The sequence below is a fragment of the Oceanobacillus kimchii X50 genome (assembly GCF_000340475.1).
GTDB lineage: Bacteria > Bacillota > Bacilli > Bacillales > Amphibacillaceae > Oceanobacillus > Oceanobacillus kimchii.
The window spans coordinates 3,337,253-3,394,923 of the sequence record NZ_CM001792.1; the positions used below are offsets into that span (position 1 = coordinate 3,337,253).

Consider the following 57,671-nt stretch of genomic DNA (forward strand, 5'->3'; position numbering starts at 1 on the left):
ATGTTCAACCCAGTTCACCAAGAACATACCTCCATTACTGCTAACCTTCATCCCAACTCGTAATAACTTCGTATAGCATACATTATACGAAGTTATACGAGTATGAGTACGGTTTTTCTTATTATTACTCAGGTTGTAATTTTGATTGTAATTCCATTTTTCCATCTGTGATTTGGTACACCTTGTCACAGTCATCTATCAATCTTGTATCATGTGTTACAACGATTGTGGTTGTGTTTTTTTCTTTCGTAATTTCTTTCAACATACGCATAACCTCAAATGCACGATCTGAATCTAACGAGGCAGTTGGTTCATCAGCAAGTATAATGCTAGGATTTGTATAGAGTGCTTTAGCAATAGCAACACGCTGTCTTTCTCCGCCAGAGAGGTCGCTCGGAAAGTTCTTTAGTAAATGATCAATTCCTAAAGATGTGTATAATTGCTCTAACTCTTCTCCTTTTAAATTATTCTTTTTTACTTTATCTAATAATTGCATTTGTTGTTTTATATTTAAAAATGGTACAAGATTTGAAGCCTGTAATACAAAGCCTACTTCTTTTAAACGAACTTTGGAACGTTTTTTCTCATTTAGTTCAGTTATCGGGGTTCCATTTATATATACATCACCATTAGATGGGGTTTGCAATCCACCTGCTATGGTTAAAAAAGTACTCTTTCCAGATCCAGATGGGCCAATCACTGCAATGAGTTCACCTGCTTTTGCTTCGAAATCCGTTTGCTTCATAGCCTCCACTTTTGTATGACCAGAACCAAAGACTTTTTGAACATTTTTTAGTTGTAAAATTGTCATCGTTATTTAGCCCCCAATCGCTTTCAATGGATCTATTTTTACTATTGTTTGCACCGATATAAATGCTCCAATAACCGAAACAAGAATGAGAACTACAGCATAGACAAACATGTCAAGATAATTAAACGAAACTGGTACTTCTGGTGGCAAGAAATAACCTGTAAGAATGGTAAATACTAGACCAATGATTACCCCCGCTAACGACAGGAGAAATGTTTGTGCAATCACAGATTTTGCTAAATAACGAGAAGAAATACCCTGTGCTTTCATCACGCCAAAGATGCTTACTTTTTGAATGGTCAATACATATAAGAATATAGCTAGAATAACAGCAGATATAACAAATAAGAAATAAATCATGAAAGATAGTGTTAAGTTTTGCTCCGTATAACCAGGAAGATTTTCGATAAATGTTTGGGTATCAACTACCTGTAGTTCTTCATCTACAGCTACTTCATTCAAGTTATTTGAACGGACCACAAATGCATTTACTTGTTCGCTTCCCTGCTCGACTGCTTCTCCATATTGCAACGTTTGTAATGTCTCAAAATCTGTATACAAAACAGGAGCTGCATTAAATCGAGCACTGTCAGTAAAGCCCACAATGGTTAACGTTTCATCAATTGAAGAAAGCGATAATTCATCTCCTACCGCAAACCCTTCTTGTTTAAGGGATTCATCTGCAATCACTTCACCTTCATCAGCAAACTCTTCTCCTTCTGTCACATTTGGCATAATAAACTCGTCTTTATGTATTCCAAATATGAATGTATTGGCTTTATTATCTCCATTGCTTGCAATCGCACTTTGTTGTCCTAATTCAGCATATTCCTCTGAACCATCTCCTTGGTAATCATCCGCTTGTATGACGGATTGTTGTAATCGCAAATCAGATTCTTCCGTAAGAATAATACCGTCTGCTTCCCATTTATCGACTGCTTCTTTATTTAAATCCTCTAATCCATTGGCCAGACCAGATAAAAAGAACACAAGATAAGAAACAAGCATTAATACTCCGATAACAAGAGTAAATCGAAGTTTATTATTTTTAATTTCGTTCCATGCTAAAAACATCTACGTACCTCATTCCTATTCTTTTTAGTAACATAATATAGTTTAATCCTTTCCTTTTATTTATGCTAATTAAACATTTCTTAGTATACTTATTCGTCATGTTAACGATAGTACCTATCCCTCAATTGTTCTGCAAACCCCAAAAAAACCGAACTACAATTTTCAAATGATATGATTGTAGTCCGGCTCATCCCTTTTTGTTATTTATATTTTATCTGTACCTTTAAATTTAATTTACACCTTTCATAAACACATGGATTTTCTTAGACATTAGATATAATAATACTCCTAGAAGTATAGCAATACCTCCAATTACACCAAAATACACAACTTCTGTTTCTGGAGTATACAGTTTTACAATTTGCGCATTAATTGCTTGTGCAGATGCATTGGATAAGAACCATAAACTCATTGTCTGAGCTGAGAAAGCATTCGGCGCAAGTTTTGTTGTCGCTGATAATCCAACTGGTGATAAGCATAGCTCACCAATAACTACTAAGAAGAAACTTAAAACTAACCACATCGGATTAACTAAACTATCAGTTCCATTCATTGTCGCTGGGAAAAGCAACACTAAGAAAGATAAACCTGCAAATAGTAGTCCAACTGAGAATTTCTTCGGTGTTGAAGGTTGTCTTTCACCTAGCTTCACCCAAAGTCCCGCAAACATTGGTGCCAGAACAACAATAAATAATGGATTTAGCGATTGGAACCAAGAAGATTGTAATTGAATTCCTAAAAAGTTCAAGTCAGTTCTCTTATCAGCGTATTCTGCTAAAATAATCGAACCTTGTTCTTGTATTGCCCAAAACATTATTGCCGCAATAAACAACGGGATATATGCAATTAAACGTGATTTTTCATCTGCATCCGTTTTCGGACTACGATACATAACAATAAAGTAAATTGTAGGAATTAATACACCTAGAATACTAACTACATACGTGAATCCATTAATCGTTAAAATTCCTGTTGGTATAGTTATTAATCCTAAAATAGCAATTACCAACGCACCTAACCCAATTCGTGAGAATACTTTTTTCTTCTCATCTCTTTTAAGTGGATTCGGTACATACGTTCCAGCAAGTCCTAAATATTTTCTTTTCGTAACTATAAACACAATTAAGCCAATTAACATACCAATTGCAGCTATACTAAAACCTAAATGATAATTATATTCTTGACCTAAAGTACCAACGACTAACGGCGCAATTAATGCTCCCATATTGATACCCATATAGAAAATACTGAAACCAGAATCGCGTCTCACGTCTGTGGGGCTATATAGTTCTCCAACAACACTTGATACAACTGGTTTTAATAATCCAGTACCCACAATTATTAAGAACATAGAAATAAATAATCCTGTAACTCCAGCTGGTAGTGCTAAAACAATATGACCAGCCATAATAAGTACACCGCCATAAAATACGGTTTGTTGATTACCTAGTAATCGGTCAGCGATCCAACCACCAATAATTCCTGACATATATACTAATGAACCATAAATAGCCATTATCGATTTCGCTGTGGCATCATCCATTCCTAAGCCGCCACTAGAAACCTCGGTATACATATAATAAAGTAATAGTGCACGCATTCCATAATAAGAAAAACGTTCCCAAAATTCAGTGAAAAATAGTGTAAAGAGTCCTTTTGGATGTCCAAAGAATCCTTTCTGGGGAACACTTTTTACTATTTCTTCTTTGCTGTACTGTGACATTTTCCTAATCTCCTTTTACATACTTCTGAATTGACTGACAATTAACTTTTTTACAATAGAAAAATAGTACACCTATCAAATTAAGTCGTCAACCGCTTTAGAAGTATGCAAAATTTACTAAAATAACAAAAATATTTTACTCTTTATCCATTTTCTATTTAGTTAAAATAGAATAAAATCCCATCTAATAAGGTTGTGTTCGTTTTCATTCAAAAAAAAGACAGGTGACTTAAAAATCACACTGACTCTTTTAACTGTAAAAATTTACATGTTATTGTTTTCTACTTTTATACTCATTTGGAGTGCCCCTTTGATCTTCACTATGATTTTTAAAAGGGCTTTTTCTTCCGTTACGCTTTTCTCCAGAACTAGAATTCTCCTTGAATTGATTATTATTGTTATGTTTTTCAGACATTTTAATCTTCCTCCTTTATATCCTCAAATCTATTTTCTTCTAGCGAACAGTATTTATGCATTTATTGACTTGCCAATAAATGCAATATATAATTTACATAAGGAATATATGTATTGCATTATAAGGAGAATGATATGGTCAATCGTGTGAAATTAACTCGAATAGAAAAAGGTATAACGCAACAACAATTAGCAGCCCGAACAGGTATAACAAGGCAAACAATTGGATTAATAGAAAAAGGGCACTACAACCCGACTCTACAACTATGTATTAAAATAGCAAAAAATCTAGATGTAACGTTAAATGATCTATTTTGGGAGGAGAATAACTCATGAATTCGTGGTTAAATGTATTTCTGCCTACAGATGAATACAAAAAACAAAGAGTACTATATTTCTTAGCTGAAGGTGGTAGTGTATTAGCTTTGTATTTAATACTTATGCTGATTTTTATGGAGTTCGTTACAATAATAGAGTGGAATTCTTTATTAATTTTATGGATTGGTTTAATCATCTTCTTTTTTTATGTATTTGCAAGATATACTTTATCGGGTATTGAATACACGGATATTATGACAGCTTCTCAGCTTAACAAATCCAAAAGAGGACTTCGTAAAAAAAGCATATTTTTTGGAACTTTTATGATTATAGGCCTCTACATAACTCATCTTATTGGATTACAAAATGGAGATTGGTATGACCCCCTCGGAGTCGGAATATTAGCAGGATTTTTTATGTACATATTTGAATTAACTTCACTTAAACGATCTTATCGAAAGAATAAAGACCTTATCGACTAATCTATATACATAAGAAGCAGATTCTTTATGCAATTAATAATTGCAAGGGAATGATTTTGTCTCATGGTCTTCAGTAATTTCTTTCTTATTCTATAAAGGTACAAATGTAAATTGATAATATTTTATATCTTTCCTTCTTTTTTAGTATGTCCGTCGATTATAGGAATGATAAATGTGGATACACTGGAGTGGATTTATACGACACTCATGTTGTTTGTCCACGCTCTTCTATTTATCATCCATATACTATAATCGAGAGGAGGAAAAGAACTAATGAAACTATACCTTGATCCCGGACATGGTGGTAGTGATCCTGGAGCTACAGGTAATGGACTACAAGAAAAAACGATCAATCTAGATATCGCTATACGAATACGAAATTTATTACTCTCTAATTACAACAATGTATCTGTAAAAATGAGCAGGACAACAGATAGTACAAAAAGCTTAGCTCAACGAACAACCGAGGCGAACAATTGGAATGCAGACTATTTTCTTTCTATTCATTGTAACTCCTTTAATGGTTCAGCTGATGGCTACGAGGACTTTATCCACAATAGTCTATCGGATCAATCGATCACTGCTAGATATCAAACCATTATTCATGAAGAGGTAAGTAAAGTTAATCAACTGCGAAACCGCGGTAAAAAGAAAGCAAATTTCCATGTACTACGCGAATCCTATATGCCTGCGCTTCTCACAGAGAACGGTTTTATTGACCATAGCGGCGATGCAGCAAAATTACGTGATTCTTCATGGCGACAACGTGTCGCACAAGGTCATGTCAATGGATTGGCTCTAGCTTTCCAACTTCAACCTAAGAATAATACGCCTGATCCTTCTCCATCTAACTTTTATAAAGTAATTGCCGGATCATTCAGACAACGAGATAACGCAGAAGAACGTGTAGATCTTCTATCGGCCGAAGATATGGAAGCAATTATTGTACCAGTAACTATATCTGGACAACAGTGGTATCGTGTTCAATCCGGTGCATTTCGTGATCGCGACAATGCTAATACTAGAATAAATCAATTACAAGAACTAGGAATTGAGGCATTCATCATCAACGAGTAAAAAACAACTGGAGCACTATTGAATAAACACTTCACTATCTTACCTCCAAATGTAGATAGTATTAGTAGATATTCTATTAGTCGCTTTCCAGTTGTTTTTTTATTTTATAGATGGAGTTCTTTTGGTGACTCTCCTTTTTTATTCATAACTCGAATCGCAGTTGGTTCCACTTTTAATAAAATATAAGAAGGATCATCTGGACCGGAGAAATAAGTCTTCATATCTTCATTCCATAATTGCTTTTTTAATTCTGGGCTGGTTTCAAAAGAAACTTTTCCCTGATATTCCACATACTCATCCCCAAATCCTTCCCCTTCATAACCAATCAATATATGTGTCCAAGGGTTTGATTCAATTTCATCTACCTTATCTGTTTCTTTATCTGTCGCTGTATATAGAGTTAATTCACGATGGAAGTATAGCATATAACGAGAATGTGGTTTATCATTCTTCACCGTAGCCATTGTACCGATCGGACTTTCACTTAAGATTTGATCTACTTTTTTCCTTATTGATTCTTGACTCAACATAAACACTCCTTATACCAATTATATGTAATAGTATGCCTACAAAAACAAATTTTCATGAATTATTTTCGTTTCTAACTGGAAAATATTTGTTTATAAAAAAGGATATTCTCTTCTTCTCTAGAAAAGATAAAGGTAAGTAGTTTTTGCATAGAGGAGTGTTCATTATGGTATTGTATCGTCTTCCCATATTAATTCTCACAACAAGTATTGTTTATATATTTATTTCTCCATCAGAACCATTTGTCTTCAGCTTATTTTTTAAAGTAATACCAATGATTCTAATCATTATTTATGCTACAGAGCAAATGCCCCCCGAAAAAAACGCGACGCATTGGTTTATTCTTATTGGCTTATGCTTTTGTATTATTGGTGATGCTACTCTACATTGGTTTATCATTGGTTTAACAGCATTTTTACTTGGTCATGTAAGTTATACGTTAGGTTTTATTAAACAAAGGAATTATTCTTTGAAAAAAGGTATAGCTATTATCCCGATTACCGCATTTGCAATTTGGATGGGTATACAACTCCTAACTTCGCTTCAAGAAAGCGGGCAACAGCATCTTATTATCCCAGTTATTGCCTATATCACTATAATAAGTACCATGGCATTTACAGCGATTTTGACAGGAAATCGTTGGGCAATTATAGGCAGTATACTATTTCTGATATCAGACTCTATTCTTTCTTGGAATATGTTTATCTCTTCTTTTTCAATTGCAGGGGATTTAGTAATGCTTACATACTATAGTGCGCAATTTTTAATTGCCCACAGTTTATTCACAATCGTACCGGGAACGGGCAATACTAAACCAATCATTTGGTAAGTATTACTGAAGACAAAGGTTCTAACGCCTGTATAAAAACGTAGCAAGCGGGAAAGTCTTATTTATCTAAGGACGATTTCGTAAAGTTGCCTAGGAGGCGCTTGCGAGGAAAGTGGCTGATTCAGGTATTTAAGTATCTGTAGCACACAAATTTATATTTCCAATCCACTAGAAAACCCCGAGCATTCATGCCCGGGGTCTATAATTCCATTCCCTAACAAAACTGATCATTCTTATTCGGATTCATCATACCAAATAATGGCCGCAGGAATAATGCCACACCGGTTCCTAACAATGCCATGATTGCCCATACCCAGCCATGAAGACTGAATGAGGAGATTCCACCGAAATAAGCTCCAATGTTACAACCAAATGCTAGACGAGCTCCATAGCCCATTAGTAATCCGCCAAAGATAGCAGCTCCTGCTACCCCTGGTTTAATTTTACGAGGCTTAAAATTACCTTGCGCAGTTACTGCAATAAATGCTCCTAAAATAATTCCAAAGTTCATTACACTTGTAGAATCCATCAATACGGATTGAGAAAGTGCGTTTGCTGCATCCCCTGAAAAATAACCCCAAGATGACACATCAATACCAACCGCTTGTAAGGTTTTACCTCCCCATAAAGCAAATGCAGAAGTAATTCCCCAAGGTGTTCCGCGTACAAGTAGGACAAGTGCGTTTAATGCCGCTAAAATTACACCAGCGATAAATAGTGGCCATGCTCCACGGAAGACAAGCTTCCAACCTTTACCTTTTGCTAAAGGCTTCATTGCTGGTGGATTTTTACGTTTCGCTACGATTAGCGTAATCCAATAAATCAAACCAAACAATAGAAGTTGGACTACCCAACCTCCAAAAAATCCTAATCCTGTCGATTCAGCAAGTGAAATCGGTGGTAAGGATGGAGTTTCTGTCCAAAAAGGTAAATGGTATGCACCGAGGGTAGAACCGATAATGAAAGCAGTTAGTGTAAGAATCATTGAAGATGCTCCACCACCTAGGTTATACAATGTGCCTGATGCACAACCGTTACCTAATTGCATACCAATTCCAAATAAAAATGCTCCGACAAGTACACTCACCCCTACTGGTGAAACATACCCTTGTGGCTCTACACCTGTAAAACTAAAACCATTACTTAAAATAATTGCAAATAATGTTGTTGAAACTACAAACATCAGAAGATGCGCTTGAATACCTTGAACATTACCAACAGATGCCAGTCTTCTAAATGCTGAAGTAAAGCCAAAACGAGCATAAAGTAATGTTGCACCTAACGCTAATCCTAAAATAAATAATACGCCTTGTACCCAGTCAGCAGTTATTACTATTGCTGATAATAGAATAATAGATACGATAATCCCTAATATAAGAAGGGGCTTTTGCATAGGATTTAGGTCCGCTAAAACTGTTGTCTGTTTTTGCGTAAAACTTTTTTGTGTTACGGATTGCTCCATCGAAAACCCTCTTTTCCAATTAATTTACTAAGGATTAAGGATACACGATTTATTTTGAAATGTAAATAGCTTTGCTTGGCCTAATTTCATCACGTTTAGATAAAAAAAGTTTTAATCAATCAATTTCATAATTAATATATCTGGTGTTTGAATGAAACTTAGCAATTATGAAATTGACTCACATACAAAAAGCAAATGAAATATACACCTCTAGAGGGCTATTATTTCACTTGCTCAGTAACATCTTTTATATATTTTAAAATTCATGACCTGCTATCGTATTTACAATACTATCTTCAATACTCCTTATTGTAGCGCTTGAACCAAGAAAGTTATTAATAAGTATAGAGAAAATAACTTCCTCCCCATCAGCCGTTGTTACATATCCCGATAATGTAGATACTCCTGTAATCGATCCCGTTTTTGCAATTGCATTTTCTGTTGCATGGCTATCTGTCATTCGATTTCGGAGTGTGCCACCAATCATTCTTTCTGGATGTCCAGCTACCGGTAATGCTGTTTGAAAAGAAGTAAACCAATCTTTATCTTGAATAACATACAGAAGTTCCGATAGTTCTACTGCAGGAATCAAATTCTTATGCGACATTCCTGAACCATCTCGTAAAAGAATAGTATCCATGTTCAACCCCAGTTCACCAAGAACATCCTCCATTACTGCTAACCCTTCATCCCAACTGCCTTCGTCCCCAATCATTTTTCCCATTTCTTTTACAAGTGTTTCCCCATGTCCATTATTACTTAACTTCATAAAGGGAACTAGCAGTTCTTTTAACGGCATGGATTCTTTAGCGACAAGAACTTTAGCAGAAGCAGGAGTTTCTTCAAGACGATCTTTAGATTTACCAATAAACGTTATTCCTTCATCTTCTAAGGTTTGCCTAAACACACTAATAACATAACTTGTTGGTTCCCAAACAGATGCCCAAGATCGGGATAGCGATCCGTCTTTTGGCATCTCTCCTTCAATAACAATTGTATTGTTTCCGTGTTGTCGTTCAATTGAAATATCTTTCTCTTCTCCATTAGCGACCATCTTGGTTTTATTCTCAATGGTAATATAATTATTTTCTGGAGTTACTGTTACTTCTGCTTTCTTTCCTTTTTTACTAGGACTGACCTCAACAATAACCGTTCCTGCATCATAATCATCATCAGGTGACATCGTTAATGCAGATACCTGCGCTCCCGTGTAAAACGGTTCATCTGACCAATTTAAATCTTGAGAAAGACGAACATCATCATACCATGTGTCATCTCCAACTAAATCACCTTTAATTTTTTGAATGCCTTGTTTCTTTAACTCTTTGGCGAATGCTTCAAGATCAGATTGTAGTAAGGTAGGATCTCCTTTTCCCTTCACATAAACATCCCCATGAAGGACCTTCCCACGGATCTTCCCCTCCGTAAGCACTTCCGTTGTAAAGCGATAATCAGGACCTAACGTTTCCAATGCCGATGCAGCAGTTAAGATTTTCATATTGGATGCCGGATGTAAACGAATATCACCATTTCTAGAAAATAACTGATCACCATTCGCTGCATCCAACACACTAATCCCTGTAACGCCACCTTCTAGATTAGGATTATCTAAAATGACGGCTAATTTCTCTTCTAACGATGCATCTTCTAGTTGTGTAATGTCCGTTTCGTTTGTTGCATCAATCTTTGTTTCAAGTTGTGGATAAAATAGCAATAACCCACTAATTATTGTAATTAATCCAGCGAGAACGACTAATTTACTAACAAAGGCTTTACGATTCATGGACACACACCCTTCTTTTTTAATATTCTAATAATTATATAACATTTTCCAATTCACAAATAGTTATTCTAAGTAAATATGTCCTTTTGAACTAGAAAAAGAATTTGAACAGGACTATTTCTTATTAACAAACACTCTATCGTCGTAAGCCAATTTATCTATAAACCAAAAAAACAGCTACCTTACACATGTAAGTATAGCTGCTTCGGTCAATTATAATACTTCTGGCCCCACAAGTTTTTCTGGTTTTACTCCAAGGATTAATTTGCATATAGCTCTGAATCCAATTCCTTCATTTGCAGAAAAGAATTCTAAAACACTAGCAGATTCTTGGTTCTCTTTAAACGCATCAATTTCCCGTTTATATAATTCGATAATATGGTAAGGAACTTCCGCATTCTCAAGAGAAGATTTTCCGATTAATTGTTTGCCAAAATATTGATAATCAACGCTCAACTGCCGCGTTAGTTGTACTAGTTCAACTAAACGCTGATATAGTTTTGGCTGTTCATTCTGTATTTGCATTAATTCACCTTGCACTTGTATAACATCTGAAATAGATATGGAAATGACCATTATTTAATCCCCTCTTTATCTAAACTCCACGGTTTTTCCATAGAAAGATGGTTGACCAGTTGTTTATTTTGATCACGCTTTAACTTACGTATCTTTGCCCTTTCTTCTCCTGTTTCATATAGATATTTTTCTTCCGCTGTTTCCGGAATAACATCTGGTACAGGTATTGGATGTTTATGCTCATCCAATGCTACGAACGTCAAGAATGCTGTTGTTGCGATACGTCGTTTTCCAGTCAACATATCTTCTGCAATCACTTTACAAAAAATTTCCATTGAACTGTGTCCTGTATATGCCACAAATGATTCGATACATATTTTATCGCTTTGCATGATTGGCTGAATAAAGTTTACTGCATCTGTTGAAGCCGTAACACATTCTTTTACGCGTGAATGACTACAAGCGGACAATGTAGCACAGGCATCTAGTTTTTTCATCAGTACGCCGCCAAATAATGTGTAATAGTTATTTAAATCATTAATCAACACTTGATCGTTTTGAATAATTCGTGTTTCACTCATCTTTCTAGACGTCATGGTAGATACACCTTTCTATAGGTTTTCTATTAAGCTTACTACTCCATTGTAGGTGCCTGTATCACTATATGTACAATGCTGATTGCGAATTATAACATTACAAAATTGCATGTAAGCGTTATTTTTTATATTCGTTGAAAAATACACTTGGTCAATAATGGCGGGATACTTCAGATACACCATATATGAAAACACTATGAAGGTATCAAGATAGTACAGCGAAGACCTTGATTACAATATTTAGTAATCAAAGGCTCGCCAAATGTCCAAAGTGCAGTAAATATTTGTGGAGTGGTCTCATTTATATACCTTTTCTAAAGATTAGCTTTTACAAAACGAATAAATTCTCGATGCATATATAATGTATCCATGCCTTTTCGCCAAATAAGCGCAAGCGACCATTCTATTTTCAATTGATCAAGCTCGATACTGACAACATGTCCTTTTAACTTAGTCAAAGTACTTTCTGGTAATAGGGTAATTCCTAATTGCGAAGCTACCATTTCTTCAACAAAATCTAACTGTGTTGTCTCTGAAGAAACATTAGGTTCAAATCCCACTTCCCTACATGCTTCATATACTGTATCTCTTAAGGCAAAATCATTACTAAACATAATAAAATTTTCGTCTTTAAGGGAGGATAGTTTGACTTTATCTTGATTGGCTAATAAGTGATTTCTCGAAACAACTAAGCGAAGCTGTTCCTGACCTAAAGAAAGATAATCAAATGATTGATGTTTTGTAGGAAGATAGACAACTCCAAAATCAAGTTTCCCTTCCATTACTTTTTCTTCAATTCTTTTTGAACCATCTTCCATTAATTCGAAGGTTACATCGGGGTAACTTTGGTGAAATTCTGCCATAATAGTTGAGAAGAATGCAATATTACTAACCGTTGGTAAACCTATACGTAGATGAGCTTTCTTCCTGCCCGTTAGCTCATCTAAATCGGTTTGCATCGATTCATACTCATCAATTATATTCTTTATATACGGATAGATTACTTTTCCAGAAGATGTGATTTGCAGTTGCTTTCGTGAGCGAATAAACAATCCCGTTCCTAGCTCTTCTTCTAATGATTTGATTATTCTACTCATTGCTGGTTGTGTAATATACAGCTTATCAGCTGCTTTTGTAATACTTTTCTGTTCAACTACTGTAATAAAGCAATGCAATTGCTTCATGTCCATCTTTACCGCTCCCTTAATTTTACATATGCCTTTCTTTTTACCATACGAAAGCTCTCCGGTAATGTAAACCTTTTTTCTAGACGTAAACTACGTCTAATCAATCAAAACAAAAAAATAGCAGGGATACCTGCTATTTTTTTGTTCAAATTATATGTTATCCACGTAATGGTTTTAAAGCCCCTGACCAAGCAATTACTTGATCCAACATTTCGTTTGCATTTACATGATGAAAATCAGCTGGTTTAAACACACTCATATTTTCAAAGTCTGTCATAAGTGAGAAAGTAACTGCTGTACGTACGTCTGCCACTTGTAATTCACCAAGAATTAAACGTAAGTTCTCATGTGCACGCGTACCTCCCAAGCTACCGTAACCTACAAAGCCAGCAGCCTTATTGTGTACTTCCGCTTTTAGATAGTCTGTTGCATTTTTTAGTGCTCCACCAATTGCATGATTATATTCTGGTGTTACAAAAATATATCCATCAAATGATGCCATTTTTTCTGACCAACTTTGAATTGCTTGAGCTGCCTCCTCTTGATCCGATTCTTTTATTGCTGCTCCTAACATCGGAAGTGGATAATCAGCTAGATCGACTATTTCATAAGTTACTTCATCATTACGATTAGTTGCAAAATCATACATCCATTTGGCCACTGCTTCCCCATTACGACCTTGTCGTACACTTCCTAAAATAATTCCTATTCTCATCTATACTTCCCCCAACCAATTTATATTTAATTAAACATTTATTAATTAATTATAATATAGCAAGATTTTATATTTATTTCAACCTTTTTCTAATAAAAAATAATAAACTTATTTTTTGTAAGTTTTAAGTGTGTTAAAAACCGCAAGCTAACTTACTCTTACGGTTTAAACGAGAATGATGAAGGTTGTATTTTATTTTTTTTCATTTGTTTTGTAGATTGTATCAATTGATCAGCAAGAATAGTTAATCGATCTAGCACATTTTGGTTAGTTAGTACATAATTTGTAAAATCTTTTTCTTCGATAAAAACATACTTTGGCAATACCCAACCAAGCATGTACGTTAAGATAGGTTTTAAATGCTGTTCTGGAACGAGGTAATGTTTAGCTGAACCTGCAGTAGCTAAAATTCCAATCGCTTTATCATGAAACGCATCCATTGGCAATAGGTCAAACAAATTCTTTAACGTGCCTGGTATGGAGGCTTGAAATGTGGGTGTTCCAATTAATATCCCATCTGAGTCTAGAATTTTTTCTAAAACGATTTTTGTGTCCCCTGTGTAAGAATCGACCGGACGACCGTCACTAAAAACCAACTCATAATCCTTTATATCAATTAACTCTACTTCAACTGAATCATAATGATTACTTATATATTTCAAAACATGTTCTACTGCAATTCTCGTTTTCGAACCTACAATAGAGCCTGAAATTCCAACTATTTTCACGGAGCAACCTCCTTGTATGCAATACATCTAGTGTAAAATACGCTATAAATACAATATTTATTATACCGAGATATATTGCTAAAATACAATTTGTTGCTTATAAACACTTCTTACCAAACGATACTTATTTATCCTTTAGCTGGTATTACTTCAATTGTTTCTACGATCTCAATACTTCCTTTTACGGATTGCACCATCGAGCAATTTTTAGATGAAATAGCTAGGGCCTTCTCTGCTTTTTTTTGTGAGAGATTTTCTGCATATACTGTAAAATGCATGGTGATTTTTTCAATTCGGTTCGCCTCAGCTTCATTACGTTCTACTTCTGCTTCAATTTGGATGTCTTTAAAATCGATTCTTTGTTTATCCATTACTTTACGAAGGACTCCACCACTACATCCTGCGACTGAAGAAACTAATAAAGCAAATGGACGAAAACCATGTTCCTCTTCTCCAGAAATTGTTAAATTTCCATAGGATAATTCTGTTTCGAATGCTTGATTATTTAAACTAAATTTCATTTATATCCTCCTCTGTTTCTTTTTCAGGAAACCATTGATAATATTCTAAAGATATTTTCCCCTGATTGTCTACTTTCACACCTTCTGATTCTAGTCTTGTTCTTTGTTCCCAAAATCCTTCTTCCGACTGAATTCCAATCTTCCCTTTTGCATTAATGACACGATGCCATGGCAAATGATACTTTTCACTCATCGAATGTAAAATTCTTACCACCTGTCTTGCTGCCCGCTTACTTCCTGCATTTGCTGCTATTTGTCCATAAGTCATCACTTTTCCATAAGGAATATCTTTGATAATTTGAATAACACGTTCTGTAAAAGGGGTCATTACACACCTCCAGTACCAGTTTTTACAACGAATATATTCGATATATGTAACAAGAATATACTATATAATTCTTCATAAGTCGGACCTTAATTCACTAATCCCAATAGCTTTTAAATCATTTTTATGTAAAGGAGGAGCTTGTCTTGGATTATAATCGAGCACAGCAAATAATTGATTCCTCAGAGTTGATTCAAGTTACGTATCACGGAATACCTGTATATATCCAGTCACTTGACTCAAATAACATTGCGAAAGTATTTCCTCTAGATAACATGGAAGATTTACAATTTGTTGATATTGATGGTTTACTCGAGTAAAACTGCAGCCCTTACACATAATGTCTTGGTACCCGTTTACCAATAAGACACACTGTTTCATAATGAATTGTTTGCATTTGGTCAGCAACAACATCTAACGGAATAAACCCTGCACTCTCATCACCAAAAATGGTTACAATATCATCTTTTGTTACGTCGGTCTGAACAGCAGTTACATCTATCATAGACTGATCCATACAAATTCGCCCTACAATAGGACACTCTATTTCGTGTACAGTCACATGGCCTTTGTTCGATAACAAACGGGAAAAACCATCTGCATAACCAATAGGAAGTGTAGCTATTTTTGTTGTTTCCTTTGTCTCATACGTTAAGCCATAGCTAATAGGCTGATGAGGGGGAACTTCTTTTACGAGCACAGGCTTTGCTTTAAAACTCATCACTTGCTGTAAGGACATTATTTCTTTTAAATGTTGTCCTGGATATAACCCATATAAACTTATTCCGACTCGAACCATGTCCATATGCATCTCAGGAAAGGCTATCGTGGCAGCACTATTACAGCAATGTTTGATTGGTATCGTATATCCTTCATTTTCTAAAGCCTCAATAATACCTTGAAAGGCTTCAAATTGTTTATATGTATACGCATCACTTTCACCATTATCCGCATCCGCAAAATGGGTGAAAATCCCTTCTACTTCTATATGTTCGGATTGGGATTGTAGCGATGTCATTAGAGAAAGGACCTCATCGGAAGATCTTAAACCTATCCGACTCATACCACTATCAATTTTTATATGAACTTTTGCCTTTTTTTGCAAAGAATGAGCTGCATCCTTTATCGCCTCCAATGTTTCCGCAGAGTATACGGTGAGAGTGAGATCATGTTTAACCGCTTCTCTTACAGCGTGACTCGGTGTATAACCGAGTAATAGAATCGGAGCTAATATTCCAGCTTCCCGAATTTGAAGTGCCTCATCTATAAAAGCTACCCCAAGAAATTCCGCTCCTGCTTCTAAGGATCTTCGTGCTATGGGAACAGCCCCATGTCCGTAACCATCTGCTTTTACAACTGCCATCAATCTCGACTGTCCACGTAAATGATTCTTAAATTGACGTACATTATAAGTTAATGCATCGAGAGAAACTTCCACCCACGCATCGCGATAACTTGTTACTTTCATTATCCTTACCTCCTACTACATCCATTCCTTAATGTGAAACAACTATATAGCTTCAGATATTATTAAACCAATTATAGGAGAATTATTAATATCGTTTCAACTACAAATATCTATTGTACATACAACAAAAACCGCATAATCCTTCAACCATTTAGAATTGATGCAGTTCTCCTACTATTACACGTTTTGTTTTTCTTTCTTTTCTTGCATTTCTTCCTGCTTATCATCATTGTCCCCCGTCAATTTAGTCAACATATACGCTACAGTAGATTCTAGTTTTTTAGACAAATAATTGGTCCGTTCATATATAACCCCACGAAAGTGATCCATTTGACGAATTACTTTTTCTAACAATGCTCCTTGACTTTCCAAACGTTCATGCACCTTTTCTGTCTCTTCTTCTTTTTCATTAAAAAGGCGTACGATTTCATGTTGCATTTGATTTTGCTCTTCAAATTTTTCCGTGAATTCTCCATTCGTTGTTTGAATAGACTCAACGATTAGTTGTAAACTTTCTTGACTTCCCTTAATGTCTTGTAATTTGTTCGTTAGTTGTTTTTGGAATAACGATTCTTTTTGTAGTTGAATAGTAATCGATTGTTGCGTCTCTTCTAGAGCTTTAAGTTGGTGTAAAACATCTCGTTCCATGACCTGATGTTTCAAACTTCCCTTTTCCAATGCCTCTAATTGCTCGGTAATTGAAGACCAGTTTTTTTGTTGATCGTATCCTTGACCAGCTACTTGACGATTTAACCTTCGGATGGATTTCACAATAGAATGTTGGATTTCTTTCTGTTCCTTTAGAACTTCTGACATATGGCTTCGAATAAACACTTGTTGATTTGGTGCATTTAACTGCTCTTCACTTTTATAAACATTCTTGTTTTCATTCATATATAAACTCAATGTTAGGCACCCTTTCAAATATTCTTAAAACTATCATATGCACGAGTAGAGAAATTGGACTACTATCCTATAAAAGAATAGGTGAATGCCTATAGTAAAAGCGAAAAAACAGTGACAAGTTACAGTCACTGCTCGTTATATTATGGGACATTATTTATAGTGGTGAATTAAATGTAGTAAATTTGAGGTTAAGTGTGATATCGGCGTTTATTTTGAAACTCCTTGAAGCTTTCTACAAAATCTTCTGGAGAGGTTTTGACAATATACGGATATACACCTTTCAACGTGTGTAAATACAACATTCCAGAATCTTTCCCTACAAAACGATATGACATATCTAAGACATCATCAATTGGAAATTCACGATGTTTCGTCACAACCTTGTCATTATAGAGATGCATGTAGCGTTTCTCTTCGGTGTCTGTTTGTTGTAGGCTGCTCACTTGGCGTACGACCTTAACATACGGTTGTGATGCGATTAATTCCATAAGTACCTCCAGAAATTAATTCTCAGCTACTCGCAAATTATTCGTTTTCCATTGTAACCATTGATATTCCCTTGTTTGTCTTGGCAAGAATTGACGAATGTCCTCTTCATGATAACCTACTTGTAATCGTTTATCATCTACCATAATTGGACTGCGAAGCAATCTCGGATGTTCTTGGATAATCTCAAGCAGTTCCTGAAGTGGCAATGACTCAATATCAAGATTTAAGTCTTTATATATTTTCGAACGAGTAGAGATAATCTCATCCGTTCCTTCTACTGTCATTCTTAAGATATTTTGTAATTCATTTACTGTTAATGGTTCACGGATAACATTACGTTCTTCAAAATCGATACCATTTTTGTGGAACCATTGTTTAGCCTTCCTTGTAGATGAACATGCAGCGCCATAAATTATAACTGACATTAATCATACCCCATTCTTTATAGTGAATTTTCTTACAATTTATGATTTATACAACCCTTTTCGAAGCAATTCCATCTCAATACGAAAGTTTTCCATTGCTTCCTCATTGGAGAGATTGCGTGAGAATTTATCTACGAGATTTCGGAAAGTAACAGACGTCAGTATTTGCATTACGTGAAAAAATTCTTGATTGCCTGTTATATTTAGCTTATTTGAATCAATCAATCCGCTAATTCGGTCTAGTGCAGCTTCAACGTTACCGCCTACTGTTCTTTGACCGATAAATAATCCTGTAAATGAATCCTCAATTTCATGGGTCACATTCATTAATGCATTTTGAAGAAATTTGAGATTATCTTCATTACTTAAATCCTCTAACAACATCTGGAACAAATTCTCCATAGTTTTAAAGATATCTCCACCACTTTCTTCTAATGTAAAAAGAAAGTATTCACGACGTTTCTCCGTCTGCAGTTTCAAAAGATAATAAAAAGCATCTTCTTTATTCTCAAAGTACTGGTAGAAGCTTCCTCTAGCAACACAAGCACTCTTCACAATATTAGAAATGGAGGCTTGAGATAGCGGAACTCTAGAAAATTCTTTCTCTACTGCTTCCATTAATTTATTTCGTTTTGCATCCGGTAAATTGAAAAAGGTTACTTTTGGCATGTTACTTCCTCCAGCTTTCATATGTGACACCATGTCATGTTGTATAGTTTAATATTAAATGACACCGTGTCATAAGTCAATAATAAGTATGACATCATGTCACTTTTTTCTATAAATGTGTCCAAAATATGACGTAGCCAAAGCTCTGGAACCTATGTATAGCTTCCCCAATTCCGAAAATAATCATGCACCTTTTATACCATATACCCGCTCTAATAAAATATTTAACCTACAGATAAAAAAAGTAATTTCAACTGTATACTTTTCATGTATAATTATTTCGAATCTGACTAAAACTTGCACTGTTTATAACTATATGTAGTTTTCATAATAATAATAATTGGTCAGTCAAATCAGTATTCAAAAAAATATAAAATACTCATCTTGAACATCTAACAGGAGAAGGAGTTAGAAATGGAAAATAATCAACCAATTATTCAATTTAAAAATGTCTCCAAACAGTTCGATAATGATCCTCTTGTCTTGGATCATGTCAGTTTTACAATAGAAAAAGGGAAGTTCTATACCTTACTTGGTCCTTCAGGTTGTGGGAAAACGACCATTTTACGTCTAATAGCCGGATTTACTGAAGCAACATCAGGGGACATCATTTTTGAAGGAAAAAAAATTAACCATATTCCAGCTAACAAACGACCAATTAATACGGTCTTCCAGGACTATGCTTTATTTCCTCACCTCAATGTCTATGAAAATGTTGCTTTTGGATTACGTATTAAGAAATTTAAAAAATCCAAGATAGATGAAAAAGTCAAAGAAGCACTTTCTTTTGTCAATCTAGCTGGATACGAAAACCGTGAAATCGAGGATATGTCAGGTGGCCAACGACAACGTGTAGCAATAGCACGTGCGATTGTTAATGAGCCTGCAGTAATATTACTCGATGAACCATTATCCGCGTTAGACCTTAAATTAAGGTATCAAATGCAGTACGAGCTTCGTGAACTTCAACAAAGACTTGGGATTACCTTTATTTTTGTTACACATGATCAAGAAGAAGCTCTCGCGATGTCTGATGAGATATTTGTTTTAGATAAAGGAAAGATTCAACAGAGTGGCACACCAAATGATATTTATGATGAGCCGATTAACCGCTTTGTTGCTGACTTTATTGGTGAATCTAATATCGCTAAAGCTACAATGGTTGAAGACTACCTTGTTGAAATTGCAGGAAAACAATTCACATGTGTGGATATGGGAATGAATGCTAATGAACCTGTCGAAGTGGTTATTCGTCCAGAAGATATGGAAATCACTTCTGTAGAACAAGGGATGATTTCCGTTACTGTACACACGCAGTTATTCCGTGGTGTACATTATGAAATTACCTGTTTGGATAACGAAGGGAACGAGTGGCTTGTTCAATCGACGAAAAAAGCAATTGTTGGCGAACAAATTGGATTGAGGTTTAATCCAGAAGATATACATGTTATGCGATTTAATGAGTCCGAAGCAGACTTTGACCGTCGTTTAGATTCCTATTCAGAGGGAGAAACAAATGGAGAATAAGACTCTTCGTAATTTATACATGTTACCTTATGCACTTTGGATTATCCTCTTCGTGATTGCACCGATTTTACTTGTTGTTTATTTCTCGTTCTTTGATATTGAAGGGAATTTCTCTTTTGAGAATTACAAAAATTTCTTTACACCAACCTATTTGCAAATGACCTTAAATTCATTTTGGTATGCATTTCTAATCACATTAATTTCTCTGTTAATTGCTTATCCGACAGCTTATTTATTAACACGTACGAAACATAAGCAATTATGGCTTTTACTGATTATTGTACCTTCATGGATTAATTTACTATTAAAAGCTTATGCATTTATTGGTATATTCAGCACGCATGGTGCAGCAAATCATTTTTTAGAGTGGATAGGAATAGGATCGAGGCAATTACTTTTCACCGATTTTAGTTTTGTATTTGTCGCTGTTTACATTTTTATACCGTTTATGATCTTACCTATTTTTAATGCAATAGATAATTTAAATTCAAGCTTGCTATACGCATCCAAAGATTTAGGTGCTTCGAAATGGACTACATTCCGAAGAGTTATTTTTCCTTTAACAATTGATGGTGTGAAATCTGGATGTCAAGTGGTTTTCATCCCTGCGCTATCTCTATTTATGCTTACACGATTAATTGCCGGAAACCGTGTGATTACGCTTGGAACTGCAATTGAGCAGCAGTTTCTCGTCACCCAAAACTGGGGCATGGGAGCTACCATCGCAGTTTTTCTAATCATTATTATGGTAGGATTTATGGCATTAACATCGATACGAAGGAGAGGTGCGTAGTATGGAGAATAAATCCTCTTCATTCGCTAATATCTTTTTAATCATTGTATTTTTCATTTTATATGCACCAATATTTTATTTAATCTTTTATTCATTCAATAGTGGCGGAACGATGAGCGACTTTGAAGGTTTTACTTTTGACTGGTACAGAGAATTATTCCAAGACACTCGCTTATTGATTATTGTGCTTAATACCCTCGTAATTGCACTCTTGTCTGCACTTATTGCAACAATAATTGGTGTTTTGGGCGCAATCAGCATTCGATCTTATAAAAAAAGACGAACTCGGAATTCTCTTTTATCATTAAATAATGTGCTTATTGTAAGTCCTGATGTAATTATTGGTGCTAGCTTTTTAATTTTATTTACATTGGCTGGAATTCAGTTAGGATTTTATTCCGTCCTCCTATCTCATATCGCTTTTAGTATACCTATTGTTGTGTTAATGGTACTTCCTAAACTTCTTGAGATGAGTTCTTCATTAGAAGATGCTGCTCGTGATTTAGGAGCAAGTAATTGGAACGTCCTGACAAAAGTTACGCTACCTTATATTTCGCCAGGTATTTTTGCTGGATTTTTCATGGCGTTAACTTATTCACTTGATGATTTTGCAGTAACTTTCTTTGTAACTGGTAATGGATTTACCACTCTGTCTGTTGAAATATATTCATTAGCTAGACGAGGAATATCGCTTAATATTAACGCTTTATCTACCATTATGTTTTTCGTAACAATACTTCTCGTAATTGTTTATTACTATCTTACACAACGTAGTGGAACAAAAGGAGTTGGCTTGAGACGATGAAATCTATCATGCGATCATTTATTGCAATACTCGTTGTTTCGATTGTTTTACTTATAATGATTAATCGCCTCAATGCTGCACAAGGGTTTTCCGGTGATAATACGTTAACTGTATACAATTGGGGAGATTATATCGACGAAGAACTAATTAGTCAATTTGAGGAAGAAACTGGCATTACCATTGTATATGAAACATTCGATTCCAATGAAGCGATGATGACAAAAATTCAACAAGGTGGTACGACATATGATGTTGCAGTACCATCTGAATATATGGTGCAAAAAATGGTGGAGGAAGATTTACTAATTGAATTAGACCATTCCAAACTTTCAAACCTGAGTAATTTAGACGAACGTTTTATGAATTTACCATTCGATCCAAATAACCAATATTCGGTTCCATATTTTTGGGGAACAGTTGGAATTGTATTTAACACAACTCTTTTGCCAGAAGGTATGAAACTAACAGGCTGGCATGACTTATGGGACCCTTCGTTAGAAAATCAAATTTTACTAATCGATGGCGCTCGTGAAATTATCGGTATGGGATTAAACTCATTAGGTTATTCCTTGAACGACACTAATCCTGACCATCTCTATCAAGCATTAGAAAGGTTAGAGGGGCTTACTCCAAATGTTCGAGCAATAGTTGGTGATGAAAATAAAATGTTAATGGCAAATAACGAAGCCACAATTGCTGTTGGTTGGTCTGGTGATGCCGCAGATATCATGGGAGAAAATGAAGCAATCGACTACGTGGTACCGGAAGAGGGGTCCAACCTCTGGTTCGATAACTTTGTCATTCCAAAAACCGCACAAAATATAGATGGTGCACACGAATTTATTAACTTTATGTTAGATGCAGAAGTAGCTGCCCAAAATACAGAGTATGTTAGTTACTCTACACCAAATAAAGAAGCACTACAGTTCATGCCGAAAGAGATGGTAGAAGACGAACGATTCTATCCTAATCCAGAATTAACCGACCGCTTAGAGGTATACGAAAACTTGGGGCAAAGCAACTTAGCTTTTTATAATGAATTGTTCTTACAATTTAAGATGTATCGGAAATAAGGCTACTACCAAAGAAGATGCTTAGAAACATGCTTTTGTCTATTCAGTTCAAGAGCATGTTAATGGCTTTTAGAGATCACTAAACGAGATTTTTTATTCCCTTATTTGTTTGGGTTTCTTCGTGAGTTTGGACTTTAGAGTCGCTCTATTCCCTAAAAAACTAATGTGATTCTTCTTCCTTGTATTGGGTTTTACAATTGCTCTATAAACTTTCAAATGAAAAATCCCCTTGAGGAAAAATCAACATTTTCCTCAAGGGGATTTTTTAACTGCCGGAGCATTGACTCAGACAACTTTTTCCCTTCATACCATTACTTTACAAATGTCATTTGTGAATTCTACTGGATCATTAATTGGCAATCCTTCAATAAGAAGTGCTTGATTATATAAAAGATTGGTATATAGTTTTAACTTTTCATCATCATTACCTTGCGCTGATTTTAAGGATTGGAAAATATCGTGATTTACATTAATCTCCAATACTTTATCAGCCTGGATTTGCTGATCATCTGGCATTGCATTAATAATTTTCTCCATTTCAAGGGAGATCTCACCATCTGCAGTCAACACGACTGGATGTGATTTCAAGCGCTTTGAAGCACGTACATCTTTTACTTTGTCAGATAATACTTCTTTCATCGCTGCAAATAATTCTGCATTATCGTTATTTTCCTGTTCGTTTTCTTCTTTCTCATCTTCTTCGATACCTAGATCTCCACTTGATACCGAACGGAATTCTTTTTCATCATAATTCATGAGCATTTTGATGGCGAATTCATCAATTTCATCTGTAAAGTAAAGAATTTCATAGCCTTTATCTGCAACTAATTCTGTTTGTGGGAGTTTTTCAATTCGATCTCTTGAATCACCTGTAGCATAATAAATATACTTTTGATCTTCCGGCATACGGGAAACATATTCTTCAAGCGTTACTAGTTTTTTCTCTGTTGAAGAATAAAATAGAAGTAAATCTTTTAACTCATCTTTGTTTTGACCGTAATCGCTATAAACACCAAATTTAATTTGTTGACCGAATGCATCAAAGAATTTTTCATAGCTTTCACGTTCATCACGTAAAAGACTTACTAGCTGTTGTTTTACTTTTTTCTTAATATTTTTAGCAATAAGCTTCAATTGACGATCATGTTGTAGCATTTCACGAGAGATATTAAGAGAAAGATCTTCCGAATCTACCATTCCTTTAACAAAACTAAAGTAATCCGGAAGTAAGTCAGCACATTTATCCATAATTAATACTCCGTTAGAATAAAGCTCAAGTCCTTTCTCATAATCACGTGTGTAGTAATTAAATGGTGCACTTTCTGGAATAAATAGAATAGCATTATAACGAATAGAACCATCCACATTGATGTGTACATGTTTAAGCGGCTTATCAAACCCATAACGTTTCTCCTGGTAGAAATTCGTATAGTCATCATCACTTAATTCGCTCTTATTCTTCTTCCAGATAGGAACCATCGTATTGATTGTTTGTTCTTCTATTACATCTTCATATTCGTCTTCAGATCCTTCTTTCAACTTACTTTCGGTTACATCCATTTTGATTGGGTAACGAATAAAATCAGAATACTTTTTAATGATTTGTTGTAACGTAAATGTCTCTAAAAATTCGTCATAAGTTTCTTCTTCTTGGTTTTCTTTAATATACAATGTAATCGTTGTTCCAGTATCTTGCTTGTCCACTTCTGTAATAGAATATCCATCAGACCCTTTGGATTCCCATTTAAATGCTACATCACTGTCAATGGATTTCGTTACTACTTCTACTTTATCTGCTACCATAAACGCAGCATAGAAACCAACCCCGAATTGTCCTATGATATCATGTCCATCTTTAATTTCATTCTCTGATTTAAATGTATGTGAACCACTTTTTGCGATAACACCGAGATTATTTTCTAATTCTTCTTGTGTCATACCAATTCCTGTGTCTACAATCGTTAATGTGCGTTCCTCTTTATTGGGAGTAATTTTTATATAGTAGTTGTCCACATCAAATGACAAGGAATCATCGGTCAATGCTTTATAGTAAATCTTATCTATCGCATCACTTGCATTAGAAATTAATTCACGCAAGAACACTTCGCGCTGTGAATAAATAGAGTTAATCACCATATCTAATAGTTTTTGTGACTCGGCTTTAAATTTACGTTTTCCCATAATAACATCTCCTTTATTTCTGCATTTAGCACTCTGTGCTAACGAGTGCTAACCCCTATATTTTTAATAACACATCCACATTTTTCTGTCAATATCATTGGCATTAGAAATAGCTTAGCCTGTATAATAGATGCCAACATGAGGAGGGATAAAAGTGATAAAAGATTGGCTGCAAGAATCTAATTACACTGTTATTTTCACTGGGGCTGGTATGTCCACCGAAAGTGGTCTACCGGATTTCCGATCTGCGAACAAAGGTTTTTGGAAGCAGCACGACCCAAGTAAAATTGCTAGTATAGATGCACTAAATAATAACGTTGATACGTTTATTGACTTTTATCGAGAGCGTGTATTGAAAGTAAAAGAATATGGCCCGCATCAGGGACATTACATCTTGGCTGAATGGGAACAGCAGGGTCTTGTCCATTCCATTATTACACAGAACGTCGATGGGTTTCATCAAGAATCCGGCAGTAAAATCGTACATGAATTACATGGCACACTACAAAAACTCCACTGCCAAAGCTGTGGAAAAGAATATAGCAGCGGAGAATATGTAGACAATGAATATCATTGTGATTGTGGTGGAGTATTGCGCCCTTCAATTATTTTGTTTGGTGAAATGCTACCTCAAGAAGCTTTTCAAACTGCATTTCAAGACGCAGAAAAAGCGGATCTTTTTATCGTACTCGGTTCATCATTGACGGTATCACCCGCCAATCAAATCCCATTAATCGCAAAAGAAAGTGGAGCTAGACTTATTATCGTTAACCAAGAACCGACACCATATGATCAATATGCTGACATGACCATTCATGATCAGAAAATAGGTGTATTTTTACAGGCGGTTGCCAATGAGGGTAAGGGTTAGCCTTAATCCTCATTTTTGAATTGCTAATTGTAGTCACCTATCCGACTTCTCGTTTCTCCCTTAACAAATTAAAAACCGAACTATTTACCAGTAGCAACTGTCTCTATCCTCACATAGGTAGGAGATCAAATACTATCCGGTATTTAGCTCGGTTTATATAAAATATGGTTTCATATCAACTTAATTAAATTAACGCATCTAAGACTGTATGAATTAGTTTTTATATCATCCATTTCGGGGGTGTATTTTTGTCCCAGTAAATATCTCCAATATCATGATGTACTTTAAATTGATCTGTGTTTAAGTGATAGTGAAAATTAAAATAATGCCCTTCCAACGGTCGATTATCTCGACGAACATGAAATTTAGCTATGTGTTGTTTTGTCTTCTCATCATAAACATTAAATATCCGTTCACCGTAACCAGCTGCAGGATCCTCTGTAACAGAAAGGAATCCATACGCTGTTTCTGTTTCTTCTAGTAATGTATGTAATACTTTCTCTATTTTCGGAAGAATCTCTTGGTTAAATTCATCCTCTACTTTGGTAGCAATCTTTGTTCCAAACTTAATCATCGATTGTTCCTGAGCTTGAGACATTAAACGATTTAATGCTGTATCAAGATCCTCCTCGATTGTTGTAGGAATAGCATCTTGTATTTCTATCGTCCTTGCTATTGTCTCTTGATCTGAGTTTGAAGAGGATGATACATTACCATTTTCCTTTTGAGCATCTACTTCCAGCAAGGTTGTCGGAGAGTACATACCTAATGTTAATATTGTAATAAGAACTACTGCTATCTTTCTCCACCATATCTTCATCTGCTCACCTACACTATCCCATTCCTTCTTTTTATTAATATTTTATCACTTTATAAATAATTGTCTATCCTACTTTCTTACTTTTTAAAAAATTCACCTTCAAATTTTGCCATACATCTAAAGTTGTAGTGAAAGACCAACCATAGGAATGACGTATTTACCATTTAATCCATTTACACTTAATGTATACCAATAAACAAAGGGGTGTAAAAATAATGGAGCAATCAAAAGTAGTTATGATTTCAGGGGCATCGAAAGGATTAGGAAGAGCTATTGCTTTAGCCTTTGCACGACAGGGTGCATCACTTGCTATATGTGCACGGGGGGAACAAGCATTAACAGAAGTTAAAAACGAAATCCAACACTTAGGGGTAGAAGTTCTTGCTGTTACAGCAGATATTAATAATACAAGAGATGTTGAGAGATTCGTAGCACTTGCCGAAGAAAAATTTAGGAAAATAGATGTCTTAATTAATAATGCATCGACTGTAGGTCCTAGCCCAATCCCTCAATTACTAGATACTACTGAAGATGATTTCTTTCATGTATTACGGGTAAACACTGCTAGTGTTTTTCTTTTATCAAAACGAGTCATTCCAGGAATGCTGCAAAGAAATCATGGATCTGTAATCAATATAACTTCCGAAGCTGGAAACACCGGTTATAGCGGATGGGGAGCTTATGGAATATCTAAATTCGCAGTAGAAGGAATAACCCAGACGTGGGCTGATGAACTTAAAGAAACACCTATTCGGGTTAACATGGTAGATCCAGGAGAAATGGATACAGAAATGCATGACCTTGCAGTACCTAATTGTAAATACGAACTTGCTCAACCAGAAGATTGTACAGATGTATTTTTATATCTCGCTTCAGATGATGCCAGTAACATACATGGAGAGCGACTAGAAGCACAAACATTCGATTTTGCAAAAGGAGGAGAATAATATGCTTCCTCATGCTCCGCATTTCCATTTACCTGATGAAGCAAATGCTACAACACCACCAGAAAAAAGAGGTCTTCGACGTGATCAAGTACGTTTGCTTGCGCTTGATTCTAGCAATGGCTCTTATGAACACAGTTATTTTTATAACTTAGAAAACTATCTTTCTTCTGGTGATTTACTCGTTCTAAATAATAGTCGGACCATTCCACCTGTGTTAAAGGCTACATTATCTAACGGTAAAACGATCGAAGTCCGTTTAGCAAAACGTTTATCTAATAATGTATGGGAGGTGCTTGTCCCTATAGAAGCTTTGATTAATGAGCAGTTGTATTTTCGTGAAGGGTTAGTCGGAAAAATAATTGCATCCAAATTACAGTCTCCATTAAAACAGATAGAATTTAATCGAAGTGACATTGATTTATACAACTACTTCTATACGCACGGGGAACCTGTTCGCTACGAATATATTCATCACCCATGGTCATTAGATGCCTACCAGACTGCTTATGCTATACACCCTGGTTCTGTAGAAATGCCTTCAGCAGGGCGTGCTTTTAGTTGGGAAATGCTTTTCCGATTACAGAAAAAAGGTATCAACATCGCATTTCTCCAGTTGCATACAGGCCTTAGTTATTTATTAGACGATGCGTGGGATCATTCTCCAGATAATAACGAAGAGTTTTATTCGATACCAAAGGAAACTGTATCATTGATTGAGCAAACCCAAAGTCACAACAAACAAGTAATCGCAGTTGGCACGACGGTTGTACGTGCACTTGAAACAATGGCGCTAACCGGAGAATCAACCGGATGGACAAATTTATATATCCAACGTGACTTTCCTCGCAAACTTACAAATGGATTAATAACCGGCTTACACGAACCAAAATCTAGTCACTTAGAAATGCTAACCTCGTTTATTGGGGAGTCGTTGCTGTTAAATGCTTACGAACAAGCAATTAAAGAAGGCTATCTATGGCATGAGTTTGGAGATATGAATCTTATCTTACCAGAAAAACATCCTTATAGTTTACAAGCTCCCCTCTAGAGGTGATTAATAATGCAATTTCATCATATAGCTATTGAAGTTACTGATTTAGAAAGATCTCAGAAATTCTATCAATTGATGTTCGATTTGGATGTAGAACAGTATCTCACATTTATGGATGAACAAATCGTTTTTCTAAAAAGAAAGGAGTGGAGGTTAGAATTGATTCAACCCTCTTCTCCACCTTCCCACTCCCCACATGTTCATATCTGCTTTCAGGTTAATAACATGAAGGAAACAATCATTTATTTAAAATCGCTTCAAATAGTACCGATTGAAGGCCCTTATGAAATCTCAAATGGTTGGAAATCTATCTTCTATGAGGGACCAGATCAAGAAATTATCGAACTATTACAAATAAAAAACACGTAAAAAATGCTATACTAATAGAAAAAGGTAAGGATGGTCTATTTCATGTCTAGCAATCCATTAACAGAAGGAAGTATTCTTAAAGAGATAGCTGAATTGCTAAATGAAGGAACGGAGATAACACAAACATTGCATGAAGTTCTTGAGAAACTATTACAAGTCACTGGTTTCCAAATCGGGTGGATATTCCTTATAGATGAAAATGGAGATCAAAAAAACCCAAAATTAACCGCTAGCCATGCTCTTCCACCAGCACTTTCTGCAAACAACTGTTATCGGATGAAAAAGAAAAGTTGTTGGTGTGTCAATCGTTATCGAAAGGGAGAATTAACAAAAGCTAGTAACATTATTGAATGTCAACGAATTGAATCCGCTTTACGAGAAAACGACCCTAAAAATGATGGACTAACTCATCATGCAACCGTTCCTTTACAAGCAGGAAATGAACGATTCGGTATATTAAATGTCGGTTCTCCTAATAAAACCCACTTTCACAAGCAAGAACTAGCATTACTAGAGTCGATAGCCTATCAAATTGGAACTGCATTAAAACGAATTTATTTGACCCAAAAAGAACAAGATATTGCGCTTCATACGGAACGAACCCGCCTTGCACGTGACTTACATGATTCTGTTAATCAATTATTATTCTCATTAAGTTTAACTGCAAGAGCTGGTCAAGAAATGACAGCTCAACCAGAAGTAAAAGATACCTTTCAATATATACAAGATTTATCTCAAGAGGCCTTGAGCGAGATGCGTACATTCATAAAGCAGCTTCGTCCCCCTGCTTTAGAAAACGGTTTAATCTCTTCGTTCATTAATTATGCAAAAGTACTTGATTTACATATTCATACTAAGATGAGTGGAATCGAACCCATAGATCCACAAGTTGAAGAAGCTTTATGGAGAATTGGACAAGAAGCAATGGCCAACTGTAAAAAGCACTCTGGACAACAGGATATTTTCATTGAAATGAATACAGAAGGATCAAACATCATTCTTTCAATATCAGATAATGGCGCAGGTTTCTTTTATGATAAAGATTTTGAGATGCCTACCATGGGATTACGTAGTATGCAATCACGTGCAGAAGAAATAGGTGGCAAGTTTCAGCTTACATCAAAAGTCGGGATGGGAACTTTTATTCAAATTTCAATCCCACTATTAAAGGAGGAAAATCAAACTTGATTAAAGTATTGATAGCAGATGACCATCATGTAGTTCGACGTGGTCTAGTTATGTTTTTAAAAACACAACCTCCCATAAAAATTGTCGGTGAAGCTTCCAATGGACAGGAAGCAATTGAACTTACACAATCCCACAAGCCCGATATCATCCTAATGGATATAATGATGCCCGTTATGAACGGTATTGAGGCAACAAGGAAAATCCGGTCCTTATTTCCGGAAGTAAAAATATTGATGCTCACAAGCTTTTCAGAGCAAAATCATGTTATACCTGCGTTAGAAGCCGGTGCATCTGGATATCAACTAAAGGATATTCAACCAGATGATCTAATTAATAGTATTATTTCTCTGATGGATGGGCAAACTCAACTACATCCAAAAGTTACCAATCATTTAATGCCCGTCAATTCTATTCATCATCCTTCGTATCGTTTAAATACATTAACCAATCGCGAAACAGAAGTATTAAAAGAAATTGCTAAAGGGAAAAGTAATAAAGAAATCGCTATTTCATTATTTATTACAGAAAAGACAGTAAAAACGCATATAAATAAAATTTTATCGAAATTAGATCTTTCCGATCGCACACAGGCGGCGTTATTTGCTGTAAAGCACCAAGTCATTTCGAATGATTAATAAAAGTACAAGGTTGCTTCAAAAAAATAGCTCGCCTAACAGAGTGAAAGAAATTTATCGTCTTTCTTTGTAAAACAAATATGAATACGATATGTTATTAGAAAGTGAAACAAAACTTCATTCAATGGGGTATTAATACATTACATGCAAGAATCCCAAAATAAAAAGGAGTTGTATCCAAATGCTAATCAAACCACCAAAATTAAAAGCAGGAGATAAAGTTGCAACCATTTCCCTTTCATGGGGAGGTGCTGGTGAGGAGAATCTACAATGGCGTTATGACCAAGGAGTTAAACGTTTAGAAGAAGTATTTGGTTTACAAGTAATTCCTACTCCTAATAGTTTAAAAGGAGAAACATATCTTCATGAGCATCCAGAAGCACGTGCAAAAGATCTAATGGACGCTTTTGAAGATCCAGAAATAAAAGCAATTATTTCAAACATAGGCGGTGAAGATAGTATTCGCCTTTTACCCTATATTGAATTCGATGTAATTCATAAAAATCCTAAAATATTCTTAGGATATTCGGATACAACAATTTCTCATTTTTTCTGTTATAAGGCCGGGATATCTTCCTTTTATGGACCTGCTATCATGACGGATTTCGCTGAAAATGTTGAAATGGATCCATATACCATCAATCATATCCATAACACATTATTCTCGAACAATATAATTGGAGATATCGAACCACCAGAGCATTGGACAAGTGAGTTCCTAGAATGGAATATTAAAAATAAAGACACGAAAAGAACGACTTACCCTAATAAATCATATGAAATTTTACAAGGAGAAGGTATTGTCCAAGGACGATTAATTGGTGGATGTATCGACTCTATGGAAAGTATAAAAGGCACGAATCTTTGGCCAGAAATCCACCATTGGAAAAATTCAATATTATTTTTCGAAACTTCAGAAGAAGAGCCAAAACCAGAGCTTCTCGCTCGATGGTTACAAAATTATGCTACACAAGGAATACTTCAAAATGCGAATGGGATTATATTTGCGAAACCGCATGGAGAAACCTATTACAAGGAGTATAAAAAAGTAATTACAGATGTACTCAAAGAAAATGGTCTATCGAAACTACCAGTTCTTTATAATGTAAGTTTCGGGCATAGTGAACCGAAAGCAACACTCCCATATGGTCGCATGGCAGGAATTAACTGTAACCAAGCTACTTTCTCTATCATGGAAAGCGCTGTACAGGATTGAACGCTTCTCTCTTAAGTTGGGCTTCACTTTGCACTCGATTGAAGAGTATGTTTACTGTCGGAATACGATAAATTGTGAACCTTTATATACTAGTTCGGAAAATATTTCCTATTACTAAAAAATCGTTTCACTTCATAAATTTGACATAATTATAGTAAAATAAAGTGACCGACTTCATAGAAAAGGGAGCCTATGTGATGAGGAAGTTTGCAGAGAAGTTATTACTACAAAATCAACATCAAAATGAAGAGGAGCTTTGGAAGTGACGAAGCTAATCATTCCCGAGGAAGATATTATTCTTGCCGTATGTATATATATTGCTCGCCAACGCAAAATTGAGCCAGCTGAAGTGGAAGTTGAACTTTTTTATGATGATTATTCCGGTTTCTCTGCAGAAATAACCACAGTATATGGCAAGCAAGAAATTGTAACAAAACATATTATTTCTGCTCTACGTGAATGGATTAAAGAAAATTTACACGCAAATCCATATGCTGGACTCAAGCTTGATTTAAACCGGACAAATGGTATCTATGCAAGACTTCGTAGTGAAGATGAATAGTACAATTTCTTCATTTACTACACTCGGACTATTTATCAGAATAATTTTATTTTTAATACCATATTGACTTAATTTATTTTATCATCTAGAATTACTTTCAATATAACAACTAAATATTTTACGTTTTTTCTTATCCAGAGAGATTGAGGGATCAGGCCCTATGACATCTCGGCAGCGGATTCTTTATATTAAAGAATACTGTGCCAATTCCTGCAAATGCAAACCAGCATTTGGAAGATGAGAAACGATGGCTTCTACATATATACATATGGTTACGAATCCCTCATTTCTTGTCTTTCAAGAAATGAGGGATTTTTTATTTCATCACTTGGTGGGGGTTAAGACATGATTGAATTTCAGAATGTAACAAAAATATTTACACTTGGAAAAAGAAAAGTGGAAGCTGTAAAAGAAGTATCTATAACGGTTGAGAAAGGAGATATTTATGGAATCATCGGATTCAGTGGCGCAGGAAAAAGCACTTTGCTTCGATTGGTAAATATGCTCGAGCGTCCTACCGAAGGCTCGGTACACATCCAAGGAATAGATGTTGGAAAATTATCCGCCAAGCAATTGCGAGAGCGTAGAAGAAATATAGGAATGATTTTTCAGAACTTCAATTTATTCCAATCACGGACAGTCGCCGGAAATATTGCATATCCACTCAAACTTGCTGGTACATCAAAAAGTTCAGTAAATAAAAGAGTTACTGAACTGCTACAATTTGTTGGATTATCCGATAAAGCAAAAGATTATCCAGACCAGTTATCAGGTGGACAAAAACAACGTGTTGGGATTGCAAGGGCACTGGCTACATCACCCGATATTTTAATTTGTGATGAAGCGACTTCTGCTTTAGATCCAAATACAACATCAGATATCTTGAAACTATTAAAAAGAGTAAATCGAGATTTAGGTATAACCATTCTACTTATCACTCATGAAATGGGAGTTATTCAGTCAATATGTAACAAAGTGGCTGTGATGGAAGAAGGTAAAGTCATTGAGAGTGGAAATGTGTTTGATACTTTTACAAATCCTTCTCACGAAACAACAAAACGATTTATTCGTTCGGTTCAACAAGAACTTCCGTCTGAAAAAGTACTAAAAGAGTGGACGGAAGCTGGAGGAGGTAATCTTTATCGTGTTTTGTTCAAAGGTGAAAGAGCCACTGATCCCATCTTATCAAGTACAACACGCAAACATAACATCGACTTTAATATTGTATATGGATCCGTGCGTGAACTACAAGAAAAATTATTCGGAAATCTCATTGTCTCTTTTGAAGGAGATGAACAGCAAGTACAACTGGTTATTCATGAATTAGAAACGATTGTTGATATGGAGGAGGTGTATACACATGGGGGTTGATTGGAGTACATTTTGGCCACGAATTGTAGAGGCAACAGGAGAAACATTACTCATGGTCGCAGCAACATTATTTTTTGGTTCCATTCTAGGTATATGCATGGGTTTATTGCTATTTGTAACTCGTGAAAACAACATACTAGAAAACAAGATTATCTTTAACGTACTGAACTTTATTATTAATATCATTCGTCCAATCCCATTTATCATTTTTCTAGTAGCAATCTCACAAGTTACAAGACTCGTCATTGGTACCACAATAGGCACTGCTGCTGCAATTTTCCCAATGACAATTGTTGCTAGTTTTACCATTGCAAGAGTTGTAGAAAATAATCTTGTAAGTATTGACCCTGGAGTTATTGAAGCCGCTAAAGCCATGGGGGCCAGTCCAATAAAGATCATTTTCACTGTATTAATTCCAGAAGCGCTAGGACCATTAATCCTTGGACTTACATTTGTATCTATTTCGTTAATCGACTTCTCTGCTGTGGCAGGTACAGTTGGCGGCGGTGGTCTTGGACATATCGCGATGACATATGGATATCAGCGATTCGACGGCAGCGTTATGCTTGTGACTGTAATCATACTTATTGTTATGGTTCAGCTAGCTCAATGGCTTGGTAACACTATTTCCAAAAAAATTATGCGTCGTTAATTGACACCTATTAGGAGGAATTTCACATGAGAAAATCATTTATTTTACTAGCATTATTAAGTTTTATATTATTTTTGGCAGCTTGCGGAAGTGATGAGGCCAAAGCTGGAGATGAAGAAGTGACTGTAAAAATTGGAGTGAATGGTGCCGATGGAGTTCAATGGCCCCTTCTTAAAGAAAAAGCAGCAGAAGAAGGAATCAACATCGAACTTATCGAGTTTGCTGATTATACATTGCCGAACAACGCCTTAGCTCAGGGAGATATTGATATCAATGCTTTCCAACACATTGCTTTCTTAGGGCAATATGTGAAGGAAAGTGGTGAAGACATTGTTCCCATTGGATCTACTGTTCTTGCACCAATTGGATTATATTCCGAAAAGATCAGTGATGTTTCTGAATTGAAAGAAGGAGACAAAATTGCCATTCCAGATGATCCATCTAACCAAGCTCGCTCCTTGCGAGTACTAGAGAGCGCAGGCCTACTTACATTAAGTGATAATTTTGGAATGTTCGGTGACCCTTCGCAAATAGACGAGAACCCATTGAATTTAGAAATTATTCCGATGACGGCACAACAAACTGCCCATGTATTGCCAGATGTTGCTGCATCCGTAATCAACAATGGTGTAGCTGGTCAAGCAGGCTTTGAACCAGGTGAAGATCCTATTTATATTGAAGACGCAAATGGAGAGGCAACACACCCTTATGTCAATATTATCGCAACTCGAGCAGAAGACAAAGATAATGAAGTATACCAGCGTATCGTAGAACTTTATCAAGAAGAGGATATCGAACAAGCAATTAAAGATGATACAAACGGCGGTTCATTCTTAGTGAAATTAACGCAAGAACAGTTAGATAAAGCCTTTGAACAGTTAAAAAAATAACATTTATACCTGAGGAGGGAATAATTATGAGTATCGTTCAATCACATCAAGAAGCTATCTTTCAAAATATCGAGGATAATAAAGACAAATATATTCAAATTAGTCAGGACATTCACGCGCAACCAGAGATTGGTAATGAGGAATTTTTTGCAAGTTCGAAACTTATACAAACACTAACAGATGCAGGTTTCACTGTTGAATCAGCAGTTGCAGGACATAAGACATCCTTTTTTGCATCCAAAGATAGTGGCATAGAAGGCCCAACGATTGCCTTTCTCGCAGAATACGATGCACTACCAGGAATCGGGCATGCTTGTGGGCACAATATCATTGGTACAACAAGTATCGCAGCAGCTATTGGCTTAGCTGAATCCCTTTCAGAAACTGCAGGTCGTGTAGTAGTGCTAGGCACACCAGCCGAGGAAGGGGGACCAAACGGAAGTGCTAAAGGGAGCTTTGTAAAACATGGTTTGCTAAAAAATATCGATGTGGCACTTATGCTCCATCCATCAGGAAAAACAAGTTTAACAAGTGAAACATTAGCAGTAGACCCATTAGAATTCCATTTCTACGGAAAGCCCGCTCACGCATCTGGAGCACCAGAAGAAGGAATTAATGCATTAGACGCTGTTATTCAATTATTTAACGGAATTAATGCACTACGCCAACAACTGCCTAGTGATGTTCGCATTCATGGCATTATCACTCATGGTGGAGATGCCCCAAATATTATACCGGAATATGCAGCAGCTCGCTTTTATATTAGAGCCGAATCTTGGAGCAAAACAGAGGAAACCGCTGAAAAAGTTCGTGCTATTGCAAAAGGCGCAGCACTTGCCACTGGTTCAACTGTCAAAGTGGAGCGATTCCAAAATGAAGTAAAAGATTTTGTGCTTACGAATACACTAGACAATGTTTTAAAGAAAGAGTTAGAAAAGCAAGGTGAAACAGTAATCACAGAGAAAAAGAAAGGCAAAGGCTCTACAGATGCTGGTAATATTAGCTATGAAGTACCTACCGCACATGGTCATATTAAAATTGGCGAAGATAATTTAATTGGCCATACAGTTGAGTTTCGAGAAGCCGCAAAATCTGCTGCAGGTAACGAAGCTATTATAACAGGAGCTAAAGCTCTAGCTTCTACAGGATACCGTTTATTAACTGATAGCGAACTCCTTCAAAGAGTACGTCAATCACATGAACAAGGACTAGCAGAAAAACAATGAGAAAAGTATTGTGACAAAGTATATATTCAAAAGACAAATCCGAATGAATAATAACCCGCTTCAGAAATATACTCCGCTTTATGTGGGCGGCTGGTGAACCTCCGGATACTTCGTATTCCGGGGTCTCGCCTATGCCTCACTCCCACAGGACAAGGAATACTTCGACAGCATTGCATCGCACGCAGAAAATCGATTTTTGATTTTCAAGGAGTCTCCGTATATTTCTTACGCTTATTCTGTCATCCATCTTTTTGTCTCAATTTCATAATTGTTAAGTTTCATTTAAAAACTATCTTGTTCAGATTATAGCAATAACTTGGCTTTGATTGTAATGGAAGACGGCGACTCTTGCTCAGAATAACTGAGCTTGAAAAACCACTTGAAAAGTGTTCCTCTTTTCAAGTTAGATGAAGCCGTGCCTACAAAAAGTGTTCGTCTGTAATGAAAATCAGAACAGCTAACATTCGGATTTTACATAAAATATCCTTTTATGACTCTTTTACAAAACTGTTTGTTATACCCCAACTCTTTAGTAACATCTCTCCACTTAATTCATTTACCAAACCTATAACTTAGCGAAGTTGAGGGAAATATAAACAGTTATCGCCAACATTTCTATTTTACTGGTTAGTGAAATACAAAATTTTAATCATTACGTTCTAACCCTCCTCCCTTTCATCATATATTGAAAAAAAGCTTGGACTTTTTGAAAGGAGGAGTAAGTTGGAATTAATTGAAATAGTTATACAAATACTCCTTATTAATATCTTACTCAGCGCGGACAATGCAATTGTTATTGCCATGGCAAGTAGAAATCTTCCTACGCATTTACAAAGTAAAGCAATTTGGTGGGGAACCTTTGGTGCTATTGCCATGCGAATTCTATTCGTATTCTTAATGATTCATTTATTCCAAATGCCTTTTATTCAATTGATTGGTGGAATCCTCTTGCTATTCGTTTCCTATAAGCTCTTAGTGGACAAGCAAGACTACAAAAATATGAAAAGTGGTGAATCATTACAAGAAGCTGTCTCCATTATCATCTTCGCTGATGTCGTAATGAGCCTTGATAATGTACTTGCTATTGCCGCTATTGCAAATAGCGATTTATTGCTTGTTATCGCAGGGATTATTCTTAGTATTCCTATCATCCTAACTGCGAGCGAATTTATATTAAAACTCATTCATAAATTTCCAGTTATTATTTATTTTGGAGCTGGATTGCTTACATGGACGGCTGGAAAAATGCTGTTAAAAGAACCGTATATTCAACAATTTTTCTCACCTGTTGGCAATCAAGAAATATTGTCGTTATTAGGTTTGACACTCGTATTAATAGTGGTTGGTGGGTGGAGAAGAAAACAAGTACATGCCTCAAAATAAAGTAAACCTTCATTAATATAGAGGATTGCTGCTCGAATACGAAATAAAATAAGCACCTTGCAGTACATTTTCATCCAAGCAAGGTGCTTACTCTACGTTAATCTTGTCTATCTCTTCTTTTTGTTGCTTTCCTTTCAAAACGACATCCCTTCTTTCATTCGGTTATTTGCTTTGGTAGGTTTTTGCTTTTACAAATAAAAGAATAGTGATAATCGCTCCAATGATTCCAAAACTAAATAAGATGACTTGTATAGATATGTCCATCGCTGCTAATCCTGAAACTATTGCATATGCGAGTGGGTCGAAGCCATTCATGGCTAAGAATATAATACTCATTACCCTCCCCATAATGTGATCTTCTGTAATTTCTTGTGCCGCTGTAAAGAAAGGTACAAACACAAATGACATGGAAAATCCAATAAAGAATACCACAATGGTTAATAACGTTAGGTTAGGAACTAGTGCGAATATAAGATAAGCAATAATTGCACCTGTTAATCCAATCAAAGATGTTTTTCCTTTATTCTTAATGAGTATAGAACTTAAAACTCCAGTTCCAATGAGTAAACCAATTCCAAGACTTGACTCCATATAACTTAAGTTTAAAGGTGAGCCGCCGTAACTCTCTACTAGCAGTGGTATTGCAATGTGCAATGTGCCAAAGACAAAAAAGTTTAGTGTAATTAGAACACCTAACCCCGTTAACAGAAAGTTTGACTTACGGATATACTGAAAGCCTTCTTTCATTTCCTTCACTGGCTGTTGTTGCACTTCATGTTCTACTGGAGCTTCCTTTATAAATTTTGGATATATAATGACAGCAGATAAGAAAGCGAAAATCATTGCAATAAAATAGCTACCTGCTACTCCCACTGTCTCCATTAAAATTCCTGCAAGTATAGGACCAGCTATAAAGGCAATCTGATCCGCTCCTTGAAAAATAGCATTCGCTTGTTGCAACTGTCTCTTCTCTACAATCTTAGGAATTAACGACGAACTTGCCGGGCCAAAAAAAGCATCTAACATTCCAAATCCTGCCGCTAATAGTAATAGCATCATAATAGATGCTGCATCATTCCATACAAGCAAAAATAAAGTTAACAATAATATTCCTTGCATAAAGTTAGTAACAAACATAATAGATGTTTTCTTATAGCGGTCTGCTAAAATTCCACCAAAAACCATCATGGCGATACGTGGAATTGTTGCAGCAATAAGCACTAATCCAAGTGATCCAGCAGAATTGCTTTCACTGATTACAAACCATGTCGTGGTTGTAAGAAACATACTGAAACTAACAACCGCAAATATACCAGCAACAAAGAGCAAGACAAATATTCTATTTCGTAATAATGACTGAGTTGCCATATCTATCCTCCGCCTTTGCATATAAAATTGAACAAGATATACTATTAATAAATAGATACATGAACGACCAGACCCTACCGAACGGTCGTTTCTAGATGACTATATCCTATCTATTACATTTTGTCAAAGGGGAATTTCTGTATGCACACAAAAGATAAAATATTAATTGAAGGAATGGAGTTATTTGCCCGCCAAGGATATGAAGGCACTTCCATGACCAGTATCGCCAACGCTGTTGGCATTAAGAAGTCGTCTCTATACGCTCATTACAAAAGTAAAGCTGGACTATTTTTAGATGTTTCTCAAAAAATCTCTAGTGATTATATTGATTTTGTAAAAAACTCGTTAAAGAACGAAGGTAAAAATATTCAAGAAACGCTACATCTCTCCTTTCTTACAAATGTACATGACTTGGCTAATAACGATAGCAGTATAGAATTTTACAACCGATTTATTTCTTATCCTCCTGAAGATGTAAAAGAAAGATTGTTAACAATAATGGTCAACAGTGAAGAAACCGCTCGGGCATTATTTGAGGAAACCATAAAAAAAGGACAAGAAGTTGGAGAAATAACCACAGTAGTTACTGCAAAAGAGGCAGCTAATGTTTTTTACGGTTTGTTAGATGGATTATCCTACGAAACGAGTTATTATACGTTCGATATTATTGAAAAACATGGAGAGCAAATGTGGAAAGTGTTTTGGAGAGGAATGAAAGCCTAAAACAAAAGAAAAGTCGACTATTTTGTAAAGTATACGTTTGTCATAAAGTTAAATCGGGTATTGTTTAATTCAATATTTTATTGTTTTTTACCCCTTAAAAATAACTTTCATGAAAAGGAGTTTATCTATGTCTTTACAAATCGTCGGCTTCTCAATCATCATATTAGCCGCACTACTCGTTATCGGAAAACTGATCCGCCTTAAAATACCCATCCTACAAAAACTCTTCTTACCTACCTCATTAATCGGTGGTTTCTTAGCACTAATATTAGGACCAGAAGTATTAGGGAGGCTAACTGGTGATGGATTTCTTAACGCTGGAATTTTTACCGAACAAATGGTAGAAGTTTGGGCTGGCCTACCTGAATTATTAATCAATGTTGTTTTTGCCTGTTTATTCATTGGATTTGTTCTACCAAAACCGAAAAAGATGTGGAAAATTGGTGGACCACAGATCGCTTTAGGCTATACAATGTCCTGGGCTCAATATGCTGTTGGAATTTTACTGGCAATTACAGTATTGACCCCTCTACTTGGACTCAGCCCCGCAGCAGGTGCACTTATTGAAATAGGTTTTGTTGGTGGTCACGGTACCGCAGCTGGTCTACAAAGTACGTTTGAAGAACTTGGGTTTGCAGAAGGTTACGACCTCGCTATTGGTCTGGCAACCGTCGGAATATTATCCGGTGTAGTCGTTGGTATGATTATGGTTAACTGGGCTGCACGTAATGGAAAATCAAAAACGTTACATCACCCAGATGAGATTTCCTTAGAGCAACAAACAGGAATTTTAAATAAAGAGCATCGTAAATCTGCCGGTACAAAAACGACCTCGTCACTATCGATCGAACCATTTGCACTTCATCTAGGTTTAATTGGAATTTCTATATTTATCGGTTTTGTTCTATTAGAAATATTAATTTGGTTAGAAGCTGTAACATATGGTGCAGCATTCGATATTTATCTATTTGAATATGTACCTTTATTCCCGTTCGCAATGATCGGGGGGCTTCTCGTTCAATTCTTTCTTTCTCGATTTGATCGTTATGAACTAGTTGACCGAGATACAATTAACACGATACAAGGAGTTGCGCTAGACTTTCTTATTATCAGTGCCATGGCAAGCCTGAGCTTACAAGTTATTGGTGATAATATTATTGCTTTTATATTACTGGCAGTTGTTGGTATAGTTCTCAACACCTTCCTCTTCCTTTATTTAGGACCAAAGATGATTCCAAGCTATTGGTTTGAACGAGGTATCGGTGATTTTGGTCAAAGTACTGGTGTAGCAGCAACAGGAATTATGCTTATGCGAATCGTTGACTCAGAAAATCAATCTCCAGCACTTAATGCATTCGGTTATAAGCAAATTCTATTCGAACCAATGGTCGGTGGCGGATTAGTAACTGCAGCTTCTGTACCTTTTATTATCCAATTTGGTGCAGTTCCTGTATTAATTGCGGTAACTCTACTAACTATCGCATTTTGGTTATTAGGTACACTATACTTTGGAAAAATGAAGGAATCCGATTAAAGGATGAGCAACAGCATGATTCATATTTCATGTTGTTGCTTTTTTCTCTTTATGATATCTTTATAGAAACTTAGAATCGTATATTCCGTCTATGAAAGTGCAACAATGAAATGAATACTATATTCAAACAGAAAGGGCAGATGTAACGTGCATAAAAAATCACTACTGTTTGTCGCTCTAAGTTTCATCGTCTTGTTCATTGCTGCTTGTAATTCTGGTTCACCAGAAGATAATGACCCTAATGAGAATAACCAAAATAGTGAAGATGAAGGAGGTTCTTCCATGAAAGAAGTGTCCGAAGCAAGTAATCTTTTAGCATTTCAATCTATTCAATCACTAGATCCTAATGATGATGGTAATGTATTTGTCTCACCGACAAGTTATTGGCTAGCTATGGCAATGGTGTATAATGGCGCCAATGGTGATACAAGGTCTGAAATGGGTCAAGCACTACAGCTACAAGGAATGGATATAGAAGATTTCAATCATCAAAATGCATCATTGATGGAACATTTTACGAACGTCAATGACGAAGAACTAGAACTCAACATCGCAAACTCCATCTGGCTTAACCAAACATATGAATTTTTGGATACCTTCCAACAATCCGTAACCGATACGTACCAAGCTGAATTAGCAGCCCTTACCACTCCTGAACCAATTAATGAATGGGTCAGCAACCAAACGAATGGAAAAATAAAAGATATTATCAACCAAATCGATCAAGAACATGTTGCTATTCTTGTAAACGCAACTTACTTTAATGGTGCTTGGACATACCCATTTGATGAAAATAACACGCAAGAACGAACCTTTCACAAGAAAAATAACTCTTCTGTAGAAGTGCCATTTATGGCCTTAAATGAAGAGCTACCTTATGTAGAAACGGACCAAATGCAAGCAGTTTCACTTCCTTATGGAGAAAATGAAGACATGCAGATGGAGTTATTTCTCCCAAAAGAAGATATAGCTATGGATGATTTCTTAGAAGGATTCACTCTTGAAAATTGGCAAGAATGGCGAGATAGTATGGAAATTCAAAAAGGAAATCTACGCATGCCGAAATTCTCTTTAGAATATGAAGCAGAACTGCAAAACTTCTTTCAATCGTTAGGTATGGAGCAAGCTTTTGATACACAGGAGGCTGATTTTTCCAACATGATTGATCAAGAACAGCTTGGCGCCCTTTATATCGATAAAATTGTTCATAAAACGTTTTTAGATGTCGATGAAGAAGGAACAGAAGCAGCTGGAGCAACATCTGTTGAAATGAAAACGACATCGATTGAAATTGGAGAAAACTTTGATATGGAAATTAATCGCCCTTTTCTCCTTACCATTTCCGATAATGAGACGGACACCATATTATTTATGGGTATGATACATGAACCTACTTCTATTGATTAACTACATCACAATACCCTTTCAAGAAAATAAATAGAAAGGATTTGTGTAAAATGAAGAAATGCTTTTTTATCTTTTCCATACTATGTTTATTCTTATTATTTTCTGCTTGTGGCACAGATAATAGTGCCACAGGTGGAAATAATTCTACAGATGCCCCTCCCACCACGAAAATAGACACCTCTGTTTTGGTAAATGACGCTAATCAAGCAAGTAATCATCTCGGTTTTCAAACATTACAACGATTAAAAGGTAATGAAGAAGATAATATTTTTGTCTCTCCGATCAGTATTTGGTTAGCTGTCTCGATGGCATATAATGGGGCTGACGGAGATACGAAAGACGAAATGACCAACGCGCTACAACTAGGAGATATCGACCTCCAAACATTAAACGAACATAATGCCTCTATGATGGACCAAGTAAGTAATCACGATGATGTCGAGTTAAATATTCTTAATTCTATTTGGTTACGTCCCAAATTCACTTTTCTTGAAGACTTTGAACAACAAGTTACTGAATCTTACAATCCAGAACTAGGACCTTTAACGACAAAAGAACCGATGAACGAATGGGTTAGTGAAAAAACAAATGGAAAAATTACTAATCTTATTGAAAAAGTCGATGAAGACCATGTCGCCTTCTTATTAAATGCTACGTATTTCAATGGTAACTGGAAGTATCCTTTTGATGAAAATAATACTGATAATGATTCATTCAATTTAGATGAATCATCCATCACAGAAGTCCCTTTTATGTCACTTGATGAAAAACTTTTTTATTGGGAAAATGATGAATTTCAATTGGTTGCACTTCCATACGGTGAAGAGGGAAACATTCAGATGGAGGTATTTCTGCCGAATGAAAGTATTAGATTGCAGGAATTTGTTAACAAATTAACGTTGGAAGACTGGCAGAATTGGCGTGAATCTATGCAAGAAACGGTAGGAAGCTTAAAAATGCCTAAGTTCTCCTTAGAATATGAATCAGAGTTACAAGATTTTTTCCAAGCTTTAGGTATGGAGAAAGCATTTGACCAGAATATAGCTGACTTTTCTAACATGATTGATCCAGCTCAGTTACGTGGTAATTTGTATATTAGTAAAATCATGCATAAAACGTTTTTAGAGGTTGACGAAAGAGGTACAGAAGCAGCAGGGGCAACTTCTGTGGAGATGAAAGAAGAGTCTGCCATTGTTAGTCCAGCTCCTTTCCAAATGGAAATTAATCGCCCTTTTCTCCTTACCATTTCCGATAATGAGACGGACACCATATTATTTATGGGTATGATACATGAACCTACTTCTATTGATTAACTCTCAAATTCTACTGATAGCCAATAAAACTAAAAAAGAATAGAATGGAAGTAATTTCTAATAGAGGAGAAATTACATTGATAAAGAAAATATTTTTATATATTTTTGCAATCTTATTTATGCTTGCGGGTATGGGGCATTTTGTACTCGATGATTTCTTTATTTCATCAATACCAGAATGGGTCCCAGAACGTCCGTTTATTGTGTATATATCAGGGGTTGTTGAGATTGTGCTAGGGGCATTCTTGCTTTATCCTACTACTCGTAGAAAAGCAGGAATTGCCATTGCTATATTCCTTGTACTTGTATTTCCTGTAAATATTTATATGGCATTCCATGCAGAAAACTATAACACTCCAGAAGTAGCACTTTGGATCCGTCTACCATTACAATTTCTATTAATTTGGTGGGTAATGAAAGTAAGCAAACGATAATGCAAAAATGGCCAAGCTCTTTATCCACGAGGCTTGGCCATCTTGCTTACGATATTTTTGTACCATCTGGAACTTCTTCATCAGGACGTAGCAAAATAACATCGCCCTCTCCAGGAACTCCGCCTATGATCAACACTTCTGATTTAAACCCTGCTACACGCATCGGAGGAAAATTAACTACCCCTACCACCTGGCGACCTACTATTTCTTCGGGTTCATACCTCTTGGTAATTTGCGCTGAAGATTTTTTTATTCCTATTTCATCACCGAAATCAACGGAAAGCTTAATTGCTGGTCTACGAGCCTCTGGGAAAGGTTCTGCATGTATTACCGTTCCAACTCGCATGTCCACCTTCATAAAATCATCAATTGTCGCCATTTACCCTTCCTCCCAACTATTTTATATCATTACTTCTATGATATAATTGAGAAAAATCAGAATCAACTATTGTGAAGGAAAATTTAGCGAAAACCTTTAAAGATAATAACACTTTAAAATGAAGAATGTAGAAAATTATATTGGAGGATGCCTATGATCGAAGTAAAAATCAACCATGCTGGATATCATTCAGAACAATTATATTTATCGGATATCCAATTTTCGATCCCCCCTGGAGAGACTGTTGGCTTACTTGGGGCTAACGGTGCAGGGAAAAGTACGACCATTAAATCAATTATTGGAACGATAGAAGCATTTGATGGAGAAATAATACATATCAAAGATAATCATCGACTTACGTATATACCAGAGGAACCTATCCTATACGATCACCTCACACTTTGGGAACATCTACGTCTAGCAGCCACTTCTTATGACTTACCCGAGGATCAATGGATTCCAAAAGCAGAGAAACTCCTAAAACTATTTTTATTAAACGGAAAAGAACACCTATACCCGACACTTTTTTCAAAAGGAATGAGACAAAAATCACTAATTGTCTTAAGCTTTATGATACAAGCAGATATTTATATAATAGATGAACCATTTATTGGATTAGACCCAATTGCTACGAAAAACCTAATTACTTTGTTGGAGCAGGAAAAACAACGTGGTGCGGCTATTCTGATGACCACCCATGTACTAGACTCCGCTGAAAAACTCTGTGATACATTTGTACTTCTACACGAAGGAAGAATGTTATTTAAAGGGAATCTAATTGAGTTACAACAAAGAACAAATCAAATGTTAGACACTTCTTTATTAGATTGCTTCTATTGTTTATTAGAGGAGGAAGTAGCAAATGAACCCCGCCTTTAGTGTGTTTAAACAAAGGCTTCGAACAGATTTAAAACAACAACGAAAAGCACGAAATATGGTACTGGATTGGACCTTATTCGTCTACGCCCTTATTCCTGGAGTCGCCATTGGAATTTACGTCTATATGGAATGGCTACAAGATATTCCTTCTATATTTACTTTTATTGGCTGGTATGGATGGATGGCACTTTTATTTTTATCTATGTTAATCTTTGAAATTAAATTATACACTTATGTCGCTGATCAACTATTCTTAAGTAGAAACATTCCGTTTCTGCGAAAAATTACACAGTATGGAATTATATATTCTTTTGGTCACACGATTATACTTGGAACAATTATTTTCACTTTACCTACTTTATTAATAATGGAAATATTTAACTTAGGGATCCAACAAATGATTCTATTATATATCTACTACATCACTACTTCTTGCCTTTTTAACACCTGGAAGAAGTATCAGAAAATCTATATATCATCATCTATTTTTCGGTTAGTTAACCAAATTCTTCCGATCATCGCAATCATATTAGGTTCACCCTATATTATCGAAAGTTCTTTTTTCACCGTCATATGGGTAATCATTAGCGTACTTGGTTGCATTGTTATTTCCCGAAAAATTTTATATAACGGGAACCATTTTCTGAAAATCGCTTTACTCGATGATGCATTACGTAATCAACTGGGAAATTTACTATTAATGGATGCAAAGAATAAGGGTTACCATCCACCAACAAAAACAAAACCAAGACTTTGGAAACATTCACAAGTAATGTTTAAACAACAACATACACAGATGATTTTCACAGATGCATTCATTAAGTCAGTGATTCGGAATCAGCGCGTACTCTTTCCAATCTTACAACTCAGCGCCTTATTAATTGCTTTAATTATACTTACATCGGGTAGTTGGATTTCGTATATTGTCTGGGGAATTTCTATTTATATTATTATCGATATCGCTAAAACTGGATGGATGGCTTTTCATCATGACCCTTTTATCCGTTTGTTTCGTTGGGATGAAACCATGCTACGTGATTCTCTAGAAATGTCCGTGTTATATTTGGCCACACCTATACTTATTTTTCTTAATATGATTTTCGGTTATCTACAGTTTCATGTAATAGGGCTTCTTTTGTTTCCCTTGTTAGTCCTATTTCTCGTCAATTGGGGGACCAAATCATTTTTGCGTAACTCTCCGGTTTTCTAGCAGTAATGGAATACTAAGTATTTTTTAGGCAAGGTATTCCTATTGTTAAAATCTAATATAATAAAATTGGAGGTGCTTTACCTTGAACAGATTATCTTCACTTTCTGTATCTGTCGGACTTTTGACATTCATTCTATCACTAACACTTTTTCTTTTTATTGATTCCCCTTATCCGATATTAGGTGCACTGATAACAGCATATCTAATGGTTGAACTCACCTACCTCATCCAATTTCAACAACAAAAAAATCAAAGAGAAGGGCTGAGAAAATAGTGTTAAAACCTGGTTATGGTCTTGATGATGATGGTTTTATTGTAAGCGATGTTAGTATAGATAAAATTGATTCTATATATCTGCCATGTATTCAAGAATCTGTTAATTCCCTTAAAAACTTATTTCCGCTACAACTGCATAGTGTTTATGTCTATGGCAGTGTTCCTCGAGGAGACGCAAAACCTATCCATTCTGACTTAGATCTTATTGCTTTATTTTCTAAAAAATTAAGCTCTGATGAAGTTGATCGATTAAAAACACTTACTAGTGAACTAACAAATAAATATATCAATCTCGTCCGCGATATAGGAATTTCTATGGCTGATTACGACTATACGATCGATCCAAGCAATTACTATGAAAATGCATTTCTAAGGGAGATAAGTGTTTGTGTTTACGGAGAAGATTTGGGTGAACGATTCGGACCATATAAACTCACATCAGAAATCCCCATTAAGTTCAATGGTGATATATGCAAGTCACTACATCGGACTTTAAATAGGTTAGACATTCCTTCGGACGAAGCTTTCCGCACATACACACAAGGTTTTGCTCGTAAACTAATTCGAACTTACTACTCGATGGTGATGGTACGCTCACAAATATGGTCAACTAGGCTTCATGAGCAAGCTGAAGTATTTATACATTACTTTCCGGACAAAGAATCGATTGTGCACACGCTTCTTAATTGGATAGATCATCCACCAACCAATCGCAAAACTGTTCAAAAATTGTTTGAGAGGGAAGGCAATTGGGCTTGTGCCAATTTTGCTTATGAGGCCACTATGAGTAGCCTAAATATTAATGATGATATATAAATGAAGGTAAAACCAATAAAATATTGACTTTACCTTCTGTCTTCATTACCACTTAGCTTTATGGTCTTCTGCCCATCCAAGCAACGAGTCGATTTTAATAGTTTTCCCATCATCTGTTTTAATTGTTCCTTGATAATGGCCGATCAGTTGATGAACACTCGATTTAATAATAACTGCTTTTGTTTCTGCGATACGTTCAAATATGGGCATGAATTGGAGATTAACTCGATCAGAACCAATCGTTGTTAGTCTCCATGGTTTATGGTAATCATTATTGTTATACTCCCATTTTATATCATCGTGAATCTTATGCAATCGATCATTAATCACGAAGCCATTTTCATTTTGACCAGTCTTATCCGTCCATTGTCCTCCAAAATTTAATCCAATCCGTTGTCCATCAATCACACCAGAAGCAGAACCCCAATTCCAATTGGAAGCATATTTCCAAACACCTCGTCCAAAATCTAGACACCCAAATGCACGATCAGATTGCATTAAATAGATTTTATCCCCCAAGGTTATTTTTCCAGATGCAGGGATTGCAGGTTGTTTAGAAGTAAATTGAAATCGTTTCTGCGCCCAAGGAACAACAACATTTAATGATTCATATTTATCTGGTCTTGATAATTCTATATCTGCGTTTAATCCTTTTCCACCCCCAAAATCATAGATTGATATAGTTAGCGTAGTGGACTCATCCAGTTCATCAAAATGAATACGCATGTCTTTTCCATCATAATGAAGTGATTCCCTGACCCCTTCCGGCATGTGTACACCTTTTCCAAATGGGATTAAAGAAGTCTTCTCGTAAAATTCCTTTGTCGTCAAATCTAGTATATAAACAAACATAACAGCCGCATAATCAATATGAGATATCGTTGCAGAAAATAACACCTCTGGACTGGTTACACACCAATAGTTCCATTTTTTCTTTCGAGGATAACTCCCTGTCACATTACATTGCACAAGTGGGTGCTTCGCCCATCCAACACTGCGGTCATTCAACCTGCCATCGACACATAAACGAACTGGTTTCTTTATTTCTATTGCTTGCATAACTCTAACGCCCCCTAGTATGTTTTTTCAATTATACTAAAAAAAGAAACGCCCCCATGAATGAGGTCGTTTATCTGTATCTATTCATCTACACCTAGCATTTGTTTGGCCATTTCTTCCATTTCGCTCGATTTAGAAACAATCGCAAATTCTGCTACATCAATAGCATATGCTGCTTGAAGCTCAATAATATGTTCTTTCATTTTAGGCCATGTTTTACCACCTGCATTACCGTATGCTTCAATTAACCTTTCTAATCCCGCTTCTTGATAAAGGATATAATGCGTCACAAAGTCTCTGGAAATATCCGTAACAGAAACCTCTGTCCAATCAATAAAGCCCGTTACCTCTATACTATCATTAATCATCGTATGTCCTGGATGAACATCTCCATGAATCAGTCCGGTATGTGTTGGCCATAAAGAATCCTCTGACACCCATTTTTGCCATCTCTCCCACAGCACTTCACTTACTCCGAATTGTTCCTTTACTTTTACCATACGTTGTTTCATATTAGCTCTTAAATCTTTCGCATCATTGATCTCAATACCAGTATCGGTAAAATAACTCTTTGGAAGTTGATGAAGCTCTGCTAGTGCTGTTCCTAACGTCTGATGAAAAGTATCCGGTGTATTTTCTACATCAAAACTCCATACATAATTTTGAATATCCGGGTCTATTGTACCTGCTGGTCGACCTTCCAACTGTTTATAAGCAATCAATTCGTTAGTATATACTTCCCATTTAGGCACTTGAAAAGAAACATGGTTATGGATAATATCCAATGCACGCTTCTCTTGGTCTGTACTTCGCGTAGAGTCGGGACGTCGAGGAATACGTAAAATCCATTGTGAGTCTTCTGTATCTTCCACATGAGCGACCTGAAAATCCAATCCAGATTCATTTAACTTCACCGTGTCTTCGTTTACATCTATCCCATGTTTTCTTGCTAAATGAACTACTTCATTTTTATCCATCTTAGAACCTCCCTCTTTATTGTTCCGCTTATTTTTATAATTGTTCTACGTTAGCTAGGTAGTCGATAAACACCGACATGCTTTTTGATACCCACTTATCTTTGTGAATAGCTTGAAAGATAGCTAGTTTTTGTCTAACTTTAGAATTAGGGTATTCTATTAATTCTCCATTTTTGAGTTCTTTTTCAACAACAAATCGGGGTACAATCGATTGGCCAAGGTTACACATTACACTCTTTTTAATAGCTTCTACACTTGGTAATTCGATTGCCTTCATATTGATATCAGTAGTCGTATTCATATATTCTTCCATTATCGGGCGCCAACTACATTTATACTCCGTTGTAAGCATTCGTGGGGAATAAGGTCTTCTCTCGATCTTTGCAGGAAGAATATGGACGAGCTCTTCTTGTCTAATTTTTTTCACCCAGACATCTTTCTGTGTCCAATTTTCAACGTCAACAAGGAAAGCAATATCCACCTCTCCACTTTTTAATTGACTATGAACATCTTCAAACCTTAATGTTTTTAACACTATTTCTACTTTAGGATATTCCTCCATAAATCCTCTTAAAATACCAGGTAGCCAATGAATCATTAACGTCTCACTCGCACCAATTATTACTATTCCAGAAGGTTCCTCCGTATTCCTTAAACGATCTTTGGATTCGGAATATAGTTCAATAATTTCAGTAGCATAAGGAAGAAATGTTTCCCCTGCTTGCGTCAGGCTTATACTCTTCCCCATACGATTAAACAAAGGGATTTCTAACTCTGATTCAAGATCATGGATATGTGCTGTAATAGAGGATTGAGCATAACCTAGTACATCTGCTGCTTTTTTAAATCCACCGTTATCAACTATTGTTTTAAATGTAACTAGATGCCGTAATTCCATTTCATCCTCCTTGTTATCAAAAATACTGAACGTTAATATCTAATAATTCAATTTTACTGTATATATCATTTACTTTAAACTAGAATTAACACATTTTCAATGAGGGGATGATCCTACATGAAATTATTAACAATTGTTGCACATCCTAGAGAAGAATCTTTAACGATGAAAGTCACTAATCGTTTTATAGAAGGTCTACAAGATGCTGGTCATACTGTTGAACTTATTGATTTATATCGTCATGAATTTGAAGCAGCTTTGCCGATTGCAGATGAGCCCGAATGGGAGGCAGAAGAGCAACATTTTTCACCAGAAGTAATGAAAGAGATGGAACGAATGAAGAGCGCGGATGCTTTAGCATTTATTTTTCCATTATGGTGGTGGAGTATGCCAGGAATTATGAAAGGTTATATCGATCGTGTTTGGAATTTTGGATTCGCATATGGGAATAACCATTTACACCATGAGCATGTACTTTGGCTAGGATTAGCTGCAGCAGATGAGAAAAAACTTGCAAAGCGAAAGTATGATTCGATGATGGAACATTATTTTAATGTTGGTCTAGCTGATTACTGTGGTATTCCAAGTTCTGCGTTCCACTTACTCACCGAAACCAATAAAGTAAATCCTCAACAAATCGATGAATGGTTATTGCAAGTATATGATTTAGGGCGGAACTATGGAAAATAAAAACAACCATCGAAGAGAATAATTATTCTCTTCGATGGTTGTGGTTTGCTCTTTTATTTATACAGGAGTGTGAATACGAAATCCTTTCTGATAGCAACGAAAATATCGTCATAGAGTAGTTTTACATCTATCGAGCTCATGGAATCGCAGGTTTTATCATTCGTTGGATTGAAGAAGATTTCCCTCACTCTCCATCATATATGGCAAAGCAAATTGTCGAACCAATGGTATCATCTACAACGATTTTGCACCAGAAAAAATAACTTGCCCTTACTATGTTAAAAAGGCAAGTTTTCTTCATTCGATAATTCTAGCCAATAAGGATACGAAGCCAAGTAAATGCTTGCAATGAATATCATTATGACAATGGTCCACAACGTTGGCTCCCAAAAAATGTTTAGTAAGAGTACAAGAGGAATCACAAACATAAGAGCAGTTGACCGTTTTCTTGTGCGTTTGCTTATAAATTGTATTTCACTACAGTGAGGACAATTCATACGTGTATCCAATGTAAAAGACTTTTTTATCGTCTGCTTCCATGTCCAATTTTCGCCACACTTTTGGCATTTTGGCATAAAAACACCCCTATAACTTAATTAACAATTATTACTAATTTTAACATAATTTATTACTTACACATATTAATTTCATTTCCATTGACTTTATCCACTATAAATTTTAATCTGATTCTATAGGCAGGAATAAATAGACTGGAGTTTGTTATCATGCAAATTATGAGAGCAAATGAATTCAATGATCAATATGTACGGGAGAAGTTCAGCAAAACATTCGTAGATGGATTTGGCGAAGATCTTCGCTATTTCACAGAGGATAAGGAAAAACTAGCAAAAGCGCTTGAACACATCTTTATTCTTGAGAATTTTTATATAACAGTGGTTTATGAAGATATTGCTGCAATAACCTTTTGTACCAATGGAGATAAACTTGCTATTCAACATAATAAGAAAGAATTACGAAAACATCTTGGGTGGCTAAAGGGAACAATTGCTAATGTTGTTTTCAAAAAAGAATTTCAGAAACCACCGGTAAAAACAGGTGATAAGATTGCTAACATTGGGTTTGTTGCTACTGCTGAAAAATATCGACGCCAAGGCATGGCTTCCACATTGATGAATTATATCCTTTCCTTACCCCAGTATGAGACGTTTTTATTAGAAACAATTGCCGATACCAATACAAGTGCGCTGCAACTCTATAAGAATCTCGGATTTAAAGAAATTAAACGGACGAAACAGAAACATACAAAATTTAGTGGCATTAATTATTATATTGATATGGCATACAAGAAAAATGGATAACAAAAGGTCGTATCCACATAAAGATACGACCTTTATTATTTAACCCCTTTTGTTCTTAACACTTACCACTCTGTATGGAAAGTACCTTCTTTATCCACTCTCTCATACGTATGTGCACCAAAATAGTCTCGCTGTGCTTGAATCATATTGGCACCACTTTGAGAGGAACGGTATCCATCATAGTAAGTTAAAGATGCTCCTAAACTTGGTAAGGATAGTCCAGTTTCCATCCCTTTTATCACAACTTTCCGTAATGAAGCTTGATAGTCATTAATCTTCTCTTGGAAGAATGGTGATAGTAATAAGTTTGGTAGTTGTTTATCTGCTTTAAATGCATCACTAATTTCATTCAGAATACCAGCTCTGATAATGCATCCACCTCTAAATATCAACGCAATTTCTTCTAGTTTTAAATCCCAACCATAGGCTTCAGATGCTTGCTTATATTGATGAAATCCTTGTGCATACGCACATATTTTGCCCATAAACAGTGCTTTTCTCACAAGTTCCAGCCATGCTTGTTTGTCGAGGTCTTGGTCTAGTTTCGTTGGCCCTGACAACAATTGATCTGCAAGAACACGTTCTTCTTTTAAGCCCGATAAGAATCGTGCAAACACTGATTCTGTAATAATAGATAACGGAACACCTACATCCAATGCATTTTGGCTTGTCCATTTCCCAGTACCTTTTTGACCTGATTTATCTAAAATAACATCAACCAATGGTTTATTCGTTTCTTCATCGACATGCGTTAAAATATCACTCGTTATTTCCATCAAATAGCTTTCAAGTTCTCCTTCATTCCACTCACGAAATGTAGTTGCGATTTCTTCAACTGATAAACCCAGTCTTTCACGCAAGAACTGATAAGCCTCTGTAATCAGCTGCATATCGGCATATTCAATACCGTTATGTACCATTTTCACATAATGCCCAGAACCTTCTTTACCTAAATAACCACAACATGCTTTACCGTCAACTTGTGCCGCTATTTTCTCTAGGATAGGTGCAACTTCTTGATATACTTTTTCATCGCCACTAGGCATTAGTGCAGGTCCATGAAGCGCTCCCTCTTCCCCACCAGAAACACCTACACTGACAAAATGAATCCCAACATCTTTTAAGCGATGATAACGACGGTTCGAATCATTAAAATTGGAATTCCCCCCGTCCATAATAATGTCTTCTTTATCAAGTAACGGTACTAATGAATCAATGACAGAATCAATAATGGGGCCAGCTGTTACCATTAAGAATACTTTTCTTGGTTTTGCTAATGAATTTACAAAACTCTCTAAGTCATAATGTGCCTCTGCATTATCACTTGTAAAATTGGATTTAAATTTTTCTGTTAGGTCAGATGTATAGTTATAAACCGCAACTCTTTCACCCTTATTGGCCATGTTCATCGCTAGGTTTGCACCCATAACACCTAAACCAAATACTCCAATAGAATTCATTCTTTCTACACTTCCTTTATATAGGTTGTTCAAACTGTCCGGTAAAAATGACACATATCAGGGGACCTTCTGCTAAAATCGCCCACACGTCCTGTGGAAGCTCGTTGGCTTAGCTTCTCCGTTCCTTACATATTTATTGCTTACGTTTTGGTACTTTAAGTTCGCCACTCGAACTTCTTTGTCCTTTTCATCCACTTTTTTGAACACGCATTTATTTATACAATTAAACTTAACGCTAGTGTAAAGACAAGACCAGCGACAGAAATCACTGTTTCAAGTAACGTCCATGTTGCGAACGTTTCTTTCATGGATAGATTAAAGTATTCTTTAAAAATCCAGAACCCAGTATCATTTACATGCGAAGCAATTAAACTACCCGCACCTGTCGCTAATACCATTAAAGCAAGGTTTACATCTGTACCTTCCATTAAAGGAATTACCATACCAGCAGTTGTTAAAGCAGCAACTGTCGCTGAACCTAATGCAATTCTTAATATTGCTGCAATCAACCAAGCGAGAAAGATTGGTGACATACTCGTTCCATCAAATAAAGCAGCAACAGAATCACCGACACCGCCGTCAATTAAGACTTGTTTTAAGGCACCGCCACCACCAATGATAAGTAGCATCATACCAATTGCGCGAACAGATTCTTCTGCAGATGCCATCAATTGTTTCATCGGTATTTTACGAGCAATTCCCATTGTATAGATTGCTAGTAACAAGGAAATTAATAATGCCGTTGTTGGTTGCCCAATCATGCGCATGATTTCAAAGAAAATGTTATCGGATACATTACCGATATCTTGTAGTAAATCAACCACTGTTGTAATCGCCATTAAAATCACTGGGAATAGTGCAGTTAATGCACTAACTGCAAAGCTCGGTGTTTCCTCTTTTGGAAGTGATTTTCCCCCACCAAGTGATCCAAGGTCACCAACTTTTGAAAATGCTTCTGGCACAATTTTCTTTGCAACTTTAGTAAATAGTGGCCCAGCTAAAATAACCGTCGGAATCGCAATGATAATCCCATAAATAAGTACCATTCCAATATTCGCTCCGTATTGTTGAGCAATCACGGTTGGACCTGGATGCGGTGGTAAAAAGCCATGCGTCACGGATAACGCTGCCGTCATCGGTAAACCTAAATATAATAAAGGTATTTTAATTTCTTTTGCAATTTGATAAATAATCGGTATTAGTAGAACTAACCCTACTTCGAAGAATAACGCTACACCAATAATGAATGATGCAATTACTACAGCCCATTGGATTCGTTTTTCCCCAAATTTGTGGATCAACGTTAAAGCGATTCGCTGTGCCCCACCAGCATCTGCAACTAGTTTTCCTAGTATTGCACCAAAACCGAAGATGAGTGCAATGTCACCTAAAGTACCTCCAAGTCCACCTTCAATCGATTCAACAATATCTCCTAAAGGCATCCCTAAAGCTAATGCTGTTAGGAATGATACAATGATCAATGAAATAAATGTATTTAAATTCCACTTCATTATGAGTAGCAATAGTAACACTACAGCCAATGCTACAATAATTAATGGCATTATATTTTCCATAAATTCTCGCTCCCGTCTCGTTGTATTATTTATTTATGGACTTTTGTTGATAAGCCGCTATCTGTTCATACTCACTTTCTAATGCACGTGCAATTCGAATAAAGATTGGCATCAGTTCTCGATAAGCTTCTACATGTGTTGCATTCGGCTCATGTGCATGTGTATGACCAATTAAGTCTTCCACTACATCAAATGAATCGATTTTTTCTTCAGCATATAAGCCAAGCATACATGCACCTAAACATGAAGATTCATAGCTTTTCGGCACAATCACATCCTGATCAAAGATATCCGCCATCATCTGACGCCATAGCTCCGATCTAGAGAATCCTCCCGTTGCTTTGATAGATTTCACTGGAACATCCATTACTTCGACTAAAGCAAGGAACACCGAATATAGATTAAAGATGACTCCTTCTAATGCTGCTCGTACCATATGTTCCTTTTTATGATTTAAGGTTAATCCGATAAAGGAACCGCGCACATCAGAATTCCATAACGGAGCACGTTCTCCAGCTAGGAATGGGTGGAATAATAACCCATTGGAACCTGGCTCTACTTTACTAGCAATGGTGGTTAACACTTCATATGGATCGACATTTAACCGTTTTGCTGTTTCTACTTCACTTGCAGCCAGCTCATCTCTAATCCAACGCAGAACCATACCGCCATTATTGACCGGTCCACCAATCACCCAATGTTCTTCTGTTAATGCATAGCAAAAGATTCGTCCTTTTTGGTCTGTTCTT

The 57,671-nt window shown here is 36.0% G+C and carries 64 protein-coding genes and 1 riboswitch (1 of these 65 cut by a window edge); of the genes, 34 read left to right on the forward strand and 30 right to left on the reverse strand.

Annotation, left to right across the window (positions count from 1 at the left end; translation table 11 throughout):
• Nucleotides 1-124: 124 nt before the first annotated feature.
• From C794_RS16940 to C794_RS20890, 4 genes are all read right to left on the reverse strand, one after another.
• The gene (locus tag C794_RS16940) at nt 125-811 is read right to left on the reverse strand and encodes an ABC transporter ATP-binding protein (protein WP_017798361.1); all 687 of its coding nucleotides are present in this window, start codon (nt 809-811) and stop codon (nt 125-127) included.
• 6 nt (nt 812-817) lie between these two features.
• On the reverse strand, nt 818-1,885 hold the full coding sequence (locus C794_RS16945; protein WP_017798362.1) for an ABC transporter permease: 1,068 nt from the start codon (nt 1,883-1,885) through the stop codon (nt 818-820).
• Nucleotides 1,886-2,114: 229 nt separating this feature from the next.
• A complete protein-coding gene (locus C794_RS16950) occupies nt 2,115-3,608 on the reverse strand; it encodes a peptide MFS transporter (RefSeq protein ID WP_017798363.1) in 1,494 nt (497 codons plus the stop codon).
• A 271-nt stretch (nt 3,609-3,879) separates the two neighbouring features.
• A complete protein-coding gene (locus tag C794_RS20890) occupies nt 3,880-4,023 on the reverse strand; it encodes a hypothetical protein (protein ID WP_017798364.1) in 144 nt (47 codons plus the stop codon).
• Nucleotides 4,024-4,157: 134 nt separating this feature from the next.
• Here C794_RS20890 and C794_RS16960 point away from each other — a divergent pair, with 134 nt between their 5' ends.
• From C794_RS16960 to C794_RS19970, 3 genes are all read left to right on the forward strand, one after another.
• Entirely contained in the window at nt 4,158-4,358 is a 201-nt protein-coding gene (locus C794_RS16960; RefSeq protein ID WP_017798365.1) for a helix-turn-helix transcriptional regulator, read from the forward strand.
• Nucleotides 4,355-4,822: a hypothetical protein gene (locus C794_RS16965; RefSeq protein WP_017798366.1), complete on the forward strand. Its 468-nt coding sequence runs from the start codon at nt 4,355-4,357 to the stop codon at nt 4,820-4,822. Before C794_RS16960 ends, C794_RS16965 begins: the two co-directional genes overlap by 4 nt.
• A gap of 273 nt (nt 4,823-5,095) precedes the next feature.
• Entirely contained in the window at nt 5,096-5,899 is an 804-nt protein-coding gene (locus C794_RS19970; protein ID WP_017798367.1) for an N-acetylmuramoyl-L-alanine amidase, read from the forward strand.
• Nucleotides 5,900-6,003: 104 nt separating this feature from the next.
• On the opposite strand, the gene C794_RS16975 is transcribed toward C794_RS19970, so the two are convergent.
• A complete protein-coding gene (locus tag C794_RS16975; RefSeq protein ID WP_017798368.1) occupies nt 6,004-6,426 on the reverse strand; it encodes a pyridoxamine 5'-phosphate oxidase family protein in 423 nt (140 codons plus the stop codon).
• Nucleotides 6,427-6,593: 167 nt separating this feature from the next.
• On the opposite strand from C794_RS16975, the gene C794_RS16980 reads away from it, so the two are divergent.
• Nucleotides 6,594-7,256, forward strand: a complete 663-nt coding sequence (locus C794_RS16980; protein ID WP_017798369.1) for a lysoplasmalogenase — start codon at nt 6,594-6,596, stop codon at nt 7,254-7,256.
• A gap of 214 nt (nt 7,257-7,470) precedes the next feature.
• Here the strand turns inward: C794_RS16980 and C794_RS16985 are convergent, their stop codons facing one another.
• The 9 genes from C794_RS16985 to C794_RS17025 form a co-directional block, all read right to left on the reverse strand.
• Nucleotides 7,471-8,718, reverse strand: a complete 1,248-nt coding sequence (locus tag C794_RS16985; RefSeq protein ID WP_017798370.1) for a YeeE/YedE family protein — start codon at nt 8,716-8,718, stop codon at nt 7,471-7,473.
• 256 nt (nt 8,719-8,974) lie between these two features.
• Entirely contained in the window at nt 8,975-10,501 is a 1,527-nt protein-coding gene (dacB, locus tag C794_RS16990; RefSeq protein WP_017798371.1) for a D-alanyl-D-alanine carboxypeptidase/D-alanyl-D-alanine endopeptidase, read from the reverse strand.
• Nucleotides 10,502-10,714: 213 nt separating this feature from the next.
• The gene (locus C794_RS16995; RefSeq protein ID WP_017798372.1) at nt 10,715-11,077 is read right to left on the reverse strand and encodes a hypothetical protein; all 363 of its coding nucleotides are present in this window, start codon (nt 11,075-11,077) and stop codon (nt 10,715-10,717) included.
• On the reverse strand, nt 11,077-11,613 hold the full coding sequence (locus C794_RS17000) for an acyl-CoA thioesterase (RefSeq protein ID WP_017798373.1): 537 nt from the start codon (nt 11,611-11,613) through the stop codon (nt 11,077-11,079). Before C794_RS17000 ends, C794_RS16995 begins: the two co-directional genes overlap by 1 nt.
• A gap of 314 nt (nt 11,614-11,927) precedes the next feature.
• Nucleotides 11,928-12,803 carry a LysR family transcriptional regulator gene (locus tag C794_RS17005; protein WP_017798374.1) on the reverse strand — a complete coding sequence of 292 codons (876 nt, stop codon included), beginning with the start codon at nt 12,801-12,803 and terminating at the stop codon, nt 11,928-11,930.
• Nucleotides 12,804-12,957: 154 nt separating this feature from the next.
• Entirely contained in the window at nt 12,958-13,515 is a 558-nt protein-coding gene (locus tag C794_RS17010; RefSeq protein WP_017798375.1) for an NADPH-dependent FMN reductase, read from the reverse strand.
• Nucleotides 13,516-13,673: 158 nt separating this feature from the next.
• On the reverse strand, nt 13,674-14,243 hold the full coding sequence (locus C794_RS17015; protein WP_017798376.1) for an NADPH-dependent FMN reductase: 570 nt from the start codon (nt 14,241-14,243) through the stop codon (nt 13,674-13,676).
• Between the two features lie 128 nt (nt 14,244-14,371).
• Entirely contained in the window at nt 14,372-14,764 is a 393-nt protein-coding gene (locus tag C794_RS17020) for an OsmC family protein (RefSeq protein WP_017798377.1), read from the reverse strand.
• The gene (locus tag C794_RS17025) at nt 14,754-15,092 is read right to left on the reverse strand and encodes an MGMT family protein (RefSeq protein ID WP_017798378.1); all 339 of its coding nucleotides are present in this window, start codon (nt 15,090-15,092) and stop codon (nt 14,754-14,756) included. Before C794_RS17025 ends, C794_RS17020 begins: the two co-directional genes overlap by 11 nt.
• A 143-nt stretch (nt 15,093-15,235) precedes the next feature.
• On the opposite strand from C794_RS17025, the gene C794_RS17030 reads away from it, so the two are divergent.
• On the forward strand, nt 15,236-15,409 hold the full coding sequence (locus C794_RS17030) for an H-type small acid-soluble spore protein (protein ID WP_017798379.1): 174 nt from the start codon (nt 15,236-15,238) through the stop codon (nt 15,407-15,409).
• 11 nt (nt 15,410-15,420) lie between these two features.
• On the opposite strand, the gene alr is transcribed toward C794_RS17030, so the two are convergent.
• The 5 genes from alr to C794_RS17055 form a co-directional block, all read right to left on the reverse strand.
• The gene (gene alr / locus C794_RS17035; protein ID WP_017798380.1) at nt 15,421-16,557 is read right to left on the reverse strand and encodes an alanine racemase; all 1,137 of its coding nucleotides are present in this window, start codon (nt 16,555-16,557) and stop codon (nt 15,421-15,423) included.
• A gap of 177 nt (nt 16,558-16,734) precedes the next feature.
• Entirely contained in the window at nt 16,735-17,463 is a 729-nt protein-coding gene (locus C794_RS17040) for a hypothetical protein (RefSeq protein ID WP_017798381.1), read from the reverse strand.
• 188 nt (nt 17,464-17,651) lie between these two features.
• Nucleotides 17,652-17,951: a hypothetical protein gene (locus C794_RS17045; protein ID WP_017798382.1), complete on the reverse strand. Its 300-nt coding sequence runs from the start codon at nt 17,949-17,951 to the stop codon at nt 17,652-17,654.
• A 15-nt stretch (nt 17,952-17,966) separates the two neighbouring features.
• Nucleotides 17,967-18,377 carry a Spx/MgsR family RNA polymerase-binding regulatory protein gene (locus C794_RS17050; RefSeq protein WP_017798383.1) on the reverse strand — a complete coding sequence of 137 codons (411 nt, stop codon included), beginning with the start codon at nt 18,375-18,377 and terminating at the stop codon, nt 17,967-17,969.
• A gap of 39 nt (nt 18,378-18,416) precedes the next feature.
• Entirely contained in the window at nt 18,417-19,046 is a 630-nt protein-coding gene (locus C794_RS17055) for a TetR/AcrR family transcriptional regulator (RefSeq protein ID WP_017798384.1), read from the reverse strand.
• Nucleotides 19,047-19,460: 414 nt separating this feature from the next.
• Here C794_RS17055 and C794_RS17060 point away from each other — a divergent pair, with 414 nt between their 5' ends.
• The 4 genes from C794_RS17060 to C794_RS17075 are packed head-to-tail and all read left to right on the forward strand — an operon-like array spanning nt 19,461 to nt 23,244.
• On the forward strand, nt 19,461-20,573 hold the full coding sequence (locus C794_RS17060) for an ABC transporter ATP-binding protein (protein WP_017798385.1): 1,113 nt from the start codon (nt 19,461-19,463) through the stop codon (nt 20,571-20,573).
• Nucleotides 20,563-21,366, forward strand: a complete 804-nt coding sequence (locus C794_RS17065; RefSeq protein ID WP_017798386.1) for an ABC transporter permease — start codon at nt 20,563-20,565, stop codon at nt 21,364-21,366. The genes C794_RS17060 and C794_RS17065 overlap by 11 nt, the downstream gene beginning before the upstream one ends.
• Before the next feature lies 1 nt (nt 21,367).
• Nucleotides 21,368-22,171, forward strand: coding sequence for an ABC transporter permease (locus C794_RS17070; RefSeq protein WP_017798387.1), 804 nt, complete (start codon nt 21,368-21,370; stop codon nt 22,169-22,171).
• Nucleotides 22,168-23,244: an ABC transporter substrate-binding protein gene (locus tag C794_RS17075; RefSeq protein ID WP_017798388.1), complete on the forward strand. Its 1,077-nt coding sequence runs from the start codon at nt 22,168-22,170 to the stop codon at nt 23,242-23,244. The genes C794_RS17070 and C794_RS17075 overlap by 4 nt, the downstream gene beginning before the upstream one ends.
• Before the next feature lie 303 nt (nt 23,245-23,547).
• Here the strand turns inward: C794_RS17075 and htpG are convergent, their stop codons facing one another.
• The gene (gene htpG, locus C794_RS17085) at nt 23,548-25,425 is read right to left on the reverse strand and encodes a molecular chaperone HtpG (RefSeq protein ID WP_017798390.1); all 1,878 of its coding nucleotides are present in this window, start codon (nt 25,423-25,425) and stop codon (nt 23,548-23,550) included.
• A gap of 154 nt (nt 25,426-25,579) precedes the next feature.
• On the opposite strand from htpG, the gene C794_RS17090 reads away from it, so the two are divergent.
• Nucleotides 25,580-26,296, forward strand: a complete 717-nt coding sequence (locus C794_RS17090; RefSeq protein ID WP_017798391.1) for an NAD-dependent protein deacylase — start codon at nt 25,580-25,582, stop codon at nt 26,294-26,296.
• Nucleotides 26,297-26,516: 220 nt separating this feature from the next.
• Here the strand turns inward: C794_RS17090 and C794_RS17095 are convergent, their stop codons facing one another.
• Nucleotides 26,517-27,116, reverse strand: coding sequence for a YpjP family protein (locus tag C794_RS17095; protein WP_017798392.1), 600 nt, complete (start codon nt 27,114-27,116; stop codon nt 26,517-26,519).
• A gap of 215 nt (nt 27,117-27,331) precedes the next feature.
• Between C794_RS17095 and C794_RS17100 the strand changes: the two genes are divergently transcribed.
• From C794_RS17100 to C794_RS17155, 12 genes are all read left to right on the forward strand, one after another.
• Nucleotides 27,332-28,063 (forward strand): SDR family NAD(P)-dependent oxidoreductase, encoded by a 732-nt coding sequence (locus C794_RS17100; protein ID WP_017798393.1) that lies wholly within the window; start codon nt 27,332-27,334, stop codon nt 28,061-28,063.
• Nucleotide 28,064: 1 nt separating this feature from the next.
• Entirely contained in the window at nt 28,065-29,111 is a 1,047-nt protein-coding gene (locus C794_RS17105) for an S-adenosylmethionine:tRNA ribosyltransferase-isomerase (protein ID WP_017798394.1), read from the forward strand.
• A gap of 12 nt (nt 29,112-29,123) precedes the next feature.
• Nucleotides 29,124-29,483: a VOC family protein gene (locus C794_RS17110; RefSeq protein ID WP_017798395.1), complete on the forward strand. Its 360-nt coding sequence runs from the start codon at nt 29,124-29,126 to the stop codon at nt 29,481-29,483.
• Between the two features lie 42 nt (nt 29,484-29,525).
• Nucleotides 29,526-30,671 (forward strand): GAF domain-containing sensor histidine kinase, encoded by a 1,146-nt coding sequence (locus C794_RS17115; RefSeq protein ID WP_017798396.1) that lies wholly within the window; start codon nt 29,526-29,528, stop codon nt 30,669-30,671.
• Nucleotides 30,668-31,306 (forward strand): response regulator, encoded by a 639-nt coding sequence (locus C794_RS17120; RefSeq protein ID WP_017798397.1) that lies wholly within the window; start codon nt 30,668-30,670, stop codon nt 31,304-31,306. The genes C794_RS17115 and C794_RS17120 overlap by 4 nt, the downstream gene beginning before the upstream one ends.
• Before the next feature lie 181 nt (nt 31,307-31,487).
• Nucleotides 31,488-32,522 (forward strand): S66 family peptidase, encoded by a 1,035-nt coding sequence (locus tag C794_RS17125; protein WP_017798398.1) that lies wholly within the window; start codon nt 31,488-31,490, stop codon nt 32,520-32,522.
• Nucleotides 32,523-32,784: 262 nt separating this feature from the next.
• Nucleotides 32,785-33,084 carry a YxcD family protein gene (locus tag C794_RS17130; RefSeq protein WP_017798399.1) on the forward strand — a complete coding sequence of 100 codons (300 nt, stop codon included), beginning with the start codon at nt 32,785-32,787 and terminating at the stop codon, nt 33,082-33,084.
• Nucleotides 33,085-33,211: 127 nt separating this feature from the next.
• A riboswitch (SAM riboswitch) is annotated at nt 33,212-33,328 on the forward strand.
• Nucleotides 33,329-33,429: 101 nt separating this feature from the next.
• Complete coding sequence (locus tag C794_RS17135; protein ID WP_017798400.1) at nt 33,430-34,455, forward strand: methionine ABC transporter ATP-binding protein; 1,026 nt, start codon at nt 33,430-33,432, stop codon at nt 34,453-34,455.
• On the forward strand, nt 34,445-35,107 hold the full coding sequence (locus C794_RS17140; protein ID WP_017798401.1) for a methionine ABC transporter permease: 663 nt from the start codon (nt 34,445-34,447) through the stop codon (nt 35,105-35,107). The genes C794_RS17135 and C794_RS17140 overlap by 11 nt, the downstream gene beginning before the upstream one ends.
• Before the next feature lie 26 nt (nt 35,108-35,133).
• Entirely contained in the window at nt 35,134-35,997 is an 864-nt protein-coding gene (locus C794_RS17145) for a MetQ/NlpA family ABC transporter substrate-binding protein (protein ID WP_017798402.1), read from the forward strand.
• A 26-nt stretch (nt 35,998-36,023) separates the two neighbouring features.
• Nucleotides 36,024-37,223: a M20 family metallopeptidase gene (locus tag C794_RS17150; protein WP_017798403.1), complete on the forward strand. Its 1,200-nt coding sequence runs from the start codon at nt 36,024-36,026 to the stop codon at nt 37,221-37,223.
• A gap of 723 nt (nt 37,224-37,946) precedes the next feature.
• Complete coding sequence (locus tag C794_RS17155) at nt 37,947-38,606, forward strand: TerC family protein (protein WP_017798404.1); 660 nt, start codon at nt 37,947-37,949, stop codon at nt 38,604-38,606.
• A 162-nt stretch (nt 38,607-38,768) separates the two neighbouring features.
• Here C794_RS17155 and C794_RS17160 read toward each other — a convergent pair whose 3' ends face one another.
• Entirely contained in the window at nt 38,769-39,974 is a 1,206-nt protein-coding gene (locus C794_RS17160; RefSeq protein ID WP_017798405.1) for an MFS transporter, read from the reverse strand.
• Between the two features lie 141 nt (nt 39,975-40,115).
• On the opposite strand from C794_RS17160, the gene C794_RS17165 reads away from it, so the two are divergent.
• The 5 genes from C794_RS17165 to C794_RS17190 all read left to right on the forward strand — a co-directional run bounded on the left by C794_RS17165 (nt 40,116) and on the right by C794_RS17190 (nt 45,385).
• Nucleotides 40,116-40,697 carry a TetR/AcrR family transcriptional regulator gene (locus tag C794_RS17165; protein WP_017798406.1) on the forward strand — a complete coding sequence of 194 codons (582 nt, stop codon included), beginning with the start codon at nt 40,116-40,118 and terminating at the stop codon, nt 40,695-40,697.
• Between the two features lie 127 nt (nt 40,698-40,824).
• Nucleotides 40,825-42,231 (forward strand): sodium/glutamate symporter, encoded by a 1,407-nt coding sequence (locus tag C794_RS17170; RefSeq protein ID WP_017798407.1) that lies wholly within the window; start codon nt 40,825-40,827, stop codon nt 42,229-42,231.
• 147 nt (nt 42,232-42,378) lie between these two features.
• Nucleotides 42,379-43,638, forward strand: a complete 1,260-nt coding sequence (locus C794_RS17180) for a serpin family protein (protein WP_230199304.1) — start codon at nt 42,379-42,381, stop codon at nt 43,636-43,638.
• Nucleotides 43,639-43,688: 50 nt separating this feature from the next.
• Nucleotides 43,689-44,951 carry a serpin family protein gene (locus C794_RS17185; RefSeq protein WP_017798410.1) on the forward strand — a complete coding sequence of 421 codons (1,263 nt, stop codon included), beginning with the start codon at nt 43,689-43,691 and terminating at the stop codon, nt 44,949-44,951.
• A gap of 77 nt (nt 44,952-45,028) precedes the next feature.
• The gene (locus tag C794_RS17190; RefSeq protein ID WP_017798411.1) at nt 45,029-45,385 is read left to right on the forward strand and encodes a DoxX family protein; all 357 of its coding nucleotides are present in this window, start codon (nt 45,029-45,031) and stop codon (nt 45,383-45,385) included.
• 46 nt (nt 45,386-45,431) lie between these two features.
• On the opposite strand, the gene csaA is transcribed toward C794_RS17190, so the two are convergent.
• On the reverse strand, nt 45,432-45,764 hold the full coding sequence (gene csaA / locus C794_RS17195) for a chaperone CsaA (RefSeq protein ID WP_017798412.1): 333 nt from the start codon (nt 45,762-45,764) through the stop codon (nt 45,432-45,434).
• A 153-nt stretch (nt 45,765-45,917) separates the two neighbouring features.
• On the opposite strand from csaA, the gene C794_RS17200 reads away from it, so the two are divergent.
• The 4 genes from C794_RS17200 (at nt 45,918) to C794_RS17215 (ending at nt 48,945) form a co-directional block, all read left to right on the forward strand.
• Nucleotides 45,918-46,643, forward strand: a complete 726-nt coding sequence (locus C794_RS17200) for an ABC transporter ATP-binding protein (protein ID WP_017798413.1) — start codon at nt 45,918-45,920, stop codon at nt 46,641-46,643.
• A complete protein-coding gene (locus tag C794_RS17205) occupies nt 46,627-47,853 on the forward strand; it encodes an ABC transporter permease (protein ID WP_017798414.1) in 1,227 nt (408 codons plus the stop codon). Before C794_RS17200 ends, C794_RS17205 begins: the two co-directional genes overlap by 17 nt.
• 82 nt (nt 47,854-47,935) lie before the next feature.
• Complete coding sequence (locus C794_RS17210) at nt 47,936-48,127, forward strand: hypothetical protein (protein WP_017798415.1); 192 nt, start codon at nt 47,936-47,938, stop codon at nt 48,125-48,127.
• Nucleotides 48,127-48,945, forward strand: coding sequence for a nucleotidyltransferase domain-containing protein (locus C794_RS17215; RefSeq protein ID WP_017798416.1), 819 nt, complete (start codon nt 48,127-48,129; stop codon nt 48,943-48,945). The genes C794_RS17210 and C794_RS17215 overlap by 1 nt, the downstream gene beginning before the upstream one ends.
• A gap of 45 nt (nt 48,946-48,990) precedes the next feature.
• Here the strand turns inward: C794_RS17215 and C794_RS17220 are convergent, their stop codons facing one another.
• The 3 genes from C794_RS17220 to C794_RS17230 all read right to left on the reverse strand — a co-directional run bounded on the left by C794_RS17220 (nt 48,991) and on the right by C794_RS17230 (nt 51,879).
• Nucleotides 48,991-50,004 carry a DUF2804 domain-containing protein gene (locus C794_RS17220; RefSeq protein WP_017798417.1) on the reverse strand — a complete coding sequence of 338 codons (1,014 nt, stop codon included), beginning with the start codon at nt 50,002-50,004 and terminating at the stop codon, nt 48,991-48,993.
• An 80-nt stretch (nt 50,005-50,084) separates the two neighbouring features.
• Nucleotides 50,085-50,981, reverse strand: a complete 897-nt coding sequence (locus tag C794_RS17225; protein WP_017798418.1) for a macrolide 2'-phosphotransferase — start codon at nt 50,979-50,981, stop codon at nt 50,085-50,087.
• A gap of 34 nt (nt 50,982-51,015) precedes the next feature.
• Entirely contained in the window at nt 51,016-51,879 is an 864-nt protein-coding gene (locus C794_RS17230; protein ID WP_017798419.1) for a LysR family transcriptional regulator, read from the reverse strand.
• A 117-nt stretch (nt 51,880-51,996) separates the two neighbouring features.
• On the opposite strand from C794_RS17230, the gene C794_RS17235 reads away from it, so the two are divergent.
• Nucleotides 51,997-52,569 (forward strand): NAD(P)H oxidoreductase, encoded by a 573-nt coding sequence (locus tag C794_RS17235; RefSeq protein ID WP_017798420.1) that lies wholly within the window; start codon nt 51,997-51,999, stop codon nt 52,567-52,569.
• A gap of 125 nt (nt 52,570-52,694) precedes the next feature.
• Nucleotides 52,695-52,832, forward strand: a complete 138-nt coding sequence (locus C794_RS21410; protein ID WP_477529250.1) for a TetR-like C-terminal domain-containing protein — start codon at nt 52,695-52,697, stop codon at nt 52,830-52,832.
• Nucleotides 52,833-52,847: 15 nt separating this feature from the next.
• On the opposite strand, the gene C794_RS17240 is transcribed toward C794_RS21410, so the two are convergent.
• Entirely contained in the window at nt 52,848-53,144 is a 297-nt protein-coding gene (locus C794_RS17240; RefSeq protein WP_017798421.1) for a TIGR04104 family putative zinc finger protein, read from the reverse strand.
• A gap of 150 nt (nt 53,145-53,294) precedes the next feature.
• Between C794_RS17240 and C794_RS17245 the strand changes: the two genes are divergently transcribed.
• A complete protein-coding gene (locus tag C794_RS17245) occupies nt 53,295-53,888 on the forward strand; it encodes a GNAT family N-acetyltransferase (RefSeq protein ID WP_017798422.1) in 594 nt (197 codons plus the stop codon).
• Between the two features lie 62 nt (nt 53,889-53,950).
• Here C794_RS17245 and gnd read toward each other — a convergent pair whose 3' ends face one another.
• From gnd to gntK, 3 genes are all read right to left on the reverse strand, one after another.
• Nucleotides 53,951-55,348 carry a decarboxylating NADP(+)-dependent phosphogluconate dehydrogenase gene (gene gnd / locus C794_RS17250; RefSeq protein WP_017798423.1) on the reverse strand — a complete coding sequence of 466 codons (1,398 nt, stop codon included), beginning with the start codon at nt 55,346-55,348 and terminating at the stop codon, nt 53,951-53,953.
• A 215-nt stretch (nt 55,349-55,563) separates the two neighbouring features.
• Complete coding sequence (locus tag C794_RS17255) at nt 55,564-56,910, reverse strand: gluconate:H+ symporter (protein WP_026133839.1); 1,347 nt, start codon at nt 56,908-56,910, stop codon at nt 55,564-55,566.
• A gap of 37 nt (nt 56,911-56,947) precedes the next feature.
• Nucleotides 56,948-57,671, reverse strand: partial view of a gluconokinase gene (gene gntK, locus C794_RS17260; protein ID WP_026133840.1) — the final stretch only. 809 nt of this gene lie beyond the right edge of the window; the window shows 724 of its 1,533 coding nt (coding positions 810-1,533); the start codon falls outside the window, past its right edge; its stop codon occupies nt 56,948-56,950.

What these genes read in the sequence shown, in the direction of transcription:
- C794_RS17045 (WP_017798382.1), bottom strand. Translation starts at nt 17,951, where the DNA reads ATGGAATTAATCGCATCACAACCGTATGTTAAGGTCGTACGCCAAGTG.
- alr (WP_017798380.1), bottom strand. Translation starts at nt 16,557, where the DNA reads ATGAAAGTAACAAGTTATCGCGATGCGTGGGTGGAAGTTTCTCTCGAT.
- C794_RS17200 (WP_017798413.1), top strand. Translation starts at nt 45,918, where the DNA reads ATGATCGAAGTAAAAATCAACCATGCTGGATATCATTCAGAACAATTA.
- C794_RS16995 (WP_017798372.1), bottom strand. Translation starts at nt 11,077, where the DNA reads ATGGTCATTTCCATATCTATTTCAGATGTTATACAAGTGCAAGGTGAA.
- C794_RS17255 (WP_026133839.1), bottom strand. Translation starts at nt 56,910, where the DNA reads ATGCCATTAATTATTGTAGCATTGGCTGTAGTGTTACTATTGCTACTC.
- C794_RS17225 (WP_017798418.1), bottom strand. Translation starts at nt 50,981, where the DNA reads ATGGATAAAAATGAAGTAGTTCATTTAGCAAGAAAACATGGGATAGAT.
- C794_RS16940 (WP_017798361.1), bottom strand. Translation starts at nt 811, where the DNA reads ATGACAATTTTACAACTAAAAAATGTTCAAAAAGTCTTTGGTTCTGGT.
- C794_RS17010 (WP_017798375.1), bottom strand. Translation starts at nt 13,515, where the DNA reads ATGAGAATAGGAATTATTTTAGGAAGTGTACGACAAGGTCGTAATGGG.
- C794_RS17065 (WP_017798386.1), top strand. Translation starts at nt 20,563, where the DNA reads ATGGAGAATAAGACTCTTCGTAATTTATACATGTTACCTTATGCACTT.
- C794_RS17235 (WP_017798420.1), top strand. Translation starts at nt 51,997, where the DNA reads ATGAAATTATTAACAATTGTTGCACATCCTAGAGAAGAATCTTTAACG.
- C794_RS17115 (WP_017798396.1), top strand. Translation starts at nt 29,526, where the DNA reads ATGTCTAGCAATCCATTAACAGAAGGAAGTATTCTTAAAGAGATAGCT.
- C794_RS17005 (WP_017798374.1), bottom strand. Translation starts at nt 12,803, where the DNA reads ATGGACATGAAGCAATTGCATTGCTTTATTACAGTAGTTGAACAGAAA.
- C794_RS17170 (WP_017798407.1), top strand. Translation starts at nt 40,825, where the DNA reads ATGTCTTTACAAATCGTCGGCTTCTCAATCATCATATTAGCCGCACTA.
- C794_RS16950 (WP_017798363.1), bottom strand. Translation starts at nt 3,608, where the DNA reads ATGTCACAGTACAGCAAAGAAGAAATAGTAAAAAGTGTTCCCCAGAAA.
- C794_RS17050 (WP_017798383.1), bottom strand. Translation starts at nt 18,377, where the DNA reads ATGTCAGTTATAATTTATGGCGCTGCATGTTCATCTACAAGGAAGGCT.
- C794_RS16985 (WP_017798370.1), bottom strand. Translation starts at nt 8,718, where the DNA reads ATGGAGCAATCCGTAACACAAAAAAGTTTTACGCAAAAACAGACAACA.
- C794_RS17165 (WP_017798406.1), top strand. Translation starts at nt 40,116, where the DNA reads ATGCACACAAAAGATAAAATATTAATTGAAGGAATGGAGTTATTTGCC.
- C794_RS16945 (WP_017798362.1), bottom strand. Translation starts at nt 1,885, where the DNA reads ATGTTTTTAGCATGGAACGAAATTAAAAATAATAAACTTCGATTTACT.
- C794_RS17110 (WP_017798395.1), top strand. Translation starts at nt 29,124, where the DNA reads ATGCAATTTCATCATATAGCTATTGAAGTTACTGATTTAGAAAGATCT.
- C794_RS17150 (WP_017798403.1), top strand. Translation starts at nt 36,024, where the DNA reads ATGAGTATCGTTCAATCACATCAAGAAGCTATCTTTCAAAATATCGAG.
- C794_RS17205 (WP_017798414.1), top strand. Translation starts at nt 46,627, where the DNA reads ATGAACCCCGCCTTTAGTGTGTTTAAACAAAGGCTTCGAACAGATTTA.
- C794_RS17160 (WP_017798405.1), bottom strand. Translation starts at nt 39,974, where the DNA reads ATGGCAACTCAGTCATTATTACGAAATAGAATATTTGTCTTGCTCTTT.
- C794_RS17095 (WP_017798392.1), bottom strand. Translation starts at nt 27,116, where the DNA reads ATGAAGATATGGTGGAGAAAGATAGCAGTAGTTCTTATTACAATATTA.
- C794_RS17125 (WP_017798398.1), top strand. Translation starts at nt 31,488, where the DNA reads ATGCTAATCAAACCACCAAAATTAAAAGCAGGAGATAAAGTTGCAACC.
- C794_RS17145 (WP_017798402.1), top strand. Translation starts at nt 35,134, where the DNA reads ATGAGAAAATCATTTATTTTACTAGCATTATTAAGTTTTATATTATTT.
- C794_RS16965 (WP_017798366.1), top strand. Translation starts at nt 4,355, where the DNA reads ATGAATTCGTGGTTAAATGTATTTCTGCCTACAGATGAATACAAAAAA.
- C794_RS17230 (WP_017798419.1), bottom strand. Translation starts at nt 51,879, where the DNA reads ATGGAATTACGGCATCTAGTTACATTTAAAACAATAGTTGATAACGGT.
- C794_RS17055 (WP_017798384.1), bottom strand. Translation starts at nt 19,046, where the DNA reads ATGCCAAAAGTAACCTTTTTCAATTTACCGGATGCAAAACGAAATAAA.
- C794_RS17100 (WP_017798393.1), top strand. Translation starts at nt 27,332, where the DNA reads ATGGAGCAATCAAAAGTAGTTATGATTTCAGGGGCATCGAAAGGATTA.
- gnd (WP_017798423.1), bottom strand. Translation starts at nt 55,348, where the DNA reads ATGAATTCTATTGGAGTATTTGGTTTAGGTGTTATGGGTGCAAACCTA.
- C794_RS19970 (WP_017798367.1), top strand. Translation starts at nt 5,096, where the DNA reads ATGAAACTATACCTTGATCCCGGACATGGTGGTAGTGATCCTGGAGCT.
- C794_RS17060 (WP_017798385.1), top strand. Translation starts at nt 19,461, where the DNA reads ATGGAAAATAATCAACCAATTATTCAATTTAAAAATGTCTCCAAACAG.
- C794_RS20890 (WP_017798364.1), bottom strand. Translation starts at nt 4,023, where the DNA reads ATGTCTGAAAAACATAACAATAATAATCAATTCAAGGAGAATTCTAGT.
- C794_RS16960 (WP_017798365.1), top strand. Translation starts at nt 4,158, where the DNA reads ATGGTCAATCGTGTGAAATTAACTCGAATAGAAAAAGGTATAACGCAA.
- htpG (WP_017798390.1), bottom strand. Translation starts at nt 25,425, where the DNA reads ATGGGAAAACGTAAATTTAAAGCCGAGTCACAAAAACTATTAGATATG.
- C794_RS17075 (WP_017798388.1), top strand. Translation starts at nt 22,168, where the DNA reads ATGAAATCTATCATGCGATCATTTATTGCAATACTCGTTGTTTCGATT.
- C794_RS17140 (WP_017798401.1), top strand. Translation starts at nt 34,445, where the DNA reads ATGGGGGTTGATTGGAGTACATTTTGGCCACGAATTGTAGAGGCAACA.
- C794_RS17245 (WP_017798422.1), top strand. Translation starts at nt 53,295, where the DNA reads ATGCAAATTATGAGAGCAAATGAATTCAATGATCAATATGTACGGGAG.
- csaA (WP_017798412.1), bottom strand. Translation starts at nt 45,764, where the DNA reads ATGGCGACAATTGATGATTTTATGAAGGTGGACATGCGAGTTGGAACG.
- C794_RS17000 (WP_017798373.1), bottom strand. Translation starts at nt 11,613, where the DNA reads ATGACGTCTAGAAAGATGAGTGAAACACGAATTATTCAAAACGATCAA.
- C794_RS17185 (WP_017798410.1), top strand. Translation starts at nt 43,689, where the DNA reads ATGAAGAAATGCTTTTTTATCTTTTCCATACTATGTTTATTCTTATTA.
- C794_RS17070 (WP_017798387.1), top strand. Translation starts at nt 21,368, where the DNA reads ATGGAGAATAAATCCTCTTCATTCGCTAATATCTTTTTAATCATTGTA.
- C794_RS17220 (WP_017798417.1), bottom strand. Translation starts at nt 50,004, where the DNA reads ATGCAAGCAATAGAAATAAAGAAACCAGTTCGTTTATGTGTCGATGGC.
- C794_RS16980 (WP_017798369.1), top strand. Translation starts at nt 6,594, where the DNA reads ATGGTATTGTATCGTCTTCCCATATTAATTCTCACAACAAGTATTGTT.
- C794_RS17105 (WP_017798394.1), top strand. Translation starts at nt 28,065, where the DNA reads ATGCTTCCTCATGCTCCGCATTTCCATTTACCTGATGAAGCAAATGCT.
- C794_RS17020 (WP_017798377.1), bottom strand. Translation starts at nt 14,764, where the DNA reads ATGAAATTTAGTTTAAATAATCAAGCATTCGAAACAGAATTATCCTAT.
- C794_RS17240 (WP_017798421.1), bottom strand. Translation starts at nt 53,144, where the DNA reads ATGCCAAAATGCCAAAAGTGTGGCGAAAATTGGACATGGAAGCAGACG.
- C794_RS17135 (WP_017798400.1), top strand. Translation starts at nt 33,430, where the DNA reads ATGATTGAATTTCAGAATGTAACAAAAATATTTACACTTGGAAAAAGA.
- C794_RS17025 (WP_017798378.1), bottom strand. Translation starts at nt 15,092, where the DNA reads ATGACCCCTTTTACAGAACGTGTTATTCAAATTATCAAAGATATTCCT.
- dacB (WP_017798371.1), bottom strand. Translation starts at nt 10,501, where the DNA reads ATGAATCGTAAAGCCTTTGTTAGTAAATTAGTCGTTCTCGCTGGATTA.